Below are 57,671 nucleotides of genomic sequence, written 5' to 3' on the forward strand. Positions count from 1 at the left end.
ATATCTTCAGTTGGGTGGTGGCCGGTCGCTTCAGTTGTTTATACGACACCGGCGCCGGCCCGGGCCGTCGCCTCCCCTCCTCGGTTCTCGGTCCTCGGTCCTCGGTGCGCGGACCCGCGCCCGCCGGCCGGACCGCGAGCGCGCCGGTACCCGGTCAGGCGGGCCGGTGCAGGAGGTCCAGCAGGGGTGGGTCGAGCGGCCAGGGGAGGTCGCCGGCTGCGGCGGCCGCGGCGGCGAGGCGCAGGGCGCCCAGCAGGGGCGGGCCGTCGGGCTCACGGAGCCGGGCGGCGGGGAGGCCGACGGTCAGCGCGTCCAGCGTCGCCCGGCGCAGCGGCTCCAGGCGGAAGAGGCCACCGGTCAGCGCGAGTCGGGGGGCGGGGAGACCGGCGGCGCGGGCGGCGGCCGCCGCACTGGCGGCGATCTCCTCCCCCGCCCGCCGGACGAGCGCACCGGCGACCGGGCAGCCCTCCTCGGCCGTGGTCGCCACGTCGGGGGAGAACGCGGCGAGCAGCGCGGCACGGTCCGGGTGCGGCTGGAGCGCCGCCGGGAGGCCGGTCGCCGGGCCGTAGCGGCGTTCGGCCGCCGTCAGCAGCGCGGGCGATCCGCCGGTCCGTCCGTCGTACGCGCGCAGCGCCGCCTCCAGTCCGGCCCGGCCGAGCCAGCTGCCACTTCCGCAGTCGCCGAGCAGGTGGCCCCAGCCGTCGGTGCGCCGCCAGCCGGTCTCCGCGCGGTAGCCGATCGCGACCAGTCCGGTGCCGCCGGCCACGGTCACTCCGGCCCCCGTCCCCAACGCGCCGACGTGCGCGGCGATCGCGTCGCCGGCGAGTACGAGGCGTTCGGTCCCGGTGGCGCGGGCCAGCGGGCCGGGCAGGCGCTCCGCGAGGTCCCGTCCCAGCAGGGCCATCCCGGTGGCACCGACGGCGACCGCGCCGATCCGGGCGCCGGACGGCACCCCGGTCATCAGTTCGGTGAGCGCGGGCAGCAGCCGCCCGAGCAGTGCGTCCGCGTCCTGGCCGGCGGCCGAGGAGGAGACCCGGGCGGCCGCGGCCACCTCGACCGTCCGGGCCCGGGTGAGGTCGGTGGGCCACCCGCCGGGGGCGAGCGCGACCCGGATGCCGGACCCGCCGACGTCGACGCCCACCACCCGGGTGTCCTCGTCCGCGGGTTCCCGCCCTCGGACGGAGTCGAGGCGCCGGCCCGGGCCCGCGCCGGGCCGCTCGTGGTCAGCCACGGTGACGCCGGGAGGTGCGGCCACGGGTGACGGCCTGGTGGGTGCGGTCGAGGGCTTCGGCGGCCTGGGTGTCGAGGCGTTGCGCGAGGCGGACGTAGAGGCAGTCCACCACGGTGAGTTGGGCGGTGCGGCTGACCGTGGCGCCGGTGCGCAGTTCGCTCTCCCGGCCGGCGAAGGTGAGGACGCGGGCGACGGCGGCGGCGAGCGGTGAGCCGGGGTCGCTGGTGAGGGCGACGGTGGTGGCGCCGCGCCGGGCGGCCTCGGTGACCGGGTCGAGGACCTCGGGGGTGCGGCCCGAGTAGGAGATGCCCAGGGCGACGTCGGCGGTGGTCAGATGGGCGGCGCCCATCAGGGCGCGGTGGATGTCGGAGTGGGCCGCGCAGACGAGGCCGAGGTGCTGGAGCTTGTACTCCAGGTCGGCGGCGACCACGGCTCCGGCGCCTGCCGCGTACACCTCGATCCGGCGGGCCGCGGCCAGCGCGTCGACCACCGTGTCCAGGGCGTCGAGGTCGAGTTGGGCGGCGGTGTCCTCGGCGGCCCGGGCGGTGAGGTGGGCCACCTTGGTGACCACGGTGCGAGTGTCGTCCCCGGCCGCGATGTCCCCGTCGGCGCCGACCCGGACGGCGAACTCGTCGGCGGCCGCCACCTGGGCGGCGGCGAGCGCGAGGCGCAGATCGGGGTAGCCGCGCAGGCCGACGGTGCGACAGAACCTCGTCACCGAGGTGTCGGAAACGCCTGCCTCCGCCGCCAGTTGACTGATACTCAGGGCTGCGGCACCGGCCGGGTCGGCCAGCACGCGTTCGGCCACCGCGCGTTCCACCGGCGACAGGGAGGGCAGCCTGCCCCGCAGTCGCACCATCAGAGCCTGGGCCGACGTGCGGTCCACGACATCCCTCCCACATCCTGTTGCCCGCCGATGTTGCTCTTCCACATTCGAAGATTCCTGTGCGAGAATCCTCGACATCCCGACGGGTGTCAACCGCGGGTGTGTCCGAAGTGTGCCACCACGACCCCGGAGAGGAGAGCGCGCCGTGTCCCGTGCCGTCGTCCTCACCACCCGGGCCCACGTGGACTTCTGTCGCGTCACCGCCACCGCCTGTCCGGCCGTGGCGCCCCTTCGCTGACACCCTGCGCCACCCGGCCCACCACCGCCGCGCTCACGCACCCGGCCCACCGAGGATCATCCGTGCCTGCCCCGGCCGTCCCGACCGCACCCGCGCCCACACCGCCCGCACTGACGCCGCCCGCACCGCCCACGCCGCCGCTGCGTGCCGCGTACGTCTTCGACCGCACGCTCGCCGCCGCCGATCCGGACGGGCGTGCGCGCCTGCTCGACGGCCTGGCCATCACCGGGCTCACCACCCTCGTCACCAAGGCCTACGCCGTCACACCCGCCCTGGCCGCCGCCTGCCGCGCCGCCGGACTCCGGCTGCTCGGCAGCCTCGCCTGCCTGAGCGACCACGCCGAACCCGCGGAACGCCGCCGCCCCGACCTCCGGCCGGTGTCCGGCGACGGACGGCCGTGGCAGCGGTTGGAGTGGTACGACGGACTGGTCCCGACCGACCCGGTACACGGTGAGCGGCTCGCCGAGCGGTGCGCCGCCCTGGCGGGCCGCGGGCTCCTCGACGGACTGGTCCTGGACTTCCTGCGCTGGCCCCTGCACTGGGAGTTGGAGCTGCGGCCGGGCGCCCGGCCGCGGGACGCCTCCTACGACCCGACGACACTCGCCGACTTCACCCGCCGCACCGGGATCACCGTCCCGGCCGACCCGGTGGCGGCCCGCGCCGCACTGACCGGCCGCCACCGGGAGCACTGGCTCCGCTACCGGCGCGAGGTGATCACCGGCCTCGCCCGCGACCTGCTCACCGCCGCCCGCCGGGCCCGGCCCGGGCTCCTGACCGGCCTCTTCCTCGTCCCGGAGGAGGACGGCGCGCGCCGGGCGCGGCTGGTCGGCCAGTGCGCGGCGAAGCTGGCGCCGCTGGTCGACGCGCTGCTGCCGATGTCGTACCACGCGATCCTGCACCGCCCGCCGGCCTGGGTCGGCGCGGTCGCCGGGGCGGTCCGGGCGCAGGCCGCCGGCTCGCCGGGGACGGCCGTGGTGCCGGTGGTGCAGACCACCTCGTCGCCCGCGCTCGCCCGGGGCGCCGACTGGGGTCCGCCCGTCACCACCGCCGGGTTCCGGGCCGCCCTGGGTCACGCGCTCGACGCCTCCGGGGGCCGGGACCTCTGTCTCTTCCCCGGCGAGGGCCTGGACGGACCGAAGGCCCGCGCGCTCGCCGACGCCCTCGACTGAAGCGCGGCCGCCGCTCCCCTCCCCGCTCACCGTCCACCACTCCCCCTCCCCGCACACGCCGCTCGACCTCGGGGCCGGGTCCGTCGCCGAACCCTGCCCCGCCCTCACCCCCCGTCCCCGCACCACACCGGGAGCCCCCGTGCACCACCTGCCGCCCACCGAGGCGCGCAATCCCCGCAGCACCGGCATCGACCGGCTCGACGCGCTCGGCGTCCTGCGGCTGATCAACGCCGAGGACGCCACCGTGCCCGCCGCCGTGGCGGCCGCACTGCCGGTGCTGTCGCACGCGGTGGACGCCGCCGTCACCGCCCTGCGGACCGGCCGCACCGTGCACTACGTCGGCGCCGGCTCCTCCGGCCGCTACGCCACCCTCGACGCGGCCGAACTGCCCCCCACCTACGGGCTGGAACCCGGCCGGATCCGGGTCCACCTGGCCGGCGGGCCGGCCGCGCTCACCCGGGCGGCGGAGGACGCCGAGGACAGCGAGGACGCCGGCCGGGCCGCGCTCGCCGAAGCGGTGGCCGGCGACGTGGTGCTCGGCCTCGCCGCCAGCGGCCGGACCCCGTACGTGGCGGGCGCGCTGAGGGCGGCCCGCGCCGCCGGTGCGCTGACCGTCCTGGTGAGCGCCGACCCCGAGGCGCCGCTGGCGGACCTCGTCGACCTGCACGTCTGCGTCGAGTCGGGCCCCGAGGTGATCACCGGCTCGACCCGGATGAAGGCCGGCACCGCGCAGAAGCTGGTGCTGCACGGCTTCTCGACGGCCGTGATGGTCCGGCTCGGCCGCACCTGGTCCAACCTCATGACGGACGTCGCGGCCGGGAACCGCAAGCTCGCCGCTCGCAAACTCACCCTGCTCGCCCAGGCCTCCGGCGCCGGCCCGGAGGCCTGCCGGTCCGCGCTGACCGCCACCGACGGCGAGCTGAAGGCCGCCCTCGTGGTGCTGCTCGCCGACGCCGCCCCGGCCGCCGCGCGCGCCGCGCTGGCGACCGGGGGCGGGACGGTGCGGGGCGCGCTGGACGTGCTCCGCCCGGCGGCCGCCCGATGTCCCGGCGGCGTACCCGCCCGGGCCGCCGAACCGCTCGCCGCGAGCGCTCCTCCCGCCCCGGCCGCACCACATGCGCCACCCGCCACGCCGCCGGCCCCGCGGCAGTGACCGCGGGCGCCCGCGCGCGGCCCACCAGCCCACGCCACCGCACCGCCACACCGCCACACCGCCACACCGCCACACCGCACCGCACCGCAGCAGACCGCACTGACAGAGGAGTCCCACTCATGCACCGCCCCCGCCGCCTCGCCGTCGCACTCGCCGTCGGCGCACTGACCCTGACCGCCTGCGCCTCCACCGGGCGCACCACCGGGTCCTCCGCCGGTCCCGCACCCGCCCCGCAGGAGGCGCTGCCGACCGCCGTCCCGGCCGGCACCGAGATCCGGATCGGCGACCAGAACGCCCAGTTCGAGACGCTGCTCAAGGCCTCCGCCCAGGACCAGGGCACCGCGTACAAGCTCGGGTACAACGCCTTCCAGGGTGGCCCCGCGATCCTGGAGGCCTTCCGCGCCGGCTCGCTCGACGTCGGCATCGTCGCGGAGACGCCCGCCATCTTCGCCCAAGCCGCCCAACAGGACGTCAAGGTGGTCGGCGTCGCCCAGACCAGCCGCTCCGCCGTCCACCTGGTGACCTCGCCCGGCAACCCGGCGCGGACCGTCGCCGAGCTCAAGGGCAAGAAGATCGCCTACACCGAGGGCACCACCTTCCAGCCCGCCGTCCTCAACGCGCTCAAGCGCGCCGGGCTGAAGACCACCGACGTCACCCTGGTCAACCTCCAGGTCCTGGACATCCCCGCCGCGCTGCAGAGCGGTCAGATCGACGCCGCCGCCCTCACCGAGCCGCTCGCCTCCAAGTACCTGCTGCCCAACGCCGAGAAGGGCGCGCACGAGATCACCGACGACAAGGACCTCACCAGCGGCCTGCTGCTGCTCATCACCAGCGGCAAGACCCTCCGGGACCCGGCGCGGACCGCCGCGCTGGCCGATCTGACCGCCCGCTGGGTCAAGGCGCTGACCTGGCAGAACGCCAACGAGGCCGGGTGGGTGGAGCAGTACTACGTGAAGAAGCAGAACATCCCCGCCGCCACCGGGACGCAGATCTACCGCAACACCGGCACCGCGGTGTTTCCCCCCTACGACCAGGCCGTCGCCGACCACCAGGCCATCGCCGACCTCCTCGCGGACGCCAGGGCGCTCCCCGGGAAGCTCGACGTGTCGGGCGAGTTCGACCGCCGCTTCGAGGCCGTCCAACGCCAGGCCCTGGCCGGCTGAGCGGCACCCGGCGCTCCCCCGAGAGGACCACCGTGACCGTCACCACCCCGCTCGCGCCCACCCACCCCCACACCCCCGTCCCGACCGGCCCGACCGGCCCGACCCGGCGAGTGCGCCGACCCCGCGGGCCGGTGGGCCGGCCGCGCCGCCGGATCCCGTTCTCCCGCGCCCTCGGGCCGGTGCTGCTGCTCGTCCTCTGGTGGCTGGCCTCGGCCACCGGGCTGCTCGACCCGCAGACCCTCGCGCCGCCCACCGACATCGCCGCCACCTTCGGCGACCTGGTCCGGTCCGGCGAACTCCAGGAGCACCTGCTGATCTCCCTGCGGCGAGCCTCCCTCGGGCTCGGCTTCGGCGTGGCCGCCGGACTGCTGCTCGCGCTCGCCGCCGGGCTCAGCCGGGTCGGCGAAGCACTGATCGACGGCACGGTGCAGCTCGTCCGCTCGCTGCCGATCCTCGCCCTGGTGCCGCTGGCCATCATCTGGTTCGGCATCGGCGAGGAGGTCAAGGTGATCCTGGTGGCGCTCGGCACGCTCGTCCCGGTCTATCTGAACACCCACGCCGGGCTCACCGGCCTGGACCCCCGGTACGCGGAGCTGGCGCAGACCGTCGACCTGACGGCCGCCGGGTTCCTGCGGCGGGTCGCCCTGCCCGGGGCCGCGCCGGGATTCTTCACCGGGCTGCGGATGTCGGTGACCATCTCCTGGCTGGTGCTGGTGGTCAGCGAACAGATCAACGCCTCCAGCGGCATCGGCTACCTGATGACACAGGCCCGCACCTTCGGCCGCACCGACGTCATCGTCGTCGGCCTGGTCGTCTACGGCCTGCTCGGCCTGCTCTCGGACACCCTGGTCCGCCTGCTCGAAAGGAGGGCGCTGGCATGGCGCCGCACCCTGGCCTGACCGCCGGCCCCGTCCCCGGTTCGGAGCGCACCGACCCGCGCGCCGGCAGCGTCGACGGGACCGGGCCCGCCGTCCGGCTGCGCGGGCTCACCCGCGCGTTCGACGGCCGCACCGTCCTGGACGGCGTCGACCTCGACCTGGCGCCCGGCGAGTTCACCGCCCTGCTCGGCCACAGCGGCTCCGGGAAGTCCACCCTGCTGCGGGCCCTCGGCCGACTGGACGGCTACGGGTACGGGTACGACGGCCGTACCCGCATCGGCGCCGGCCGCGGCAACACGCCCGGAGCGACCGGCACCGGCACGGCGGACACCCCCGACCGCGTCTCGGTGGTCTTCCAGGACGCGCGGCTGCTGCCCTGGGCACGGGTCCTGGAGAACGTGGTGCTCGGTCTCCCCGGCCCCGACGCCGAGGAGACCGGACGGACCGTGCTCGCCGAGGTCGGTCTGACCGGCCGCGAACGGGACTGGCCGGCCGTCCTGTCCGGCGGCGAGGCGCAACGCGCGGCGCTCGCCCGGGCCCTCGTCCGGCAGCCCGAACTGCTGCTGTTGGACGAGCCGTTCGGCGCCCTCGACGCGCTCACCCGACTGCGGATGCACGCCCTGCTGCGCCGGCTCTGCGCCCGGTACCGGCCGTGCGTGCTGCTGGTGACCCACGACATCGACGAGGCGCTGGCGCTCGCCGACCGGGTGCTGGTGCTGACCGATGGCCGGATCTCGCACGACCTGCGGCCGTCCCCCGCCGGCTCGGTGGACGCTCCGTCGGGCACGTCACCGGACGGCTCGCCCGGCGGCGGCGCCGACGGTCGGCCGAGCTCCCGTGCGGAGCTGCGGGGCGAGCTGCTGGCCGCGCTCGGCGTGGAGGAGTGAAGGACGGGCGGGCGGGCTAGACCCGGTGGCCCGGTCCGCCCGCCCGTCGGCCACCTCCTCAGGACCCTCGGCATCGACCACATCCCACTGCCAGAGAGGAAGCCGAGGTCGGTCCGTTGAATGCCCGACTGCGAATTCGCGAGAAGATCCAGGAGGTTCGGGCCGGGTCTGCAGCATTCGCCCCGGCGCCGCTACCCACCGGCGCCGGGGCGAACGATCGAGCGGTGGTCGGCTCGGCAGGACTCGTCCGGGCGGTCGCGAACCACGGACCCGGCCCTCCCCCGAGTGGCCCGCGATCCCCGACAGGCTGTCAGGCTCCGGACAATGCAAGAACTGTCCGGAAGATGATCGTCAGCTCGTCAGACGAGCCTGTGACCTGTGCCGTCACAGAACCATCACACCAGTTCTGGTCGGAATTGGTCTCGACCATTGCAATGTCTTCACATTCGGAGGAGGCTCCTCGGCGAAGCGCAGGGGGCACAGACCCTGGCGCTCACCAATGGGAGGAAGACCACTCATGTCGCTTCGCAAGGCATTCTCCGCCGTGGCCGTGGCCGGGCTCGTGGCCGGCGGCGCCCTGATCGCCGCCCCGACCGCCCAGGCGTCCACCTACACCTACATCGGCATCTACCCGACCGCCGCCAGCTGCCACGCGGCCGGCCAGGCGTACGTGAACAGCCACCAGGCCATCGTCTACTTCTGCGACACCACCACCGAGACCGGCCCGGCGCGGCTCTCCGTCGTCCTCTACTGAGCCACCGGAACGCACTGGTGGTGGGCCGCACGACCGGCGGCCCACCATCGTTCGACGAGCTGGAAAAAGACGGTCGAGGAGTCGAGGGCCTCGATCTCCCGGCCGCGCGGCGGTAGCCGGTGATCCGGCTTCGCCGTTCCTTCTTCTGTCCACCGCCTGCGTGATGCCGAGGTCTCGGTCGGCCTGAGCGAGCGAAGCCGGACGCGGTGGAGGCGCGGTTCGGCTTCCGGTTCGTGGCCGACCACCGGGTCCCCCTGACTGCCGGGCTGCCCCTGGGTAGTGGCTGGCCGGCCCGCGTCTTCTCCGTGCGGCATCGTCACTCCCCCTGCTGACTCGCAGGCACAGCCCGCTGGCGCCCATCCGGGCGGACGGCGAGGATGGGTGGATGCGACGAGATCTCGTTGTGGTGGGTGCGCCGACCAGTGCGGGCAGCTACGCACCCGGCCAGGAGGCCGCACCAAGCGTGTTGCGCGAGCTGGGCCTGATCGACGGCCTGAGGGCGGCGGGCCGCCGGGTACGGGATGCGGGGGACGGGCCGCTGCAGGTGTGGGCTCCCGACCCGCAGCACCCGCGGGCCCAGAACCTCACGGCAGTGGTCAAAGCCGTCAGGGCGGTCGCCGACCACGTCGCCGGAGCGTTGGAGGAGGACGCGGACGTTCTGGTCATCGGCGGCAACTGCACCGTCGCACTGGGCGTGATGGCAGCTCTCACGGATCGCGACCCGGACGCCGGCCTGCTCTACATCGACCGGCACTTCGACCTCAACACACCCGCGAGCACCCGCGAGGGCGCCCTCGACTGGATGGGGCTCGCCCACGGACTGGACCTGCCCGGAGCCGCGGAGCCGCTGGCGGCCGCCTTCGCCCACCGCCCGCTGCTCACCCCGGACCGGCTCCACCTCCTCGGCATCGACCCCGAGGCCGCCACCTCCTGGGAACGCGAGCAGGCAAGAGGCTTGGACCTGCGATGGGGCTCGCACACCGACCTCGCCACCACGCCGGGACCCGAGGTGACACGGGCCCTCAGTACGCTCCCGTCCGGCCCCCTGGCCGTGCACCTCGATGTCGACGTCCTGGACTTCACCGACGCGCCGCTCGCGGAAAGCACGGACGGCCGCAACAGCGGCCCCACGCTCGACGCCCTGTCCGAGGCACTGGACACCGCCTGCCGGGACCCGCGCTTCCGAGCACTCTCGATCTGCGAGCTCAACCCTGCCCGCGCCGCCGGAAACCCCGCCGTTCTGCATCGGTTCATTGCAAGCCTTCAACACGCCCTGCGCGCAGCCCCGTGAACTGCGGCCGGGGACACCGGGGGCCTCCTCCGAACCCGCGCCGCCCCTCCGGAAATTGGCTGACCACCGACATCGGCGCACTCGACGTCCACGCCCGGGGCGAACCGCGGCCCATCAGTGGTGCCGGCGGGCGTTGAGCCGGGCAACCTGGCGCGTCAGACAGTCTCGCTCGGCGAGGTCGGGTTCCCTCGGGGCCGCCTCGGCGGTGACGTCGACGTCACCCGGGGCAGCGCCTCACCCCCCGACCCGAGCACCGGTTCGCTGCTGCCGGCGGCCCCCCGGAGCCCGCCGGCCTGTTGCCGGCCATCCAGGGCTGATCACGGCCCGGGAGCTGTCCGGCGAGCGCCCGCCGCCGATCGTCGCAGGATCCCCGGCAGAGGCCAGGTCCTGCAGTCGGGACAGTACAGGGCGAATCCCGGGGCGGTCGCCCCGCTCCTCAAGGTCGGTCACTGTCCGTGCTTGCCAGCGGGTCCATCTAGCCGAGGCTGCGGCGCACAGCGCCGCCGGTCGCCCCCGGCACACCGGCCGGGCATGCGGCCCGGCGGCCGGTCCGGTCCAGGCCGTAAGCCGGCTCGCCGGTAGGGCAAGGCCTCGCACGGGCGTCCTGCACCCGACCGGCCGTGCCGGTCCGCCTCCAGAAGACCCCGGCGCCGTAAGGTCCTCTCCGAGGAGACCAGGCTGACCGGTCGCGCGGACCGGGGCGCCGGAAGGCGTCGGGCCACGGGAAGAACGAGACGAAGGGCTGGCACGACACATGCAACAGCGCAGTCTGCGGGACCTCCAGGTGTCGGCCATCGGCCTCGGCTGCATGGGGATGTCCGCCTTCTACGGCACGGCCGACCAGGACGAGGGCGTCGCGACCATCCGGCGCGCCCTGGACCTCGGCATCACCTTCCTCGACACGGCGCAGGTCTACGGACCGCTCACCAACGAGTCCCTGGTCGGCGAGGCCGTCCGGGGACACCGTGACGAGTACGTGATCGCCACGAAGTTCAACTACCGCATGGACAGCGCCGTTCCGGGCGACATGTCGACCGTGGGCCGCCAGGACGGCTCGGCCGAGCACGTCCGCAGCTCCGTCCACGGCTCACTCGCGCGGCTCCGCACCGACCGCATCGATCTGTACTACCAGCACCGGGTCGACCCGACCGTGCCCATCGAGGAGACCGTCGGCGCGCTCGGCGAACTGGTCGCCGAGGGAAAGGTGCGGTACATCGGGCTGAGCGAGGCGAGCGGCGAGACCATCCGCCGCGCCCACGCCGTCCACCCGGTCACCGCCGTCCAGAGCGAGTACTCGCTCTGGACGCGGGACGTGGAGGCCGAGGTGCTCCCCACGTGCCGGGAGCTCGGAATCGGCTTCGTGCCGTACTCCCCACTCGGCCGCGGCTTCCTCGCGGGCCGCTTCAGCTCCCCGGACGAGCTCGACAAGGACGACTTCCGCCGCACCAATCCGCGCTTCGCCGAGGCCAATCTGGCGGCCAACCTCCGGCTCGCCGAGAAGGTGAAGGAGATCGCCACGGAGAAGCACGTCACCCCGGCCCAACTGGCAATCGCCTGGGTACTGGCCCGCGGTGAGGACCTCGTGCCGATCCCGGGCACCAAGCGCCGCACCTACCTGGAGCAGAACGCGGACGCGGTCGACGTCGAGTTGACCGATGAGGACCTGGCCCGCATCGAGGCCGAGTTGCCCGAGGTGGAGGGCGAACGCTATGACGAGGACGGAATGCGCGCGGTGAACCGCTGAACGACTGCCGCTGACCGGATGGGTGGCAGCCACGGCAGCAGGCGGGCCTGTACCGGATCGTGCTGAACAAGGACAGCGCCTGCCGCGCGACGTCCCGGTCGGCGGACGGTGTGGAGTGGCCGGGACACCGGTCCGGTGGCCCCGCCGTACACGTCGCGAGGCGTTGGCGCTCTGCGCGTAGCCGCCTCGCTCGCCTTGCGGCCGTCGTCCCGTTCGTGGGACGGTGCTGCGTCCAGCCTCTCGTGAGTCCGGCCTGCCGGGACTCTTCGTTCTCCGCTCGCTCGGCCCCCCAACTGGCAGTGCGGAAGCGGTCGTCAGCCTATGGAGGCCCGCGTAAAGCGCCCGCCCGATGCGCCGGTGAACACGACCCCGTTGTGGGCGAACCGCCACCCCTTGTCACAGAAGCGGTTGCGGAGTTCCTTCATCCCGAGCCGGTGTTTCCCTGTGTACTTGGCGCGGATCCACCGCATCAGCCGGCCCCAGGTGTGGGAGTCGACTGCGGTGAGGATCGCCTTTGACACCCCGTGTCGGAAGAAGTTCGCCCATCCCGCCAGGCTCCGGTTGACGCTGCGAAGCCGCTCGTCCAGCTCCATGTGGCGGGTCGATCTGTACGTCTGCTCCCGTACCTCGTCCTTGATCGACGCGATGGCCTTGTGGGACGGTTTGGTGTAGACGTAGTGCTTCGTGGTCCCTCGCTTCCGCCGGCTGCGGATGTTGTGCCCGAGGAAGTCAAAGCCCTCGTCGATGTGGACTACCCGGGTCTTCTCCGGTGCCGGCCGCAGCCCCAGCGGGGCGAGTACGGCCGCCACCTCCTCACGCAGGCTCTCGGCATGGTGGCGGTTTCCCGAGACCACCAGGACGAAATCATCCGCATAGCGGATGATGCGCCAGTTACCGAGGCCGTCCTTCTTGCACTTGGATCGCCGATACGGTGTCCCCATGTCGCGATGCCATTGCTGGTCGAAATGGTCGTCCGGCGCGGACAGCGCGATGTTGGCGAGCAGCGGCGATAGGATCCCTCCCGGTGGAGTCCCCGTCAGTGACTCTTCCCGATTTCCGAGTTCGGTAAGGATCCCGGATTTCAGGAACGCTTTCACCAGCCCGCAGATACGCTTGTCCTTGATCCTTACCCGGAAGCGATCCATCAATGCCGTGTGATTGATCTCGTCAAAACAGGCTTTGATGTCGCACTCCAGCACCCAGTGGTGCCTCGCCCTGCCGCTCCTTCCGGTGCTTCGCTTCTTCGGACTCGTTCTGCTCGTGGCGGCCATCGTGGCTCTTGTCTGGCCGAACGAGCAGGAGAGCCGGGCCTGGTTCGAGGCAGAGCGCACCACGCCGCGAGAAGTCCTGGTCTTCACCCAGGCCGCTTACCTCTCCTGGCTGGAGTCTGCTCCTGGTGCTCCTGGAACGACGACACCGAGGTCACAGCGGCCCTGGCCTGGTCCCTGCCGACGCTGCGCCGCTGACGCCGGGCGTTCGTGGTAGAGGACTCGCCTCCCGAACGACGTGCCCATCGCCGAGGGCGGAACTGCCTGCGGCGCGAACGACGCCGTGGGCAACCGCTTCGAGTGCTGGACGTCGGTCGACGACTTCGTCGGCTACCTCGACATCCCCGATGGCAAGGGCGGCCACCCCATGGACTGCTGGTCCGACGCGACCGGCAACAGCCAGGTCTGGCACTTCCGGCCGGCCAGCTACCGGGGCTGACCGGACCGGTCGGCAGCCAACACTGCGGCAGCACCGTGCCCTGAGTACCTCGCAGCACCCGGGAGGACATCCTCTCCACCTGCCCGAAGATCCGCTTCTCGGAGGTGTCCACTGTTCGGGGTGAAGCCCGGAGTGGGCCGTGGGCCCTACTCGCTGACAGTTGTGGAGAAGCGGACGGTGCGGGGGTCCCGCTCGTCGCCGCGGCGTTCGAGGAGCACGCTGTAGAGCTCCGGCCGTCGGCCGCGGAGCCAGCGCTGTCCTGTGGACATCGGCAGCAAGCCGAGGTCGAGGTCGGCCGTGACCATGGCGTCAACCGCCGCCCACGTTTCGCTCAGCACGCGGCCGTACGGGTCGATGATCATCGCGTTGCCGGTCCGGACCTCATTGTCGTCGCGCCCCACACCGTTGCTGAACACCACGAACACTCCGTTGTCGTGGGCCCGGGCCGGCAACCACCGCATGAGCCACCCGCGACCATGAGGTCCCCGGAACGCGGCCTCGATCGACTCCGGGTCCTGGTGCCGGTTCTCCCACAGCTCCATCGGGATCGGCTTCATGCCGTGCGGGCTGCGGGAGTCGGTCCCGCCGGTCTGGTGCGGCGCGACGAGTACCTGCGCGCCCAGCAGGGCAGTGGCCCGTACGTTTTCGACGAGATTGTTGTCCCAGCAGATCAGCACACCGACCCGCACGCCCCACGGAGTGTCGAAGACCGTGTAGCGGTCCCCGCTGGCGATTGCCTCGTGCTCGAACGCGTGCAGCTTCCGATGGACATGAACCGCCCCGTCAGGAAGGCAGATCGCATACGAGTTGAACAGCTGCCCGTCCTCGGCACGCTCCAGGAACCCGATGCCGATTCCCAGCCCCAGATCGCACGCGAGCCGGGCGACCGCGCTCACCGACGGACCGTCCGACGCCTCGGCCACCTCTTCCAGGTAGGCCACCGGGCTCTTGGTCAGGTGCCAGTAGCCGAGCAGGCACATTTCTGGCAGCGCAACCAGCTGCACCTCGTCAGCAGCAGCGGCTCTCGCGTAGTGCTCCACCCGCGCGAGGTTGAAGGCCTTGTCGCCCGGCCGGGACTCGAACTGCACGGCCGCGGTGCGCACAACGGTGGATTGCGACATCGAAACTCCCTCAAAGGTCGATTGCTTCCAGTACACCGGCCCCCATTCCATTCGTCCAATGAATCCTTGGAGCCGTGCCATACACTGAAGGAATGGAAGTGCGCTTGCTACGTGCCTTCGTCACCCTTGCCGGCCATCGGACCTTCGGTGCCACCGCCGAGGTGTTGTCGATCACTCAACCCGCCCTGACCAAGCAGATCCAGGCCCTGGAGGCGCAGGCCGGTGGCCTGCTCTTCAAGCGCGGCAGGCACGGCGCCGAACCGACCGAGCTGGGCCGGGCTCTCCTCCCCGACGCCCAGGAGATCGTCGACCGCGCCGACGCCCTGGTGCTGCGGGCCCATCGGATCGCCGATGGCGAGACCGGCCACCTGTCGATCGGCTTCGGAATGTCCAGCATCGATCTCGCGCCACGTGACGTGGCCGAGTTCCGCCGCCGCCACCCCGGGATCGGCGTCACGCTGGACGACATGTCGTCCAGCGTGCAGGTGGAGCGGGTACGCCGAGGCGAACTGGACGCGGGATACATCCGGCTGCCGGCCGGGGACGGCCTGGAAGTGCTCGAACTCAGTAGCGACTCCCTGGCCTTGGCATCCCCGCCCGACAGGGCTCGACGACCGCTGACCGATCCTGCGGACGTCGGCGCGGCAATGGAGGAGTACGGGCTGGTTCAGTTGGCGCGAGCGAGAGGACCGGGCCTCGCCGGACAGGTGGACACCTACCTGGCCGCGTGCGAGCTTCATCCGGAGGTGATCCAGCACGCCAATGACCTGCAGACCGTGCTTGCCCTGGTGGCAGCCGGGGTGGGTGCTGCGTTGGTACCCGAAAGGGTCCGCAGCATCGCACCGGCCCAAGTCTCGATCACCCCGATCGACCACCCGGCCGCGCGCTGGCAGGTCGGAGTGGTGTGGGATCCCGACCGTCCGCCGCGGGCGCTCACCAAATTCCTCGAGGTGGTGCGGGCGCTTTCACGCCCGTAGCAGCACGGCGCCGCGCCGGCTGCCTTCGTCGAGCGCGAGGGGCATGCTCGTCTGTCTCGCCCACGCAGGGAGCGCGGGGGGGCATGCCCATCGGGCGCCGGCGCTTCACCGGCCGATGAGGCCTGGTCACACCGGGATCGGTGCTCGGCTCGTCCCGCCCTGCCCGTCGGAGGGGGTGGCGGCCGGTCGCTGTACGGCGGGCTCGGTGGCCCCGGCGGCCTCGGCCGGTTCGATGGCTGGGAGGGGGCCCGGCCCGGCGTCGGTGCGGGGTTCGTCCTCGTGCAGGGCACCGGCCTCGGCCTTGAGGATGCGCATGGAGCGGCCGAGCCACGGGCGAGGTCGGGGAGCTTCTTGGAGCCGAACAGCAGGGCGACCACTGCGACGACGAGAAGGAGGTGCCACGGTTCGAGGGCATTGCGGAGCATGGTCAGCCACCGGATCCTTCCGGGTGGTGGGTGTGGGAGACGGATCAGCGTCACCCTCCGGACGCTGACCGGGGCCGGGCACCGACGGGACCCGCCCAGTCCGTCGGCACCCGGAATCTTCAGAAGGCGCGCAGGCCTCGGCCGGAGCGGCCGGCCTTGAGCGCCGGCGGGAGGAAGCGGACTCGCCCACCGGCGCTGCGGCCGTAGGAGCGCCCCTGACCACGGAGAGCATGCCCTGGTGACGCGGCACGACTCCGGACGCGGCGCCGACACCGAGCCGCAGCCGACCGGGCCCCGAACGGGCCCCGAACGCACCGGGGCCTGCCCCGGCCGCAGCCCACCACACAAAAAGACTTACCCATCACACCGCCATACCCCGGCTCCGCCCTCCCGACCCGACCACCGCGAAGCCCCCAAGCCCCACGGCCCGGACACCGCGCAGCCGCCGGCAGGCGCGAATCACCGCTGACGCCCCGAAGCACCAAAACGCCGCGCCCCGGGGTCTCGCACCCGCCGTTCGCACCGGCAATCCCCCGTCCCCCGCGCGACCGACTCCAGGACCTCACCCGAGCCACCTGGCAACCGCACACCGCCGCGGCCGGGCCCGCACCGTCGTGCCGGCCGACACCCGCCCGCTCCCCCACAACACCCCCGAAACCGGCCCCGCCCCAGGCCGAGCCGTCCCCCATGAAGGAAGACCATGACCAGACCCGAGCCGCACGGCATCAGCCGCCGCTCCGTCCTGCGCGGTGCCGCCATCGCCGGCGCCGCCGCCTCCCTGCCCCAGATCCTCATCCCCACCCGCGCGCACGCCGTCGACGACGACACCAGTGGCAGCTACGTCATCGCCTTCAACGACAACGGGGCGAAGCGGCAGATGATCCTCGGCCTCGGCTTCGAGATCCAGTCCGACTCCATCGGCTCCAACGACGGCCCCACCGACGACACCCTGGTCAGCGGCGTCCCCCTCGACCTGACCGCCACCGCGTACACCCGCTTCATCAACGACATGCTCAAGGCCGACCGCAGCTTCCGCTACTGCCGACTCGCGATGGGCCTCTACCACCGGGGCATCGGCTCCCGTCGACGCCATCCTCGGCCCTGCCACTGCGGAAGGCTCCGCGATGGCGGTGCGTCCTCACGCCTGGGGCGGCGCCTGACTTCCTTGGCGCTGCCGCTGCCGGTAGTTGCGCATGGACACCTGGGAGCCGCAGCCGGGACTGCAGTACAGCCCTCCCCCATTGCGGGTGCGGTCGAAGAAGCCGAAATGGCATGGGGGGTTCCGGCACGCCTTGATGCGCCCCCAGTCGCTGCTCTGGGCAAAGGTCGTCACCGCAGCCAGTACGGTTCCGAACACACGCTCCACCCCCGCCTGCGGCGACACCAGCTCGACACCACCGGCCGTAACCATCGTCGCCAGCGGGTAGAGCGAACCCGCGCGCCGCAGGTGCCGCTCGGCACGCTGCAGCGGCTCACCCAGGCTCTCCTCGTCGCCGGAGTGCGCGAGCAGCACGGCCACCAGGGCATCGCGCAGCTCGCGCGCGGCCGCGGCATCAGCATCGGTCGCCACGGTTTCACCGCCGAACTCGTCGTACTCCGCCAGCCACGCCGCGAACGAGTCCCCATCCCCGAACAACTCGCGCCGACCGGACCCGTCCGCGCGCGTGTTCACGAACGCGAGCACGGTCTCCACCGCCGGCGTGACGGTGCGCGGGCTGAGTTTGGGAGATCCGGCTGTCGCACTGCTCATGCCCTCACCCTACATCAGCAGGAAGAGGCACTAACCCGTCTAACGGGCAACCCAGAGCGCCATCCCACTTGACTCGTTGCGATCTAATTAATTACGGTCGCAACATGAATGGAACATCCAACCAGCAGACCCACCCCCGCACATGGCTGATCACCGGCGCGACGTCCGGCATCGGCCGCGAACTGACACTCCAGGCGCTCGAGAGCGGCGACGCCGTCTCGGCCCTCGCCCGCGACACCGCTTCCCTGGACGAACTGACCGAAGTGCACGGCGAGCGCCTGCTCCTCACCCAGGCGGACGTGCGTGACGAGCAGGCCGTCCGGGAAGCGGTGGAGCGCACACTCACACGGTTCGGCCGTATCGACGTTGTGGCCAACAACGCCGGCTACGGACTGTTCGGAGCCATCGAGGAGGCCTCCGACGCGCAGGTCCGCGCCGTGTTCGACACCAACGTCTTCGGAGTGCTCAACGTGCTCCGCGCGACGTTGCCGGTGCTCCGCGCCCAGCGATCCGGGCACATCCTCCAGGGCTCGTCCGTCTACGGGCAGTCCGCCCATCCCGGCGTGGGACTGCTGGCCGCGACCAAGCACGCGGTCGAGGGGCTGTCGGACGCTCTGGTTGCCGAGGTCGCACCGCTCGGCATCAAGGTCACGATCATCCAGCCCGGGCTGACCGCGACCCCCTTCCTGGCCAACCTCGACGTCGCGGCCGGCCTGGCCGACTACGACCAGACCGTCCGCGAGGTTCAGAAAGGCATCGGAGAGTTGCCGGCATCCGCGTTCTCCTCCGCGGCGCGGATCGCCGCAGGCATCCGCGCCGCGGTCGACAGCCACAATCCTCCGCTGCGCCTGGCCCTCGGCACCTCCGGCGCCACGGGCATGCGCGCCGCACTGGAGGCACGCATCGCAGACCTGGACGACTGGAAGCACGTGACCGACGCCGTCGACAGGTAATCGCAAGTCCCGCCGGGGGCCACGGCGCTGACAGCCGAGGTGCCCTCGGCGGCGTAATCCACACATGCCCGGCAAGCCGGGAAGGGATCTCGCTTCGGGCGGGAACCGACTCCTCGGAAGTTCTGCGTCACGCAGGCCAACGGATTGCGTCGGTTCACCCCACCCCAGGAGCACCGACCTGGGACGGAGCGTCAGGGCTCTGGGGTCGCCCGTCAGCCGGCTGAACTTCGGGGCGGAGCGGGCTGTCCAGGGTGGGCGGAGCGTACCGCGTGGTGACGCCGGAGCCGGCGGCCGCGGCCAACCCCAGGCTCGGGAGGCCGACGGCGGCGGTCCAGGCGTAGCAGTCTGCGGTGGCCGGGCCGGCGGCGAGGGCCAGGAGCAGGCTCATGTCGGCGGCCTCGGTGACCGTGCCCTTGGCCAGGCCGCCGTGCGGCAGCAACGCGCGCAGCGGCTCCAGGACCGGCAGGACAGTGGCCTGGACCTGGCGGGCACGGGTCTGCGGGGACGTCGCGTCCAGCAGGTCGGCGAGCCGGCCCCGGCGCTCGGCAGCGAGACCGGGCACTTCTCCACCGACCGGGCGCGCAGCACCGACCAGCAGATGCTCGACCTCCTCGCCCCCTTCGCCGGCCAGCGCCACAGGTGAACCAGCGGGGGCACCGCTACCCGCGCCGGCCATGGAGCACAGAGCACACCAGCCCTTCCAGGCCAGCTCATTCGTATACGGGAACTCCTCGGACGGACTTTGTCCTTGTCCATCGGCGAGGAGCGGATCCCAGGTCAGCCATCACAACGGGCAGCAGCGGGCCGGCCCACCGCACCGGCACCCGCAGATCAAGACCCCGGCCCAGACCCGCCACCGGAACGACGAACACTGCTCACACCCGTGCTCGATGAGCGGTGCCGGACGCGATCGCGCCGCCTCACGAGCAGTCCCAGTGGTGGTCCACCGGGCGGTCCGGGCACGACCTGCACTCGAAGATGTAGACGCCGCCCGCGTCCCCGAACATCACCTGGGCGGGACTGTGCGCTCCACGCCCCCCGGTGGCGTCACGTCGCTCCTCGCCGGTCTCGCTGTCGCGGTCCTCCAGCGGGAGCCAGGTGCGGTACGACAGGCCGTCGTACTCCCAACTGCTCACCGTCAGGAGGTGGTCCATCGTCCGCCCGCAGGTCGGGCAGTCCGGCCAGCAGGGTTCCTGGGTCCAGCTCGGGTATCCGCCGAGCTTGATCCCCGGGGCCTCGGCCAGGTGGTAGCTGTACCACAGGCCGGTACGGGCCTTCAGCTCCTCCAGCCGGACACGCAGCGCCGGACTCACCTCATCCGGCATGTCCCAGCTCGGGTAGTCGAGCACCGGCTCGGGGTGCAGGACGCACGGGGCCGGGATGCTGTCCTTGGGCGCCGTGCTGACGGTCGACGGCGCGGTGTCGAGGACCGCGCCCACCGAGTCGGAGCTCCGCCAGACCACCCGGGGCGTCGGCTCCGGGCAGAGGTGGACGATGAACGGGCACCAGAGTACCTGGAGCAGGTCGGTCCCGGCGGGGAAGTCGAGCTGGGGCACGTCCCGTCGGTGGACCTGGACGACGGACACCATCGGCACCGGCCCCTCCGTCGCTGGCTGGCCCCACTCCCCCGGGTGGCTGCTGCTCGGGCAGAGCGGCCACGGCTCGTCGGCAGGCCACAGCAGCGGCCCACCGACCGAGCTCTCGGCCGAGGACGGGTTACCGGCACGCGGGTGGAGGCGAATTGCGTCGCGCCGCAGTGGCACAAGCTCGGGGAAGAGCTGCTCCACATCCACGGGCCGATGCGGGGTCGTGCGGGTCATCGTCGTCTCCAGCGTGCGGTGCGTCGTGGCAGTCGGGCCGGACGGGATTGCCGGGCCGACACGGGTGCAGGTGGTTCAGGGGAGGTAGGTACAGCTCGAAGCGCTCGCGCGGTCAGGGGATGAAGTGAGCTCCGAGCAGACCTCGGCCGGCGCCCGCTGCGGCACGCCAGACCGGGGGCACGCTGTCGAGAAGGGCGTCGATGTCGTCCTGGTCGCCTTCGGGGTGGAGGGCGGCGGCGAGACGCAGCTCGGCCCGGCGTCGTGTTTGAGTGGTCCAGGTGAAGGCTCGTTCGACGGCGGGGAGGGTCTGGAGGGACCTGTTCGGGGGTGAGGATGAGGTCTCCGAACCAGCCGGGCAGTTCGGCGTTGCACTGAGGTCCGAGGGCGAGGGCCATGGCGGTTGCCGGGTGGGCCTCGCGGGTGGCAACCGCGAGGTGGGGCAGGGCCTTGTCGTAGCCGCGTTCCCATGCCTCGTAGACGAGGCAGATCCTCTCGTGCAGTGCGGACGGGGCGGCCGCGGCGAGGAACTGATACATGATCGCTTCGGTGCTGCCGGCCTGGTGCCACCGCTGAAGAAGGTCCCTGGATTCGGGGAGTGCGGCTTCGGCCTCGATGGCCGGTGCCAGGTCTGTCCTGTATCGCGTGATGGTGTCGGCGTGCATGGGTATCAGGCACCACATCCCCAAGAAGCTCACGGCGGCTCCCCCTCTCCTCATGGTGGTGTGATGTTTGCATGCCGGCCTGACATCGGGTTGCCCGCCCTTCTCCGCGACCGCCTCATTGACGACCCAGCCCGCCACCGGCTACCGTCCGCCGCTTCGCCCGCGCCGACAGCATCGACGAATTGCTGGTCAAGGCGGCCAACCTGCAGTCTGGCTGCGTAGGTGAGAACGAAGAGCGCTTGTTGGTCAGAGCTGGTGGCATCAGGTGGCTGATGGAGCCCCAGATGTTGATGAGAAGTAGCGGCGGCTCCGGCGCCTGGGGATGGTGGTGACGTCGACCTGGGGGCGTCCGTATCCTTCGCCAGGTGAGTCTGATCGAGATGGTTCCAGGGCAGGTCGAGCTCGTCGTTCAGGGGTCAGGGGCGTCGGCGGCCTCTGTCCGGATGTTCGATTGGTCGCGGGCAGAGTACGAGGTCGCCTTCGCGGTGGAGGCCATCGATGACGGTGTGCGTGCACGGCTTGAGACCGTGACGGTGACCGTCTGGGACAACATGAGCGAGTTCTTCGACGGCCTCGCGCGCGACTTCCGTGGCTGGGAGGGCGAGCGGGTCTGGGTCAACAATCACCTGGTCGTGACAGCTACGTTCGGCTCGGGTGGTCATGTGCATCTGGGTTGGACCCTGCGGTCCGGATTCTTCCCCGGCGACTGGAGCTGCACCGTGACGACCGTGATAGAGGCCGGCGAAGGGATGACGGCCGTAGCCGCAGACCTACGGGAATTCCTGCGCGAAGAGTAGGCCTTCGACAGCCGGCCCGTCCCGAGCACTGTCTCAGCCGACGGCCTGCTGTTCGACGCGGGTGATGGCGAGGCGGTAGGAGTCAGTGCCGGTCTCGATGATGTTGCCGCTGAAGGTGCGGCGCTCGAACGGCTCGTCAGGCAGCGGCGCCAGCAGTGGTTGCTCGGCGGCGAACTACTCGCCGATCGTGCGAGGCCGGGAGCGGATGCGGCGGGCGTCGTCCTGCTCGTCCCACAGCTCGATCATCGGGTTCAGCTCCGCCAGCGTGGGGACGGGAACGAGGCACTTGCGGCGGAACCAGCCGAGTTGTCCCTCGACCGCACCCCTCTCGTGGACGCCGCCGATACCAGGCTGGCAGTAGAGAGCTTCCAAGCCAGCACGTTCTCGTACGCGTCCATCCCCAGCGCCTCGGCGGCCACCTCGGCATCGGAGGCCATGCCCTTGCCCGGGTCGTCCGGCTGGGCCTCCTGCCAGAGGATGATATCCGGCGCCGGGGTGAGGGACTTGATGAAGGCGATGGCTTCGTCACGGCGCCAGCCGTGCTGGACGTTGCAGCCCAGGATCCGGACCGTCTCCGGGATCGTGCTGGTCACGCTGGTGCTGGTGTCGGACACCGCTGCTCCTTCGAGTGGTGGATATGGTGCACGTCGTCCCGGGATGGGCCGCGCAGACTTGACGATTCGCCGCAGTGCGGCCGAGGCCGGGCGGCGCGCGGGGGCCGCCGGCTGCGGGGCGCTTCTCCTCACGCGGTGTCATGAGCGGCTGGTGGGTGCGGCCGTGGCCGCGGTGAGGAAGAAGGTGACCGCGTAGGTGAACCGGCCGCTGCGGACGGCCTCGTCGAACTGGCCGGTGAACTGCTCGGCTTCGGTGCGGGTGAGGTGTCCGTGTTCGGCTGCCGTGCGGGCCCAGGTCCGCAGCCCCAGGCAGTTGTCGGCCTCGCGCGGATCGCGCACGACGAGCGTTCTGGCCTCGGTGCTGACGTCGAGCAGGCCACGGCGGGCGAGGAGGCCGGCGTGCCGGTGGGCGAGGGTGCCGTGGCGGAGCTGGACGTCGGCCCGGAACCGCAGGACCCGGCGGGCCAGTTCCTGGTCGGCGATGTCGAGGACCTGGGTGTCGTAGTCGGGGTCGGCGAGAGCGATGCGCCCGCCGGGGCGGATCACTCTCAGCATCTCCGTGAGGACCTGCTCCGGGTCGGCGACGTGCTGCAGGACACGGTCGGCCCAGGCCCCGTCGAAGGAGGCGTCCCGGAAGGGCAGGTGGTGGGCGTCGGCGACCGCGACGTGTGCCAGCCCGCGGGCGTGTGCATGGCGGGCCATTGTGGTCGAGCGGTCGATGGCCGCGACGGTGCTGCCGTATTCGCGGGCCATGCCCTGGACACTGTCGCCCGTCCCTGCCCCGATGTCGAGGAACCGGTCACCGGGCCGGGCGTGGAGAAGCTCGCGCAGGCGGGCCTTGTAGGCCGCGTAGAACGGGTGGTCGTCCAGCGTGTCGAGGACCTGGACGAACGCGGCGGGTCGGGGCTGCTGGTCGACGGCCGTGAAGCCGTGGGCGGCGGGCGGGCGCATCCTGATGCTGCTCCTGCTGGGGGTGAGGTCGGGAGGTGGGCGTGGCGCGGGTGACGGTCAGTGGGGCTGCTCTCCCGGGCTGGCCGGCGCCGGCCGCAGGTCGATGCGCGTGAAGTACTCGCGGCCGGTGATCCGCTCCCGAACGTCTGTGGGGAGGCGGGCGAGCAGGCCGGGCAGCGGCCGTTCCCGGTCGACCTGGCTCCGGTGGGCGCAGATGGCCGCCCACTTCGTGTCCAGCCACGGGCGTACGTCCGCGACCAGGTCGACGCTCTCGTCGGGGACGCTGAGCACCGACTTGTCGACCCGGGTGAGGAGCGGGCCGAGGTCGGCGAGGGCCGAGTGCGGGTGGGTCGCCAGGTGGAGCGCCGAAGGCCGCCAGGGGGCTCCGGCGTCCGGGTAGAGGTGCTCTAGCCCGGCGGCGGTCGCGGCGAGCACGACGGCCCGGTGGGTGAGGCGGTGGTCCGGGTGGCCGGTGAGGCCCCCGTACGCGTCGTGGGTGAGCACGATGCCGGGCCGGAACTCGCGGATCTGCCGTACGACGTCCTCCACCAGGCGCTCCAGCGGCACGTCGCACAGCCGCGGGCCGGTGGAGGACTCCGGGACGCGGTGGTCGGCGTACCCCAGCATCCTCGGCTCTCCTGCTCCGAGGATCCGGACGGCGTCGGCCAGCTCGGCCGCGCGGTGGGTGCCGGGGGCCCAGGTAGCGGTGACCACCGCCGTGGGCGCTCCCGAGTGGGCGTGCTGGGCAAGGACTCCGCCGGCGACGAGCGACTCGTCGTCCGGGTGCCCGAACACGGCTAGCAGGCTGGGAAGTTGCGGCACAGGTACCTCCTGGAGCAGCGGTGGTGTCGACCGCCGGTGGCGGGCCGGGCGCTGGTGCGGGGCGGGGCGGGGTTACAGGACGGGCGGGCGTCCGGCGGCGGTCAGGCGCCACGCGGTGCGCCAGCTGATTGGCCGCCGGTCCTGGTCGTGTCGGCCGGCCCATCCCTCGCGAAAGCCCCGCCAGGACTCGCGGGCGCCGCCGCCGCGGATGGCCCGCACCGCGGTGGCGGCGGTCCACACCGCCAGGTACACAGGGATCAGCGGGGCGGGCAGGTTGCGGTAGGCCACCCACACGCGGTTGCGGGCGGCCAGGCGGTGGAAGAGGGCGTGCCGGGACGGACTGCTGAGCGGGTGGTGCATCCGGAGCCCGGCCGCGTACCAGCCGGTGAAGCCCCGGGCCCAGATCCGGTACGAGATGTCGAACCCCTCGTGGTACAGGAACAGGCCCGCGCACCACCCGCCGACCTGGTCGAAGACGGTGCGGCGGACGAGGACGACGCCCTCGGTCATGGACGTGACCGTGCCGGGACGGCCCGGGTCGCCGGCCCGCAGTCGGGGCACCCAGCGTCGCGGGGTGGTGGTGTCGTCCGGGCCCGTCAGGCGCGGCTGCACATAGCCGGCTTCGGGGTGCTGCCCGGCCTCGGCGACGAGCCGGGCGAGGACGTTGGGCCCAGGGAAGGAGGCGTCGTTGTCCAGGAAGAACAGGTAATCGGGGGGCAGGTCGAGCTCGGCGAGGGCGCGGGCTCCCTCGTTGCGGCCGCCGGGGATGCCGAGGTTCTCGGGCAGGACGACGGTCAGGGCGCCCGCCGGGACGACGTCCGGTGTGCAGCCGTTGCCGACGACGCAGATCCGCATCTCGACTCCGCGTTGGGCCAGGAGCGTGGCCTGCGAGGCGCGCTCCTCCTCGGGGCGGTCGTTCATGGTCAGCAGGACGACACCGACGACCGGACGCTGGACCCGGTCCTGCCCTTGTGCCGGGTCGGTAGTCGCGAGGGGCGCCGCCGGGCGCCGGGTGCCGGTCATCCCGCGCTCCTCGTGACAAGCTCGCCGGCCGCCGCGACGACGGGTTCGTCAGGCCCGGCCCATTGGAAGACCAACCGGCTGAGCACCTTGTCGACGACGTGGCCGGCCGGAAGATCGCTGTCCGGGGTCGCGGCGGGGTGGACGGTCATCCGGGGGTAGCCGTGGCCGCGCGCGTGCTCGTCCCACCGACGCACCGCTGCGGCGAGCCGGTCGGCGAGGGCCGGGCCGCTCTCGCCGAAGGCATGGGCGACGAACTCGGCCCGCCGCTCGGCCGGTGTCTCGCCGTCTTTCACCCAGACGTAGGTGAGGTAGGCAAGGCTGCCGTCACCGAGCAGGGCGGCCGCGTTCTCGCTTCGGGCGAAGGCCGTGATCCCGGTGTCCGTGTCCCGGTCGCCGGCGAGGCGGCAGAAGCCCGGCACCGTGCTGGCCAGGTAGAGCTGCAGCGTCTCGAAGGACTCCCCGCCCGCGATGGTCACGCCGGTGAGCGCCTCGTGCCGCGGGCCGCGCAGCGCCTCCTCCAGCCCCGTGGTGTCGCCGGCCGGGCCGTCCTCGAAGCGCAGCCGCAGCTCACCGCCGGCCAGGCGAACGGCCGGGGTGGTGCGGCCGTTCTGCCCGAGGTCGCGGACGAACCCGCAGTACGTCCACCCCGTCGCGTGCAGCACGTCACCGCGCCGCTGGAGGGCGATCGCCCGGGTGTAGCCGTGGATCTCCAGCGGCACCACGAGGGTGGCTCCCTCTCGGAGTTGCTGCCGCCAGGCAGGAGCGATCTCCCAGACGTTGTGGGTGATCACGCAACCGTCGAACCCGCCGCGGGGCACGTGCCGCGCGGGAGCGCCGAGCGCTCCGTCGCCCCGCAGGGCCAGGACCCGGCCGCTGCCGGCCTCCGCGGTGAACCGCCGGGTGCGGCGCACGACGTACTCGTCGATGTCCACGGTGACCACCCGGCCGCCCTCGCCGACGACGTGCGCGAGCAGCTCCGCGTTGTAGCCGCCGGAGCCGACTTCGAGCACGGTCGCGCCGGGCTCCAGCCGGAGCTTGGCGGCCATGCCGGCCTGCAGCCACGGCGCCGACACCGAGCTGGTCGCCCGCCCAGTCTCGTCCCGCCGGGTGACGACGGCCAGGTCGTCGTCGTAGGCGCTCGCCAGGTCCTGCTCCGGCGTGAAACGGTGCCGGGGCACCGTGCGCAGCGCGTCGAGGATGTCGGCCGGCAGGGAGGGGTTGGCGGCGGCGACGCGGTCGGTCATCTCGGTGCGGCGGCGGGCGGCTTCCGGGCTCTCGCCGGGCGCGGCCGGGTGGGCGGTGTCGTGCGGGTAGAAGGTGACCGGCGGCAGGCCGGGCACCGAGCCCGGCCAGGTGGCCTCCAGGACCTGTGCGCCGGGTGCGAACACCGGGCCCAGGCACGCCAGCGAGGTCGTGTCGAACCACTCCCACCGCGTGAACTTGTGCGGCTCCAGCATGGCGGGAGTTCCGGTGAACGCGGTGACCCGGGTGACGGCGGTCAGCCTTGGCACTCCCTGGGCGGCGTCGGTGAGGATGGCCAGCACGGTGGCGTCCTCTGCCAGCAGGCCGGTCTCCTCGGCGAGTTCGCGCACCGCGGTGGCCTCCAGCGGCTCCGGGCCCTCGATCTTGCCGCCGGGCAGCTCCCACATGCCCCGGGCGGACCAGCCGAGCAGCACCTGGCCGCGGTCGTTGGTGACGACGGCCAGGGAGCCGGCGACCGCGACGTTGCCGGTCGCCGGCACCGTGCGCTCCGTCGCGACGGTGTCCGCGCACGGGCCGCGCAGCACCAGCACGGCCAGGTCGCCGGCGTCGATCCGCTTCACGTCCGTCCAGCCGGACGTGAGGGCGGCGATCTCGTCCTCGTCGAGGGCGATGCGGCGCTTGTCGGCGGGCGTGGAGGCGGCGAGCGGCGTGGTGATCACCACGGTGCCGCCGGGGCTGAGCCGCCGCCCGAGCGCGTGCAGCAGGTTGGTCCTGCTCGCGACGAACGCCACCGAGAGGCGGAAAGTGATCAGATCGTAGGAGTCATCGCCGAGCGGGGCGGGGTCGTCGTGCTCGATGTCCAGGCGCAGCCACCGCACCCCGGCGGCGTCCGGGTGGGCCGTGCGGGCGCGCTCCAGCGCGGCCTCGGCGAGGTCGACCGCGTCGACCTGGAAGCCGGCGGCGGCCAGGTGCGCGGCCAACTCGCCGGTGCCGCAGCCGATGTCGAGAGCCCGGCCGCCGTCGGGGGCGGGTGCGTGCTCGGCGAGCAGCGCCCGCTCGTCCTCCCCGAGCGGACTGAACTCGGTGCCGTCGCTGTACAGCTGCTCCCAGGGGTCGGCCGGGACGGTTCGCACAGTGCTGCTCCTCACGGTTGGTGTCCTCACGCTCGGTGGGTGGTGCGCAGGCGGGCCAGGGTGCGGCGGCCGCGCTCCACCAGTTCGGGATCGTGGTTGGCGGCCCCGTACTGGATCCCGGAGACGGCGTCCAGGACGGCGTGGACGGCCAGGTGCTGCTCCTCGGCCTGCGAGAGGTGCCTGCCGTAGCCGGCCATCACTGCCTCGTGGAGGTCCGGGCGGCTGGTCCAGGCGTCGGACATGCGCACGAAGTCCCGTACGGCCGGGCCCCGTTCGGCTCGCTCGAAGTCGATCACGTACAGGGTGCCGGTGTCCGCGTCCCATCGCAGGTTGCGGAGCTGGAAGTCGCCGTGGGTGGGCACCAGGTCGAGCGCAGGGAGCTGTTCGGCGCTCTTGGCGATGGCGCGGATGTAGTCCTCGTCGCCGGGCGCCAGCAGGTCGCGGGCGCCGGCCAGGTGCCGCTCCAGCTTCACCGGCGCTGCCGGCGCCCCGCCGCCCGGCCGTACTGGGGCGCTGTGGTGGATGGCGGCCGCGAGCTGTCCGATGCGGTGGAAGATGTGCCGCTGCTCCTCGGGCGGGTGGACGGCGCCGTGGAGGGAGCGGCCGGGCACCGCGGTGAGGATGACGGCCCGAAGGTCCGGGTCGGTGGCCACCAGGCGGGGCGCGGCAGCGCCCAGGGCCGGTACCCAGGTCCGGTAGGCCTCGACTTCGCGGTCGTGGAAGCGGCCGTTCTGGTGGATCTTGACGAACCAGTCGCCGCCGCCGGTGCCGCCGGCCCGCCAGACGCGGCTGCCTTCCCGCGGCCAGGAGGTGTCCGTCCAGGCTCCGATGCGCCCGATCGCCTGCTCGGTGAACTCGCGCACACGCCGCTCGGGTGCGGCGTCCGCCGCGCCTGCGGAGAGCACCGGGTGGAGGCGGTCCGCCTCGGGGTCGTAGGCGATCGGGTCGCCGGGCTGCTGGAAGTGGACGGCGAATTGCCGGCCAGCCAGGTAGGCGTCGAGTCCGGCCCGGCAGTAGGCCACCATCGGGGACGGCAGGGAGCTGAGCGGATACCAGCCCATCGCGTCGCACACGGCCGGCTCCATGATGCGGGGATCGCCGCTCCAGCGCCGGACCTCGAACAGGACCCCGACGCGCGCTCCGCCGCCGGGGCTTCGGTGGTGCACGGTGACGGCGTGCCGGACGTCGGCCGGGTCGATGTCGACGCCGGTCTCCTCCTTCGCTTCGCGGATCAGCGCCTGGACGGCGTCCTCGTGCGGTCCGTCGAGGTGCCCGCTCGGGAGGTGCCACAGGCCCGCGGCGTAGACCCGACCGGCGCGGCGGGAGAGCAGCACCCCGGCACCGGCGGCGCCGTCCCGGCGCAGGATGAGGTGGACGTCGACAGGCTCCTGGTGGCGCGGCGGTGCGACCGCGCCCTGGTCCGCGGGCACCGGGGCGGCGCTCTCCTCGACGGGGGAACCGGTGTGCTGCTCCGGTCCTGGCGCGAGGTGGGCCCGCAGCTGCCCGGCGATCCGTGCGGTCTCCTCGGCCGGCACCGCGAGCAGCCCGGCGCTCTCCCACAGCAGGGCAGCCGTCTGCTGCTGCTCGTACGGCACGCCGGGCGGCAGCGCGGCGACGTGGATGTGGACGTGGGCGTTGCCGCTGTTCGAGCCGAGGCTCTGCACGTAGATCCGCTCGGTCGGCACGACCTGCCGCAGTGCCGCTCCGGCGCGGTGGACGACCTGCCAGAGCTCGGCGGACTCCTCGCCGGTGAAGTCGCCGATCACGTCCTCGCGGTGCCGGACCGGGGCGATGAGCAGTTTGCCGAGCAGGGTCGGGTACCGGTCGAGGAAAGCCACGTGGCGCTCGTCGCGGTAGACGATCTCGTGCTGGAACTCCGGGTCGCCGGCCAGCATCCGGCAGATGAAGCACGGCCCGGTCCGGGACCGCTGTGCGTACGCCTGCTCGTCGAACTCGACCCGCCTCACCGTGCCGCCCCCCGCTCCAGATCGGTGGTGATGGACTTCTCCAGCTGCCGCATGGTCGTGGTGAAGGCCGCTTCGAGGTCGACGTCGTAGAGCGCGGCGATCACGACGACGGACCACAGGCAGTCCGCCAGCTCGTGCCCGAGGTCGCGGCCGCCCGGGGGCGCGGGCCGGACACCGTCGGCGGCCTGGGTGAGTTTGGCGAGGTCCCCGACGTCGCCGACGAAGCCGAGGACGAAGTCGTGCCGGGCCCAGGTGCGGCCGTGCTTGGCCAGGTTGAGGTCGTCGTAGAGGCCGTGGACGCGCACGGCCCGCCTGGTGATCTCGCTGAGGTCCACGCTCAGCCTCCGATCAGCTGGAGGTAGTGGCTGACGTACGACGGGACGGGGCCGGCCAGCTTGTCGATCTCGCCGATCGGGACGAACCGGTTGGCCTGGCCCTCGCCGAGGACGAGGGCGCTGTCGTCGCCCTCGCAGGTGCCGTGCAGGACCACGGTGTGGTGGGACACGTCCTCGTGCCGGGGCCCGGGGACGACCCGCAGGTCGCGCACGGTGACTCCGGTCTCCTCGGTCACCTCACGCGCCGCGGTCTCGAACGCCGTCTCGATGCCCTCGCGCCAGCCACCGACCGGAGTCCAGTGCCCGGGCCAGGCGATGCTGTCGATGTCGTCACGAAGGTTCATCAACAGCCGGCCGTCCGGGGTGGTGACGAAGACGACGATGCCCTCGAAGTCGCGGTCCGCTCCGTGGCGGTCGAGCTGACGGGCCGTGGTGCGCTCCTGGTAGACGGTGATGCCGGAGCGCCGGGCGCGGTCGACGACCATCAGCCGCTTGAAGTCGCGGTCGCACATCACCTCCTTCCAGCCGCGCACCGGGGCGCTGCGCCACTCGGTGTGCTCGGCGGACAGCCGGAGCCGGGTCATCTGCTCGGGGGTCAGGGTGCCGCCCCAGAAGTAGTGGCCGGTCTTGGCGACGGGCCAGTGCGCGGTGGGCTCCACATGGGCGAGGGCGAGCAGGCGCGGGTGGTCCACGAGGTCCGGGTTCTCCACCCGCAGGTCCAGGCCCAGCTCCTCGTGGAACTCGCGCAGCGCGGCGTCGAGCGGGGACTGCCCGGGGTCCACGTCGCCGCCCGGGAACTGCCAGGTGTCGGGGTGGAGCGCCGAGCGCAGGCACAGCGGGTTCCCGTCGGGGTCGAGGACGTAGAACGAGGCGTACATGGTGGACACCGCGATGTCCTGCACGTACTGGCCGACCGGCCGCCAGCCGGGGGTCGCCCGGTGTTGCCGGAAGTAGCCCAGCACCTCGCGGAAGCCGTCGCTGGTGTCGGGGAGGTCGTCGAGGTCGAACCAGCCGGACTTGTCGTGCTCGGAGAGGGCGACCGGTGTGCCGGTGGGCACGGTCGTGGCGAAGACGAACTGGCGGACGCGCCGGCCACGGGTGTTGGTGAAGTCGAGGGGGCGGGCGTAGGCGATGGTCTCGGGGCGGATGCCGGTCTCTTCCAGCAGCTCGCGGAGCGCTCCGGTGTGCGGGTTCTCGCCGGCTTCCAGGCCGCCGCCGGGGTAGTCCCAGATCCCGGGCAGGACGTCGTCGGGGTTTCGGCGCATCAGCAGGGTGCGGCCGTCCTCGTCGAAGGTGACGACGCCGGCGGCGAACTTCTCGACGCCTTCTTCGTGGGCCTGGCGGAGCAGAGTGTCAAAGTCGATCAAGGTGCGTGTCCTCTCGGGTAAGTGGTGTTCCGGCCCGCGCGGGGCCCGGCGGAGTCCGAACCCCGGTCAGCAGGCCGCGTGGATGAGGACCTTGTCGTCGGAGGGCTTCGCCCTCGGCCACTGGTGCCCGAGCGGGTCGCCGGCCTCGGCCTTCTCGACCAGTTCGAGGAAGGCGGCCGGGCCCTCGGCGCGGCACGGGGCATCGACGTCGGGCACGGCATGAGGCCGTACTCGTCCCCCTCTGCGGAGGTCCCGTCGGTGGCGATCACGAGCGTCTTCAGGTCGACCAGCCGCCAGGTCTCGACGATGGCCTCGTGGCCGGCCCGCGGGTCGGCCCCGGCGATCCAGTAGCCGCCCGGCCGGTCGACCTCGTCGCGGAGGTCTCGCATGATCGCCCGCATCAGCGCCTTGTGGCGCTCGTCGCCGATCTTGCCCTCGCCGGAGCCGAGCCGACCCCACTGCTCGACACGATCGGGCCAGTCCTTGACGAGGCCGCCCAGGCGGTTGTCCGCAAGGACGCGCGCGATGCCGTCGGTGCCGATGGCGATCACGGGGGAATCGCCGATGACGGCCGCCTCGGCCAGGTCACCGTTGAAGCGGCGGACCGCCACCGTCGCCTGCGGGGATCGGCCCGGGACGGTCTCGGTGCCGAGCCCGAGCTCCACCGCGGTCCGGGCGATGGCGGCTGCCGGCGCCGTCCGCAGATCGGTCGTCAGGTCGGCGGCCAGGTCCGCGATCGCGTCGGCGAGCACATCCGCGTACGTGCCGCCGAGCGCATCGGCGCCCAAGGCGACGGTCGTGACCCCGTCGAGCACGATGATCAGGCCCTTGCGGCGCAGGACCCGGAAGCGGTCCTCCGTCGCGACGAGCGGGTTGCCGGCCCGGGCCGCTGTCCTGATCTCCGGTGCACTGCTGAGCATGGCGCTCCTCCAGGAAGAGTTGTCGCTGTGAAGGGCGGGTGAGCGGTCAGGGGCGGCGGGCGAGCCTGACGGTGAACACGGAGTCCTCGATCAGGGCGCCGTCACCGGCCGTCCCGGATCAGGTCGGCCCACATCGGGGCGGCCGGGATGCCGGCGAGGTAGGCAGGCAGGGACTGGTAGCCGGAGTAGGGCTCGAGCTGGGCCGCGCGGCGCACGAGCAGCAGCTCACCGCGGCGGTTGACGACCAGCACCGAGGCGGCGGGCGCTGGATTCCGGCGGCCGCGGCGTCGACGATCAGGTCGAACGGCGGGTGCTGATCGGCCCTGGTCACGGGGCGCTCCAAGTCATCGGGGCCGGGCCCGCCACGTCGGCGTAGCTGAGGGAGCGGTAGAGGTGCTCGGCCTCCGGGGAGGCTGTGAGGTTGATCTGGCTGCAGCCGCTGGCGGCGAGCCAGTCGTGCACGGCTACGACGACGAGCCGGGCGTGGCCCTGGCGGCGGTGGTCGGGGTCGGTGGCGACGGAGGCGATGTGCCCGACGTGCGGGCCTTGACCAGGCCGGGGCATGCGGTCGGTGTACTGGCCGACGGCGCAGGACACCAGCCGTCCCGCGCCGTTGTCGATGACGAACGCGGCGAATCGCTGGTCGTCCGCGAGGCGGTCGGCGAACCACCGCTCGCACTCAAGGCGCCAGGGCTCCGGCGGAACGACGCCGGCGGAGTGGAGCATCACCAGGCGCAGCCGGGTGAGCTCGGCGGCGTCCGAGGGCAGGGCTTGGCGCGGGCTGCGCGGGGTGTGCTTCACGGGGCGGATCCTCTCCTGGGGCGGCGTGGGCCTGGCGGGGCCTCGGTCAGCAGCCCAGCTCGGTGTACGGCTGGCCGGTAGGGGTGTCGGCGCCGTCAGGCGGTGTGCCCCGGTTCAGCGCCGGTGCGGTAGGCGGCGGCCTGGGTCTCGAACATGGCCGCGTAGATGCCGCCGAGGGCCATGAGTTCGTGGTGGGTGCCGGACTCCGCGATGCGGCCCTCGTCGAAGACGAGGACGAGGTCGCAGGCGACGGCGGGGCCCAGGCGGTGGGAGACAAGGACGGTGATGGTGTCCGGGCCGGCGTAGTCGTCCAGGACGGCCTGGAAGAGCTGGTGCTCGGCGAGGGGGTCCATGCTGGCGGTCGGCTCGTCCATGATCAGCACGGGGGCGTTCTGGTAGAGGCCGCGGGCGCACGCGATCTTGCTCCAGTTGCCGTCGGACAGCTCCGCGCCGCCCTCGAACTGCGGGCTCAGGATGGTCATCCAGCCGTGGTCGAGTCCTTCGATCACCTGGTCGGCGCCGGAGGCGCGCACCGCGCGCAGCGCGCGTTCGGGCTCGGCAGAGCTGATGGTGCCCGCCCCGATGGTGACGTTGGCCAGGGCGGTGAGCGGCCAGTGCCCGGGGTCCTGGAGCACGAGGGCGACCCGGCCCTGGATGCTCTCGCTGTCGTAGTCGCCCGCGCTCACTCCGTCCCAGTGCACGCTGCCGGAGGAGGGCTCGTACAACCCGGCCAGGATCCGGGACATCGTCGACTTCCCCGACCCGTTGCGGCCCACGAAGGCGACCTTCTGTCCAGCTCGCAGGGTGAAGCTCACGCCGCGCAGGGCCTGCTTGCCCTGCGGGTAGGAGAACGCGACGTCGGTGACGGTGATCTCCTTGACCGCGGCCGGCGCCGGGCACCCGGTGGTACGCGGCAGCCGACGCCGGCATGCCTCCTGGAAGTCCGCCAGATCCCGCACCCACAGGCTGTTCTCGAACACCTGGTGGGCGGCGATGACGACCCGCATCAGCGCGCTCTGGCTGGCCTGGATGGCGAAGTAGGCGCCGCCGCCGGCCGCGAGCGGCAGCCAACCGGCGCCCAGCATCCACGCCAGCACCGCGTAGGTGGCGAACAGGCCGACCCCGCCGAGCGCCCGCCCGACCAGCGCGGTGCGGGCCTGCTCGGCGCCCAGGGCGACCTCTTCCTCACTGATCCGGGTCGCGAGCGCCTCGTGCTCGGCCAGCAGCGCGCCCTGGGCGGTGGAGGTCCGCAGCTCGGCCGCGGTGTCGCGTTCGTACAGCACCCACGAGAAGTGCAGGATGCGGCGGCGCAGGCTGCTCTGCCGGACCGCCGAGAGGTAGCCCTTGCGCACCGAGGTGACCGACGCGGCCCCCTTGGGCAGCACCGCGGCGAGCAGCAGGACGAGCAGGAGCGGGTGCAGGACCCCCAGCACACCGGCGGCGCCGGCCAGGGCGAGCAGTGCCGAGACGAGCTCGATCGTCTTGCCGACCGACTCCTTGGCGAAGTACAGGCCCCGGTCGTAGGCGCGCCGCACGTCGTCGGCCCACCCAGGGTCGTCCACCACGTCCAGGCCCACGTGGCTGGTCAGGGCCAGCAGTCGCGCCTCGAGTTCCTGGCGTACCCGGGGCCCGAGGCGGGCCTGCCAGTGCGCGATGCCGGTGTCCATCAGCCCGCGTGCCAGCAGCAGGACGGCCACCACCGCCAGGGCCGGCAGCGCTGCGCGGATCCGCGTCCCGCTCGCCCCGTCGGCGAAGACCCGTTGCAAGACGTTGACGGACGCGAGGAGGCCGGCCGAGGCGAGCGCGGCGGAGACCAGTTGGAGCGCGGCGACGAGCACCGCCGCGCGCGGGTCGGCCCGCCAGGCCGTGACCCACACCTGCCGCACGATCGCCGGCAGGGAACGAAGAATGGTCAGCACTCCCGTGCGGGACGCCTGCCCTTCGAAGGTCTCCCAGTACCCCTGGCTGACGTGCCCCGTGAGGTCCCCGCTCTCAGGCGCGGACGCGGCGGAGGCCGGCGGCGCGGGCAGCGCGGTGCGCGGGGCGGGGACGGTGGTGCGGTCGGTCATCTGCACTCCGATGCGTCGTAGAGGAGCTGGCCGGTCATGATCCACGAGGGCTCAGGGCATCGGCAGTTCCCAGCTCAGCCCCGGCCCGCCGACCGCCCGTTGGACGCCGTCGGCGAACTCCAGCCGGTACTCGGCCGGGTTGCCGGCTGCCGCCCAGCGCGCGTGGATCTCCTCGGCCTCCAGCCACAGGTTCCGCGGCCCCCACTCGGTGGCGCGCGAGCCGTCCCTCGTGACGGCCGCCCGTGACCCGTCCGCGGCAACCAGCACCACCTTGTCGTCGAAGCCGGGAGCGTCCCAGTGCCGCCGCACCCCGGGCAGGGCGTGCGCGAGCGCGACCCAGAATCCACGCTCGGCCGCCGTGGGCGGCACCAGCACGGCGGAACGGCTTCGGCCGCTCCCGGCTGGTACGGCCGGCACCGGGATCCACCCGCGGGCCCGGTCCGGTACATGTCCCCACAGCTCTGAGGCGAGCCGCCCGGACAACGTTCCCGCCTCGTCGCGGTGGACGAGGGCGGTGGCGTGCCAGCCGGGCGCACCGGTGGTGATGGTGGTGCGCAGCCGGCCGCCCGGGGCGAGGTGGTGCAGCCAGGCGGCGGGGACGCGCCGGACGGCGAACGAGGCGGTGATCGCGTCCCATGGGCCTTCGGGCAGTCCGCGCAGCCCGTCACGGACCACGAGCCGCACCCCGGCGCTGATCGCGGCCAGGCGCGGTGCGGCGTCGCGGGCCAGCTCCCGGTCGATCTCCACCCCGGTCGCCTGCCGTCCCGTCAGCTCGGCGGCGACCGCACTCAGGTAGCCGGTGCAAGCGCCGATCTCCAGAAGCCGGTCGCCCGGCCCGAGACGGACGTCCTGGAGGGTGACGGCCAGCAGCCCGGCGCCCGAACTCTGCCCGGTCGGGATACCGGTGCAGTCGCTTCCGACCACGTACAGGCCCAGCGGGCGGCAGTCGAGCTGCACCACGACCTGGTCCATCCCGTAGCAGACAGCAAGGTGCCGCTCGGGGTCGTCCTGGAGGTCGACGAGTCGCCAGCGCCGGACGGGACGCTCACTGCCGAGCGGCGCGAACAGGCGTGGCATCAGCAGGTGCCGCGGCACGCCGGCCATCGCCGCGACGATCACGGGATCGTGGACGCCGGGCTCCAGGGCGAGCGCGTCGGCGAAGGCGGATCGGGCAGCGGAGAGCGAACCGAGGGCGAGTGGGGCGGTGCTCTTCTCGGTCACCGGCCGTACGCCTCCGACGTCTGGCTGTGCTGTGCCGGCAGGGGTCCCGTGGTTGCCCGGTGTGCGAGGTGGGCGCTGAGCTGCTCCGGGTCGTCCTCGACGTCGGCGGGGGCGTCGTCCAGCCAGGCCATGAGCTGTAGTGCGAGGAGTCGGCTGTCCTCGGAGACGGTCGGGTCGGTGGTGAGGCGGCTGTGGGTGAACCAGGTGAGCTGGTGGTCGGCCCGCTGCTCAGCGGCCGCGGACGCGGTGTCCACGAGGGCCAGGTAGATGTGGTCGACGTGGGTGTGCGGGGCGCTGGTGTGGCCGTCGGGGCTCGCACCTCCCTCGCAGATCCACCACGGAGCGGGAACGGCACGGTGGGGGAAGCCGGCCGGGGCGGGCGCCGTGGGCCCGGGGATCAGGCGGGCCCTGTGGCCGGTCTCCTCCAGGACTTCGCGGACAGCGGCGTCGTGGACTCCCTCCCCGACCTCGCCGTGACCGCCGGCCGGCATGTGGCCGCCCAGCCGGTCGTGCCAGATCAGACCCACGCTCCATTGGCCCGCGTCGCGGCGCAGCAGGAAGGTACTCGCGGTCACCTCCCGCACTGAGCGCGCCGGCGTCGCCATCTGCTGGTCGGTCACTGCCTCACCTCGTTCTCTCGGACGTTGAGCGCCTGGTGGGGCGCTTCGGTTGCTCGTCGACGCGGGGGCCACAATCCGCGGGCCGCCGGTCCCGCTGCGCGGGCCCCCGCTGCCGGGAGCCTTCGCGGTCAGCCGGTCGTCACCGCGGCCAGGAGCTTGCGTGTGAACCGGTGCGTGTTCGGGTCGAGTTGATGGATGGGCTCTTCGAGGACCTGCCGCCAGGGCAGCCACTCGACAGCGGTGTACTCGTCGGGGTCGAACCAGCCGACCTCCTGTCGGCGAGCGCGCAGTACGAACCAGCACGACACGTCGGTGTGGCTGCGCGGACCCACTGTCGGCGTGCGGGTGACGAAGAACGGGCTCTGGCCGAGGAAGGGGACAGCCGGGAGCCGCAGTTCTTCCGCCGCCTCACGTTCGACCGTCTGCCAGAGCGCTTCTCCAGGCTCAGCGTGGCCGCCGGCCGGAAGACGCAGGCCGCTCTTGATGTGGTGGCCCAGCAGGAGCTCTTCACGGTCAGGGTCGGCGACGACGAAGTAGGCGACCAGGTGCGGGTCGGGCGCATCGAACGCGGTCCGGTCCAGCGGTGCCCCGCTGGAGATCCACGCTGTGGTTTCCTTCAGGTGCTGGGTCTCCATCGAGTCCCAGGGGCTGATGGCGGCGAGGTCCTGGAGCAGCCGCCGGCGGCGGTCGTGGTCGGGTTGAGCGGGGATCACTGCGGGCTGCTCCTCGGGATCGGCCGGTCGAACGGGCGACGGTGTGGTGCTGCGATCGGTGCGCACGGGGCCTGCGTGCGGCAGAGCCGTCCTGCTCAGGCCGGGCGGTTGGCGATGCGGAGCAGCGCCGGGGGGTGGCGGCGGCCGTTGACCTGGAGTGCGAGGTGGTAGCTGCCCGGTGCGAGGGCGGCGGTGCCGGTGGACTTCAGGAGGTGGGTCTTGGCCAGGTGCAGTGGTGCGCCTGCCTTGACGGTGGCCCGGGTGAGGTGGGCGACCTTCTCCCGGGCCGCGGTGCCGGGGTCACTGCGGGTCAGGACGTACATGACGTGCACCGGAGTTTCGGTAGGGGCGGTGAGGTCGGCTTCGAAGGCGAGGCCGTCACCGAGCTGGTGGTCGGTGCGGGTCAGGCGGATCGGGCTGACGCTGACGTCGGCTTGGGGGTCGTAGCCGAGGAGGGTGTAGGCAGGTGCCCAGCCGGCCTTGAGCCGGGACTTGAGTGCCTCTCGGGTGATGAAGGCGAGTTCGGCGGCCGTGGCGCGCCCTTCGGTGCGCCAGCGGGTCAAGGTGGCGAGGACGAGGTCTGGCCGGGTGCGGGCGATGTCGCGCAGGTGGTTGGCGACGGAGGTGGTTACGAAGCGGCTGCTGTCGGCGTAGAGGACGTCGAGCAGTGGGAGGGCGGTGTCGACGGGCAGGTCGGTGCCAGCGGACCAGGGCAGGTGCGGGCGGGTGGCCTCGCTGGCCAGGCGCCGCACCCGGTGGTCGGCGGCGGTGGCCCACGTGGCGGCCGCCGCCAGCGTCTGCACGGGGTAGGTGTTGAGGAAGGTGCGGACGGCGTCCTCGGCGGAGAAGTACGGGGTGAGGGTGGCGAGCGCGGCAAGGGCCTGGTCGAGCTGGTCCGGGTGGAGGTGGTGGGCGGCGACGTAGGCGGAGTGCGGGGCGTAGATGTAGAGGCCGAAGTCTGTGTCCGCGCCGGCGGCCTCCGAGGTGGGCGGCAGGGAGCGCAGCAGGGTGGCGAGAGCGTCCGGGCCGGTCACGGGGAGGTGCTGGTGCAGGGCATCGGCGGTGCGGGCGATGCGGCCCTTGAGTTCCAGCTGGGGCAGGTCGGCGGTCACCTGGGCGGTGAAGGAGGCGTCGTCGAAGCCGGGGCAGGCGGCCTTCATCTCGCGCCCGATCCGGGCGATCCGCTCCGGGCTCAATGCCCGTTCTTTCAGGGGCACTTGGGAACTCACTCGACCACCCTAGTGCCGGGTCGATCCGCTGGTGGGCGGCTTGGCGGGGATTCCCCCGTCAGAGGGACAGGGGCGGCGTGTCGGCCGGCGGACGGTGGCGCGCAGCAGCAGCCGCGAGTGGCGGGTGCTGTCACAGGGGGAGGCGGTGCGCAGGACGGCCAGGTAGTCCGTCAGAAACACCGCGCGGCCGGCGGTCGCGGCCTCGAGCTCCCGGGCGATGTACCGGCCGAGGACGTCGCGGAACGGCTCGCCCGCGGCGGCGCCGATCCGGGCGGCCATGCGCGGGTGCAGGTCGCCGATCGGCTCGGTACGCAGGTCGCCCCCGAACTGCTCGCGAACATGGTCGGCGATCGAGAGCCGCTCGGGGGCGTAGGCGGGCAGGTGCGGCCCGACCAGGCGCCAGGCGAGGCCGATGAGGTCCTCGAAGCCGAGATGGGCGGCGTACAGGTCGAGCATCGTGAACTCGGCGGCGTGGAGGGCATCCGGGGGCTCGGGCCGGAAGCACGGGCCGATCTCGTACACCTGCGGGAGGTCGGTGTTCACGTTGACGCGCAGCGCCGGGCCGATCATCGCGCGCGGGTACCGGCCGTCGTGGAGGCCGGCGGACGCGCGGCGGCCGGGTCCGAGGTCGGCGCGGCGGGCGACGGGGGTGACCACCTCGGTGAAGCCCTCGTCATGCAGCAGGGCCCGCAGGCTGCGCAGCACGTGGGCCTCGGTGCGGATGGGATCGGACAGCGCGGACATGCGCGCTTCCCCCCATCTCAGCAATAGGGCACGGGAGTTGTCGAACCCGGGCGCCGTTTCGGTGGAGCGCCCTTCTCGGAGAGCCTCAAGGTAGCCGCACGCCGTCGAAGCGCAGAAGACCGCGCGCACCGCCGAGGGGCCCGGTGCTCGACCGGCGCGTCCGGTCCCGTCCGGCAGGCGCTGGGGCCGGAGCTGATCGGCGAGCTGGAGAACCTGTGCGGTGCTCCGAGCGTCGGGGTGCGGGACGTCGCGGTGGATGTCGGCGCGATCGCCGTGGCGGCACTCGTCGGCTCCCTGGTGGGGCACGTCGTCGGGCCGCTGCTCGCGGTGCTGTACATCGGGGTGCGTCAGCGGCACATCTCGAACCTGGCGCACGAGTGCTTCCACGCGAAGCCGCTGGTCACCGCGCGCGGCAACCGCCTGGTGGGGTACCTGCTGACCGGGCTGCTCGGCGAGGGGCTTGGGCCCTACCGGGCCACCCACGGAGTGCACCACGCGCAGCTGGGCACCGGAGCCGATCCGATGTTCCAGTCCTACCGGGCCGGGCGCCTTCACACCGTCCATGCTCCGATGAACAAGACTGCCTTTGTGCTGCGGGTGATCGTCAAGGCCGCGCGGTGGCGGCTGCCGACGTCGGCGCTGCGCACGCTGGTGACCCGCGGTCCGCGGGAGAGCCGGTGGGCGCCGGCCGCCCGCGCGGTGCTGTGGGCCGCCTTCGCGGGTCCCGCCGGTAGCGCTCCTCACCCCTACGCCTAGCCGCACCTTCGCCACCAGGTGGAACAGTCCCTCGACAACCTGGGTGTGGAGCAGGTGCCGGTCTTCGTTCTCCCCAGCCTGGACTTCGGGTGCGAGGACCACTACCTCGAATCAACGGCCGAGACCTTGGAAGCGTTCAGGCACCTGGGGCAGCTCCGACGTCCGCAGGGCCCACCCGTCGTCCTGGGGCCGGACCGGAGGCGCCGCTGCCGCGCCGCCCACAGGTCCGGGCGGCGCGGCAGCGGGCACTTCACGACGGGTCAGGCCGAGAAGGAGCCGATCAGGTCGGCGACGACGTGGGTGCTGCCCCACTGGTTGGCGAAGGACACGCGCCCGTCCACCACGGGCACCATCACCAGCGTGGAGACCACCTCTCCCGGCCGGTAGTTGATGTTCGAGGCGTCCGGGCGGCCCGTCCCGTGCGGGTAGACCGTCAGGAAGCTCGTGTCGGTCGGCCACACGACGGTGACGTTCAGCAGTACCGAGGTCACCCCGGTCAGCGGCACGCCCTCGACCCCGGCCACCTTCAGGCTGACCACGTCGCCGTCCCCGCCCAGAATGCCGGCGCGGGCGCCGGTGCCGTCACGGGTGTCCAGCAGCCGCACGAGAGTGGACGGCGAGAAGGTCGCGCCCGTGTCGCCGTAGTACCCGACGATGTCGACCCCCAGGTCCACCTCGCCCCACGGGTTGTACAGGTCGACCTTGCCGTCCGCTCCGACCGGGACGGTCACCAGGTTGGAGACGTTCTGCCCGGTGGTGAAGTTGACGTTCGACGCGTCGGGCACCGCCTGGCCGTGCGGGTACGCCGTGACGTACCCGGTCCGGGTGGGGTTGACGGCGGTCACGCTCATCACGACCGCCGTCACGCCGCCGGCCGGGACGCCGGCGACCCCGGTCACCTTCAGCGGCACCACGCCGCCCCAGCCGACCCGACCGGCGGGCGCGCCGACACCCGAGACGGTGTTCAGGATCCGCGTCGGGTTGACCGGGCTGAGCAGCGAGCCCGCGCCCCCGTCGGTGTAGTACCCGGCGACGTCCACCCCGAGGTCGACCGCGCCCCAGGCGTTGCGCAGATCGACCTTGCCGTTGGAGAGCGGCACCGTCACCAGGTTGGTGACGTTCTGGCCGGCCGCGAAGCTGACGGTCGGCAGGTCCGGCACCGCCTGGCCGCTCGGGTACACCGAGACGGCGCTGTTGCGGGTGGGGTTGACGGCCGTCACGTTCATCACGACGGCCGTCGCACCGTTGGCGGGGACACCGCCCGCACCGGCGACCTGCAGGGACACCACGCCGCCCTGATCGACCCGGCCGGCGGGCGCGCCGACGCCGAGTACGGTGTTGAGGATCCGTGACGGCGGCACCGGGACGAACCTGCCCTTGGTCGGGGCCGGAGCGGGAGTCACCGTGAAGGCTTTGGCCAGGGTGGGCCCGCCGCTCCCGGCGCCGTCCAGCACCACGTCGTACGTCCCCGGCTGGAGCGCTACGGTGGAGACCAGGGCGTGCAGTTCCGTCCCGCCCGGGTTCACCGAGAGCGGCTTCATGGGGTACTGGGAGCCGCCCCCGCCACCGGTCAGCCGGAGCTTGGTGCCGAGAGTGAGGCCGTACCCGCGCACGGTGACCTGTACCTGCGTCCCGGCGGTGCCGGTGGCGGGGCTGATCGAGTTCAGCACGAAGATGTTCGGCTGACCACCGCAGGTGTAGGAGACGCGGTCGCACGTCCCCTGGAGGCTGTACTCGACGGGCGTCGCGGCCTTGCCGGGGCTGACCACGAGGAGGGCCTGTCCGGCGGCGGCGCTCAGGTTGGCCCGGCACTGGCCGGCGAACTCGCCGTAGTTGATGTCGCACCGGTAGCTGGGGTTGGACTCCTCCCATGCCTGTGGCCCCAGCAGGTCCAGGAGCGGCTGTTCCATCGACGGTGCGGAGGACGTTCCGGCGACGTTGAAGGCCTGCGACGGCTGCATGTCGACCACCGCGCAGTACGCCGGCGAGGACTCCGTGAGCAGCCCGCCGCGCAGTGAGAAGCCCGCCACCGAGACCGGGTGGGCGGTGCACTCCGGTGCCCACCCGGCCGCTGTGCCGACCTTCCAGGTGTCCACGTCGGTGTGGATCGGGGCGCCCTTGTAGCCGGCCGCGAGCACGACCAGCGTGTACGAGGTCGAGCCGGTGACCTTGCAGTAGTAGCCGAACTGCACGCAGACGGTCCGGCCGCTGGCGTCGGCCACCTGGAGCTGCACGGTGGCGTCGTACCGGCCGGCGGTCGACCGGGCGCTCAGCCAGAGCTTGTCGGTGGCGGCGGCGTCGAGCCGGATGCAGCGGGCGTCCAGCGTCGCGTTCAGGTCCAGTGGGAGTGACCGGCCGCCGACCGTGGTGGCGTTCGGGGTGAGGCAGTTCGCGGTCGGTGAGATGTCCCGCCGGGCCACCTTGTAGGTCTCACCGCGGGCACCGGCCAGCAGCATCGTGTAGGGCGCCCCGGCGTTGAAGGCGCAGCTGAAGGCCGCGCCCTCGCAGACCACGTTGCCCTGCGGGTCGACCACCTTCAGCGAGGCTCCGCCCGTGTTGGTGGTGTTCGTGTAGTCGATGCTCTCGGCGGTGCTGTGCTGGTCGACGGGCAGAGCGAGGCAGGCCTGCGGCAGGGCCTGGGTGGTCGTGACCTCCGTGCCCCAGCTGCCGTCGAAGGCGCTGCGCGGCCAGGTCGTGCAGCCGGCCGTCTCGCCGGTGCGGTGTACCAGCAGCTGGAAGGCCTGGTCGGGCGCGCCGTTCGGCAGGACGCGGAACGGCGCCGTCCCGGTCAGCTTGCAGACCGTGGAGCCGTACCCGAAGAGGTTCTCGCACTGCTTGGAGCCGACCGCGTCGAGCACCGTGAAGTTGGCCCCGGTCACGTCACCGGGGGGGCGGTTGAGCAGGTAGAGGCCGGTGCCGGTGGCGGTGGGCAGGATGAGACAGGGGGCCTGACCCGATGTGCCGAAGGTGCCGGCGACGGGACCGGACACCATTCCCGTGTCGCCGGTCGCGGTGCAGCCCCGGGTCTCCTTGTCCGAGCGGAGGACCATGCCGAAGGCCTGGCCGGTGGCGGTGCCCGGGTCGACCACCCAGGTGTAGTCGCCGGGGGACAGCTCGCAGTTCGCCCCGGGCGTGCAGCTGACGTTCAGTCGGCTCCGGTCGGGCGCGAACAGCTCACCGGTGAGGCGGCGGCCGTCGGTGGTGAAGGCCGCGAAGGAGTACGGTGCCTGCTCGGTGATGCGCAGCGTGCGGCAGCGCGCGACCGGGCTCGGGTCCGGGGAGGTGCCGAAGACCTGCGGCTCCACGACCGCGCAGCCCTTCGTGCTGGCGAGCCGCGTCATGGTGAGGTCGTACGTCTGCGCGGAGCCGTAGCCGTCCTGCGCCATGATCCGGAAGGGGGCCTGACCGGCCATCGTGCAGTCCAGCCGGGAGGAGTCCCAGCCGCTGGTACCGGAGCAGACCTGCCGGCCCGCGGCGTCGTAGACGGACCGGGTCACCTGGTAGTTCGTGACGTGGGTGCGCAGCTGGTCCCCGGCCGCGAGATCGGCGGCGAGGAGGCAGTCGCCGGCGGAACCGGTCGGCAGCGAGCCGTGGAAGACGGTCGGTGCGGCGAGTGAGAGGTCGTCGGCGCTCACCGTCCGGCAGGCACCGGGCGACAGGAGCGTCCGGTACGAGACCGAGAGGCCGACCGGGAAGGGGTACTCCTCGCTGACCCGGAGTGTGTAGGCCCCCGCCTGCGTCGTGGCGCAGCGCAGCATCGCTCCGTACAGGGAGTCGCTCAGCCTGTCGCAGGCCACCTCGGCGCCGTCCGGCCCGAGCAGGGTCCTGCTCAGCGAGCCCGAGGTCGCGAGGACCCGGACGAACAGCAGGTCGGGGGCCTGGGGCGGCGTGAACGAGAACGACACCGGCGTCGTGGGTTCGAGAGTGCAGGCCGCGACCGCGCCGGCGGTGAGGGTCGTCGGGCATTGGCCGCTCGGGTCGGCCTGTTTCAGCTCCCGGGCGGCGGCCTGGGCCTCGCCCTGCGGGTCCACCGTCGGCCGGGCTGTCGGGCCCTCGGTGGGTGCCGCGTTCGGAGTGCTCGGGCTGGGCGCGGTCGGGTCCGGAGCGGTCGGGCTACTGCCGGCGCTCGCTTGTGGCGCCGCCGTGGCTGTCGGCGGCGCCGCGGCGGCGGCGGGACTGCTCTGGCCCACCAGTGCGACCAGAACGGCGAACAACAGGGCGGCCGGTGCGGTAGGGCCCGCGCTTCTCCGTCCCCGTCGCGTGCGGCTGCCCGATGGCAGCAGTTTCATGGTTCCCCCCTCGTCTGAGGCCCCCGATTCCTGTGATGATCACTGGAGTTCGTGGGCAGGCGGATTCTAGCCAGCGGTGCGGCAGTTCGACCACGCGCGGGTGCACGGAGGCAACGGCGAACGGACCTTTCCGGTGGCACCCTGTCCGTTGTCTGCCGCGTTGCTCGCCTCACCTGCCCGCGGGCTGGGGGCAGACGGCAGGGCGGCGGTGCGGAGCGCTCCCCGCGCCCTGAACCGGCGCGATCCCCACGCTCCGCACCGCCGCCCCGGAAGCGCCGACCGACGCCCCGAGAGAACGCTGCGTTCCGTCGCGGCCGCACTCCTTGCCCGGCGGGTCCACGGACCAGTGGCGGGCCGGGCGTGCGTGAGCCGAGTGGAGCGACTGCGAGTGTGAGCGACTCGGGCGTACACCGTCCGGAACGGGTCCCCGGCGGTAGGGTGGTGTCCCTGCATCCGGCCTCGCTCCCCGGGGACGTCGACGGCCGCTGGGTCACCCGCGGGACACCGCGGACGGGCGGTTTGCCGGTGCTGCTTGCAGAGGGGAAAGAGCCCCTGCTGCCTGACCGCCAGGACGAGACTTGTCTTGTCCATCGGCGGCGGCGCCTTCCGTCGGCGGCGGTCCCGCCCGTACTCGGCGAGGGCCGGGTCGTCCGGGGACGCTCCGCCCTTGACCGGGTAATGACGGACGATGCCGGTCCAGGCGCACTTGGGTAGGAAGGCGCCGCTGTCGCGGTCGCCGAAGACCCACCGGTCTCGCCGGGACGGGTGAAACTGGCCGAAGTACCGGTCCACAATCCAGTGCCCCGACTTCTTCCGGTGACGACGCCTGACCCACCTGAAGGTCAGCCGCCACATGTAGTGATCCAGCGACGTGAACGTCGTCGTGGACGCCACCGCCCGGCAGTAGGCCGCCCGACCGCGAACGATCGGGATCAGCCTGTGCAGAACGGCCTCAGCATTCGACCCGTGCAGGGCCTTCACCTCGGTCCGCAAGCGCGCCCGGAGCCTCTTGCAGACCCCCGTGCTCGGCTTGATGATCAGCTTTCCGCCCGTGCGGCGAACGGTGTACCCGAGAATGTCGAACCCCTCTTCGAGATGGACGGCCCTGGTCTTCTCCTCGTTGAAGCGAAGACCCCTCGGCTCCAGCCATTCCGCCGGCCGGGCTCGGACCTGGTGCATTTCGTCGTCGTCGTGACAGCGCACGATGAAGTCGTCGGCATACCTCACCAGCACCGGGGTGCCCGGTGCCGCGCCGGGCTCACGCCCGGCGCGAGCCACCCTGTACTGGCACCCGGCGGCCCGTTCCAGTCCGTGCAGAGCAACGTTCATCAGCACGGGGCTGATCACACCTCCTTGAGGAGTTCCCTCCTCGGTCGGTGCGAACCGGCCGCGGTCGATCACGCCCGCCTTCAGCCATCCTCGGATCAGGCCCCTGGCGGGGAACTGCCCGATGGAGGACATCAGGTGGTCGTGGTCGATGCGGTCGAACGCCGCCGCCAGGTCCGTGTCCAGGACCCACAGACGCTTCGGGGCCTTGCCCTTCACCGTCCAGAAGATCGCCGCGATCGCGTCCTGACAGCTGCGGCCGGGGCGGTGGTGGCCTGCCGGCGGCGGTAGGCGGTGCTGCGGCAATGGGATGTTGCAGTACTGCGGCTGGCGGCCGCGCCTACCGGTCGAGGAACGACCGGGCGTCGCCGGACTGCTCGCCGCCGTCTGTGCTGGCGGGCGCCGCCCGCATCGAGGACGTGGCCTTTCCAGCCCCGCCGCGGGCCGGGAAGGCGGGTGGGCCGCCCCGGTGCGGGGCGGCCCACCACTCATTCAGGGTGTTGGTGTGGCGGGGTTCGTTCAGTACTGCACGGAGATGCTGGCTCCGGTGAAGGCCTGCTGGGCGTGGAGGCCGAAGTAGACGTATCCGGCGGGCGGATTGTCGATGGTCAGGGTCTCGGTGTTGCCGGCCTGGGCGGACTTGCTGGTGTAGGCGTCGGGGGCGGTCCAGGTGCGGGAGTTGTAGTACAGGTCGGCGTTGCCGGTGCCGCCGGTGGTGGTGATCTTCAGCTGCTTGGTGCCGGCGGGGACGTTCAGGTAGTGGTGGGAGATGTTGCCGGTGGTGGCGCTCAGGCCGGCGCGGCGGCAGTTCTGGCCGAGCACGCGAACGTCGCTCCCGGCGCACAGGGGCAGCAGGCCGACGTCGACCTGCCGGCTGGTGGTGGCGGTGGCGCCCTTGTCGTCGGTGACGGTCAGGGTGGCGGTGTAGGAGCCGGCCGTGCTGTAGGCCTTGACCGGGGCGGTCTCGGTGGACGTGGTGCCGTCACCGAAGTTCCAACTGCGGCTCGCCACGGTGCCGTCGTCGTCGGTGGAGCGGTCGGCGAAGGTGGCGGTGAGACCGCTGACGGTCGTGTCGAAGGCGGCCACCGGGGCCTGGTTGCCGGGCAGCGAAGGCGTGGTGGCGCAGGCGCCGGCCCCGCAGGCGGCCAGCCAGGTCCTGAAGTCGGCGTCGTAGCGGGTGCCGATGGTGGTCTTGAGCAGGGTGCGGGCACCGGCCCAGTCGCCCGCGCGGTACTTGGCGAGCACGGCGTCCACGTCGGGGCGGTGCTTCTCCGTCATGTAGCGCACGGCCAGGTAGCCCCAGCGGTAGGTGCGCTCGGAGTTGGTGTTCTGGTAGGTGGTGTCGAAGAGCGTGGAGAGCGCGTAGGTGCGCAGCTTGGCCGCGTCGATCGCGGCGGTGTAGGGCTGGTCGAGGTAGGAGTAGGAGACGTACTCGGCGAAGCCTTCGACCCACCAGATGGTGGGGGTGGAGACGCCGGCGTAGAAGTCGCCGTGCATGTTGAAGCGGCCGTCGAGGTAGTGGGTGTACTCGTGGTTGAGGTTCCACACCTGGAAGTCGGGCTTGACGGAGGGGTTCTCGTAGGCGAGGAAGCGGGGCTGGTTGCCGGTGGTGGCGGGGTTGCCCTCCAGGTACATGCCGCCGTTGTTGGTGTCGATGCCGTAGATCGTGGCGGCGAACACCTGGTAGTCGAAGCGGGTGTCGAAGACCACGACCTCGATGCTGGTGTTGAGGTCGCCCGCGACCGGGCCCTTGTCTCGGGCCACGGCGTGGAAGTACGCGTCCTGGGCCAGCAGGCTCGCGCAGGCGGCGGCCAGGTTGTCGGGGGTCACCTGCTGGGCGAGGATGCGGATACTCGGGCTGCAGGTGTGGGTGGTGGTCAGGATGCCGGCGCGCAGGCGGGCGGCGCCGTCCGCGGTGCCGTACAGCGCGGCGTCGGCCGCGTCGTAGGCGCCGACCATCTCCGCGACGGCCGCCCACAGGTGGGCGGTGCGGCCGCTGGGGGCGCTCTGCGCGGTGAGGCCGCTCAGCAGCGGCTGCAGCTTGGGCTGCAGGGGTGCGTGCTGGAGGAACCGGCCGAGCTCGCGGGCGCCGTTGTAGACGAGGTAGCCGTAGTCGGTGCCGAGCAGTGCGGTGTTACTGGAGACGAAGCCGTTCAGCGCGTCGAGCACACTGGGGTCGGCCTGGACGGCGGCGGCGAAGTCTGCGGCCTCGTGGCCGCGCCACAGGGTGGTGAAGATGCCGTTGATCGCGCTGGGCATTCCGCTGACGGTGTTGTAGGTCGCGGCGTTGTAGTCGGTGAGGAGGCGCTTGATCACCGGGAGGTAGCGGGTGTTCTCCTGGGCGCTGTCGATCAGGGTGATCGACTGGCCGAGGATGGCCGCGTTGGTGGTGGTGACGTCGCGCGAGCGCGCACTGGCGAAGTAGCCGTCCAGGGCGCCGCGGATCGCGGTCCGCAGGCCGGTGCCGTAGGTGCCGACGTCGGTGGGGTGGTACCACTGGACGTAGTAGCCGGCGCGCAGGTACATGACCAGCTGGTAGGTGGACGTGGAGTTGTCGCCCGGATAGGAGGCGACGTTGTCGCGCAGCGCGTTGGCGACCGTCACCATCTGCGACTCGCGGAAGGCGTACGAGGCGTTGGTGCCGGTGATGTCGAACAGGGCGTTGATGCAGACGCTGTCGACGGCCTTGATCTGCTGCACCAGTGCGCTGCCGGTGCGGCTGGTGAAGGCGCCGACGGAGCAGTCCGCGGCGGCCGCCTGGGCGGACGCGCCGAACGACTTGGCGGACACCGGGGTGCCCGGCGCCGGGTCGGCCGCAGGGGTGAACGGGGCGCGCTCGCTCGCGGGCACCGTCGCCCCGGTGCCGCGCTCGGCCTCGCGGGCGTCGGGGTCGGCCTCGGGCGCGGGTTGTGGGGCGAGGGAGGCGGCAGCCGTCGCCGGCGGCGCCGGGGCGGGAGCGGCCTGACTGCTCGGGGCGGACAGGCCGAGCGCCAGACAGGACGCCAGCGCCAGGGGCAGCAGCCGCGCGTAGCGCGACAGCCCAGATATTCGGACGGAACTCATGTGGGGGTCTCCGGGCCTACGACGACCGTGTGGGGTGCGGTCGGGTGGAGGAGGACCACTCGGCGGGCACGCCTGATCTCGGCACGCCATCGAGCAGCGGGGATGGCATACCATTGCACACATCACACAGCACCGGGAAGATCTTTCACGTGACCGATTGTCAGAGGCTCTCGCCCCAGCGCCCCTTACATCCCCTCCTCAGCAGCCCTGGGAGGGCGACCGGCTGACGGAGCCTCCACACTCGGACACTCCTGCGTCCGGGGCGCCGAGGACCGGCACCACCCCTCGCCCCGGACGGACCGGTTCGCCCGCCCTCGCCCTGCCCAGGGGCCCGGCCGGCGGTGCGGACACCTGGCTCCGCGTCAGCGCCCGCCCACCGGAACTCCCCCAGCAGGATCCGCCGGCCCTACCCGGCGCGGCCACGGAGAAGACGCGGGCCCGGGCGTCCAACCGGGCGGAGCAGCCCAGGGGCCGGGCAAACCCACCGGGCCCGGGAGCCCAACTCACCGCCGTAGGTCAGGGCCGGTGGCGGGGAACGGCGGCGGGCCCGCTGGGACGGTACTGGGACAGGGGGTCTCTCGGGCCTGTCCCAGCTGCCTGACGGCTCACCACTGTTCCAGGAACGCGCGCGGCTCCTCGCGCTGGCGGGCTTCGTCGGCGAGGACTTCGGCCAGGAGCGTGCGGTCGACGTACGGCTCGACCGCGGCCGTCAGCGGGTCGCGCAGCTCGTCCCGCTCCGGGGCCTCGATCTCCCACCGCACCGGGCGGTCCGGGTCGAAGCCGTACCTCGCCGCGAACCAGGCCCGCAGGGGTCGCCCTTCCTGCCCTCGGCCGCCGACAGCGGCAGGCGGTGAACGAGGTGTCGGCCGAGGCGTCGGAGGCGGGCCGGCGGTCGGCCCGGTGGGTGCGCGAGCTCGCGGCCCGGCAGCCGGACGGCGGGCACCGCACCGTGCCGGAGCGGGCCGCCGACGCGATCGGGGCGGCGGCCGGGCCTCGGTCGAACTGCTCCGGGTCAACAGCTGCCAGGGGGCGGCGCGCGGCTCAGACCTGGCCGTCGGTGTCCGGGCCGACGAGAGCGCCCCGGCCCGAGTCGGCGGCGACCGCCCGACGCGGGAACGGCGACGCCGCCGGCCGCCCCCGGGGACGGACAACTGCGGACAGCGTCGGACAGCCGGGCGCGCAACGCTCCCACCTGCGCCGTCGGCGGTCCGAAAGGTTCCCGGTCCGAGTCGGACCACTCGCACGAGTGAACTCCTGGGGCGGGGAATGCGCCTGTGGCTCCCGGGTGTTGGCGGTGTCAAGGATCATACGAAACGGGGAGGACGGCATGGCCGGAGCAGTGATCGTCGGAGCGGGGCCGGGGATCGGACAGGCGGTGGCGCTGCGGTTCGCGCGGGAGGGCCTGCCGATCGGCCTGGTCGCGCGGAGCGGGGCGATGGCCGAGGCGGTGGCCGGGGCCGTGCGGCGGATCGGCGGCAAGGTCGCGGTGCGCACCGCCGACAGCACGGACGAGCAGGCGCTGCGGGCCGCGCTCGACGGGCTGGCGGAGGAGCTGGGGCAGCCGGACGTACTGGTCTACAACGCGGCACTGATCCGGCCGGACGCCGTCGGTGAGTCGTCCGCCCGCGAGCAGTTGGACGCCTGGGCGGTCAACGTGGTGGGCGCGCTGACCGCCGCCGCGCACGTCGCACCGGGGATGGCGGAGCGCGGGCGGGGCACCGTCCTGGTGACCGGCGGCATGCCCGAGCCGAAGCCGGAGTACGTCAGCCTGTCCCTGGGCAAGGCGGGCGTGCGCACCCTCGTCACGCTGCTGGACCAGACCTACGGCGCGGCGGGTGTGCACGCGGCCAGTGTGACCGTGGCCGGCGCGGTCGCCCCCGGCACCGCCTTCGACCCGGACGACATCGCGGAGCACTACTGGCGGCTGCACACCCAGCCGCGCGCAGACTGGGAGCAGGAGGTGGTCCACGGGGGCTGACCTCGGGTCACGAGGCCTCCTGCCGCAGGGCGTCGCCCAGGCACAGCAGTTCGCGATGGCGGGCTCGCACGGGCAGCGGGAACCCGGCGATAGCGGCGACAGCAGCGGGGACTCGCCCCGGCCAGAGGCCGGCCAACACCCGCCGGCCCCGGAGGACAGCGGCCCGAACCACGGCAGGACCGGCAGGACGGGCCGGGGTCCGGGACGGGAACCGCCCGGACCCCCGCCGGTCCCTCGCACCGGCCGGACCGACGGAACCCGCGGTACCCGGCGGCCGGTCACGACGGCATTCCCCGAGCATCCGAACCGGCACAATCCCACGGCGATTCCCGGCGAACTGGTCGGCGAAATTCCAGCACGACCAGGAACGCACTCCGACCGTCCGTCAATTCAGCCAGGGCCCGCGACCGTCCCCAGCCGCCAGGAGCCGCGCCCGGGGCCCTGCGACGGTCTCCACCGACCGCGACACGAACACCCACAGTCACCAGAACCGGAACACCGAAGCGCCCCGGAACCGGTATCCGATCCCGCCCAGGCGGGCCAAATTGGTCCAACAAGAGACGCATCAAGCGCTCGAGCCGTGGTCAGGTCACGATCCCGAGGGCTTGCAGATCGGGCGGCCGACGCAGAACACCCGAGCCGGAACAACGGCCCTGCCACGGCCCCGAACCCGGGAGCAGTCGGGCGGCCGAAAGCAGCCGCAGCGAGGTTCCGTCATCAGCGTTCGGTGACGAAATCACCCGGCGAAGCCCCAGCGGGCACGGGCAGGCAGGCCCGAACGGGCGGCCCGGGCAGCCCGACGGGGAACAGCGGGACGAGCGCCCTGGCCGGCCTGGGCGGCGGGAGCCGGCCGGGCCGGACCATGGTGGTTCCGTCACCGGAGGCTGGTGACGGAACCACCCGGCGAAGCGTCTCGTAGGCTGACCGGGCGCTGCCCGCCCCCACACCATTGCCCGGGGGCGGGCAGCACTTCGGGGCGCGGCCCCAGCCGGTTCCGTCACCGGGGATGGTGACTGATCATCACGGACAGGCGACCGCCGCGGGGAGCCACCCGGGAGTTTCGGCGGACCCCTTCGCCCGCAGGCACCGTGCGCGCGCTTTGAAGGAACCTCGCCGTGCCGTGGGCGGCCTGACGGACGCTATCCGCCCCGGATTTGGTACGCCTTCGACGGCCGGCCTGGCGGCGCGGTCTCTCGCGGCCTGCAAGGGCTTGCTTCGGCGCCCGCAGGAGCCCTGTGGCGAGGGTGGTCCTGCTGCCCGGGGCATGGCCCCGGGCAGCAAGCCCTGGGGCCGCTGCGAGGGGTGACCGTCAGCCGGAGATCGTGCCCCGGTAGTGGACGGGTCCCTCGCCCGGGAACTGGGCGGTGCCCTGGAAGCGGTCGCCGTTGTCGAAGAAGGTGACGCTGCCGGAGCCCGAGTCGGGACCGTTCCAGGTGACGGTGGTGCCCGTCGCCGGTGCCTCGTCGGCGCCGACCGTGTCAGCGCGGTGGGCGATGTGGAGGGTGAGCGGCTGGTCGTCCTGCCAGCCGCCGGAGCCGGTGGAGACCTCGGTGTCGTACGTGGGCATGCGGTGTCCCTTCGCGGAGTGCCGGGCCGGCCGGCATGCCGGCCCCGATTCGGTAACTACACGAACCTCACTCACGCGGCGTCACGCCCCGGCACGGGACCGGCCCAGACCACCCCAACGGACCCCTCGCCGCACCTCGCCCGCCAGCAGCGGACGGCGCCGGCCCCGAGCCGGGGCTCAGCCGCACCAACCACAGGTGGCACGCGAACACGAACAGGGGCGGCACCGACCGAGGCGGGCAAGGAAGTGCCCAGGACGCCTCCAGGCCGAGGGCCTGGCTGAGTTCGTCACCTGCCGCTGGCCGGCCGCGCGAAGGCCTGGCACCTCACCGCGGCCGGCCCCGCCGTGACGGCCACCTTCCCCGAGGCCCTGTGCCCGACCGCCCCGGTGCCCGGCTCGGAGAAGCCGGCGGCGAGGCACGGGCGCGAGCACCTACTCGACGTCGGCCGGATCCACGCCGGCCAGACAGGGCGGGGCGGGCAGCCGGACAAGGACCGCGCGAGCAGCAAGCCGGGAGACGGACGGACCGGGGACAACCCCGAAACGGGAACGGACCCACCACACCCCCAACCACCCACAGCGGGGCGGCTTGTAGTGACCTCCAGGTCCCGTCACCGTGAAATGGTGACGGAACTCCACGGACAGACGACCGCTCTGTGCGCCGGCCCCTGCGCCGACGGTGAACCCGACCGGTAGCAGGCTCGCCACAACCTGCGATCCCACCGCAAGCACCAGGGTCAGGCCCGCACCGAAGGGGTCTGATCGGCGCTCATCACCAGCTCTTCCTCTCGGACCAACCTCGGCCGGCTCTCAGCGCCGCGGGCCCCAGCCGCGCCTGTCGCCCATCCCTACAACAGGCCCGGCCCGGCCCTGGGCCGACCGGCAGCGCACACGCCCACAACGGCCTCACCCACCCGGCCCACCGCCTGCGCCTCGCGGGCGCAGGCCCGTGGGCGAGACCCGTCCCGGATGCGTCGGCGGCGTTTCCCGGCCCGGAACCTGCGGCTGCGTAGGGTGAGGTGGCCGGGTGAACGGGGCCCGGTCCCGGGCAGGGCAAGGGCGGTGCGGTGGGCGAGGCCGGGCACGCGGACGTCCCGGACGGCGCAGGGCCGGATGGGGTGACGGCTGCGGGCGGGCCGTCGGGTGCCCGCCGGTGGCTGCACATTCTCGGTGCGGTCGTGGTGGCGGTCGTGCTGCCCGTCGCGGTCGCCGGGACGGTCGCCGGGACGGTCGCCGGGCAGCCGGGCGCCCAGGCCGTGTTCCTCGGGCTGCTGCTCGGCGTCACCGGCGCGAAGACCGGCGGCACCCGCCGCATGGTGTACCTCGTCCCCGTGGCGGGGGCCGCGGCCGGCCTGGGCGCTTTCACGGCCTACGGCTGGTGGTGGCCGGTACTCCTCGCGGTGACCGGCGCCCTCGCCGGGGCCGGGATCGGCTTCGGCCGCCTCCCGCCGCTGACGATGACCGCCCTGGCCGCCACGTTCACCGTCCCGGCGCCCTCCGGCACCGACGCGCTGATCTCCGGCACCATGACCGCCCTCGGCATCGGCTACGGCATCGCGATCGCCCACCGCTTCGGCGCCGCCCCCGTCGTCGAGGGCGACACCCGCCCCCGCCGGTCGCGGCCCTCGTCGCGGCCACCCTCGCCGCAGCCCTCGGCGCCGCGGCCGCACTCGGCGTCGCGCTCGGCTGGGCCGAGCCCTACTGGGTACCGGAGTCGATCATCATCTCCGTGCTCTACATCGCCGCAGGCAAGGCCGAGCGGATCCGAGGCAAGGCCATCGGCACCGCGCTCGGCGCCGCCGCCGCCCTGCCCGTGGCCATCCTCACCCCCTCCGCCCCGCTCACCTCGGCCCTCGCCGCCCCCGGCCAGGTCGCCGCGGAAGCCGAGCACCGCGGCGTCGAGATCCTCGCCGGCATCGCCATCCTCGCCATCGGCCTCGCCGTCGTCCACTACGTCGGCAACCACCTCCGTCAGCGAAGCCCACAACCCGAACTCGCCCCCGCCGGCCACACCCCCGACACCTCCGCACAGACGACAGAGGGCTCGACGTAGCAGGGGTGGCAGGTGTCGCCCTCGCATTGGCTCCAGTAGGTGCCGCCCTCGATCCAGACCTCCTTGTGCTCCGGTACTGCGCCGCGGTCGGTGAAGGCCAGCGTCTGCAGGAAGGCGCGGTGCCGGCGGGCCTTCTCGGCCCGGTGCTCGTCCTGCCGCTTGTCGTACGCGGCACGGTCCTGGGGGTTGTCGAGCGCGTCGGTGAGGGAGTGCAGGCCGTCACGGCGATCAGGACGGGGACCGCGTCGGCGTAGTCCCGCCACCGGTCCGAGTACTCGGTGCGACACTGACCGCGCCAGAAGTCGATCGACCGGGCCGGCCGTACGACAGCAGCGCCGGCCATCTTCCGCAGGAGCTGCTCCATCTCGACGACACGGTGCACTTTCCGGTCGGATCCTCGACCCGACGGTGGGAACCCGGCCGGGTGTCGTCCGTGTGCTCATGGCGGCAGCTGCCGCACCGGCCGCCGCGGACCCCGCCGCGGTGACCGCGTCGAGCCCGCCGTTGTTCCGGCGCAGAGAGCCCAGATGATGAAGATGTCGATGGCGATCAGCACGATGGCCCAGAACGGGTAGTAGGGCAGCCACAGGAAGTTGGCGATCATGCCGAGCCCGACGACGACGACACCGACGGCACGTGCCCAGACAGCGCCCGTGAAGAGGGCCACGCCGACCAGAACGACGAGTATGCCCAGGATGAGGTGGATCCAGCCCCAGCCGGTGGTGTTCATCTTGAAGGTGTAGTTGTGGGTGACGACGATCAGGTCGTCCTTGGCGATGGCGGCGATCCCCTCGAATATCGCCATGGCGCCACCGAAGATCATCAGTACCGCGGCCAAGACGGTCCAGCCGGTCACCAGCGGCCGCCGGGACACCTCGACTTCGGGCGGCGCTTTGTCGGCGTTGCTGCTGGCCATGTGTGGGCTCCTCGGGGTGGGTAGCCTGGTCGCCGACTCGGGCGACCTGGCGGGAGACCCCCTGTTGCCAGGCTCCCACTTCGAAGGCTCGTCGGCACTTGCTGGTCGACGGATCCACGCCCGGCCCTGTGCGGCCGCAGGAGACCACGGGTGTCCGGCGACCGTCCGGCTCGTGGGGGCATGAGGCGTGTCCCCCACTCCCCGGTCGCTGCGCCGACGGCGGCGGCCCAGCGTGGAAGTGTCCCGCTGTTCGCACCCCAGCCTCCGACCGGCCCCCGGCGCCCGGGCCCACGGTGAGATCCCGCAATCACGTGCCGGCCACAGGGCCCGGTGGGAGCGGAGGTCCCGGACGGCCTGGTGGTCGGCGTCGGTGAGGGTGCGGGCCTACCCGGACGAGGGCGGTACAGACGTGGTCGCCGGCGAGGCGGCGGTGCGCGATGTCGGCGCTGTCCGTCCGGGCAGCGCTCCCTCCCGCAGGGACGGGGCGCCGTCCGCCGCCGCTCCGATCCGGCGCCGCCCCCGGGACGATGCCCGCCCGCCGCCGCCACCAGGACGCTGACGGCCCCGGTCGCCGGGCCCGGTCGCCGGGCCCGGGAGCACTTCGAGGAGAACAGCCCTCTCGCGCCGGTGATCCGGCAGATCGACCGGTCGGTGGAGTTCCTGGACCTGGTGACCGCCTGCCACGCGTTCGTCGCTGCGGCCGGGCGGGTGGTCCCCGGACTGCGGGACCGCCAGCTCGGCGGCGACGAGCAGGCCGTGATCCGGGAGAACTGCGCGCGGGTGAGTACCACCCTCGACTGGATCGAGACCGCGGTCGAACCGGCAAGGTCGACATGGACGGCGAACTGGCCCGTCTGCTCCAGGGCGAGTAGGCGATGCCCCGCGCCTCCGAGCGCAGGTCGGCAGCCGCCTCGCACCGTACCTTGGGTCTCCGGGCCAGCCGGGGGACGATCCTGCGCCAGGTCCGACGGTTGCCCGACCCACCCGCCTTATCCGTGCGGGCGCTCGGCGTCGACGAGTTCGCGTTCCGAAAGGGCCACACCTACGGCACGGTGCTCATCGACGTCGACGCGTACACGCCCTTCCGGGCAGCCGCTTCCTCTCCGACTTCCTCCCACAACCGCCAGGGCGGTCCGGTGGATTGCGGGTCGATGGCGTACGTCGCCGACGCCATCAGCGGAGGATGAAGTTACTCCCACGCCCCGTGGTGGGTGTGGACGGGTAGTGCGACCCGGGACACCGGTGCCGTCAGCTCGGTGCAGCACCCGGCACACGCGAACACGTCCAACCAAGCTCCCCCTCGCCGGGTGGGTTCTCCTCTGAGAGGACGTTAAGTCCGTTTCTGGTAGCGGCCGCGTCCGGGTTGGTCGAGGAGTCCCTGACGAACGAGTCGTCCCAGGCGGGAGCGGGTGACGTTGATCGAGGGCTCGTCGGTGGGCAGTCCAAGGAGTTCGTGGAGGTCGCGAACCTGGAAGACCCGCTCGGGGTGCTCGTTGAAGGCGGTCACGATGCGCTGGTAGACGGTGGCGGGCTCCTCGGAGGCCTGTGCGTGGTCGGGCAGGGCGAGGCTGTCGATGACCTTGCGGGTGGTGACGATCTCGGCGAGGCGGGCCTCGACTTCGGCCAGGGCACGGGTGAGTTGCTCGATCTGTTCTCGCAGGCCGTCGGCGCGTGCGGTGGTCTCGTCGTGTTCGGCTTGCAACAGCCGCAGGAGTTCGGTGACGTTCACGCGGCCAGCCCCACCTCGTCGCGCCAGGCGGGGCTGGGGGTGGTGAGGCGGCGGAGCATGCCGGCAGTGGAGGCCCAGTAGACGCGGGAGGCGGCGTTGTCCAGCCGGTGGTCGTAGTCACGGGCGAGGCGCCGGTGGAGCATGAGGGTGCCGTTGACCTGCTCGACCACCCACCGCTTCGGTTGCGGAACGAAGCCCTTGCTCTGGGTGTCGGGGTTGCGACGGACCACCTCGACGGTGATGTCCTTCACCGCCCCGTGGATGATTACGGCGTCCTTGAAGCCCTGGTCGACCAGGACCTTTTCCAGGCGCATCCCGCATCGTTCGGCTGCCTGGTCCAGCAGGGCGATGCCGGCCTCGTTGTCGTGCGCGCTCGCGGCGAGGATCACCACACCGATGATCAGGCCCAGCACGTCGACGGCGAGTCCCCGCTTCCTGCCGGGCGTCTTCTTGTTCGCGTCCAGTCCCGTGGTCTCCTTCGGCACCCCGGCCGCCACGCGCACGGACTGGGTATCGATGATCACCAGGGACGGGTCCTCTAATCGTCTGGCCCGCTCCCGCACCTGGCAGCGCAGGATCTCCTGGATCCGCTGGTCAAGGCCGTCCTGGCGCCACAGGCTGAAGTAGTAGAACACCGCCGACCAGGCCGGAAAGTC

Annotated in this window: 50 protein-coding genes and 3 pseudogenes (1 of these 53 only partly in view); 17 read left to right on the forward strand and 36 right to left on the reverse strand. The window is 72.7% G+C overall.

Going from position 1 to position 57,671, the window contains the following annotated elements:
• Positions 1-154: 154 nt before the first annotated feature.
• Entirely contained in the window at positions 155-1,255 is a 1,101-nt protein-coding gene (locus tag ACFVYI_RS27855) for an N-acetylglucosamine kinase (protein WP_387890485.1), read from the reverse strand.
• Positions 1,224-2,117, reverse strand: a complete 894-nt coding sequence (locus ACFVYI_RS27860; protein WP_387890487.1) for a MurR/RpiR family transcriptional regulator — start codon at positions 2,115-2,117, stop codon at positions 1,224-1,226. The genes ACFVYI_RS27855 and ACFVYI_RS27860 overlap by 32 nt, the downstream gene beginning before the upstream one ends.
• Before the next feature lie 300 nt (positions 2,118-2,417).
• On the opposite strand from ACFVYI_RS27860, the gene ACFVYI_RS27865 reads away from it, so the two are divergent.
• The 8 genes from ACFVYI_RS27865 to ACFVYI_RS27900 all read left to right on the forward strand — a co-directional run bounded on the left by ACFVYI_RS27865 (position 2,418) and on the right by ACFVYI_RS27900 (position 11,394).
• Positions 2,418-3,524 (forward strand): hypothetical protein, encoded by a 1,107-nt coding sequence (locus tag ACFVYI_RS27865; RefSeq protein WP_387890490.1) that lies wholly within the window; start codon positions 2,418-2,420, stop codon positions 3,522-3,524.
• Between the two features lie 139 nt (positions 3,525-3,663).
• Positions 3,664-4,677, forward strand: coding sequence for an N-acetylmuramic acid 6-phosphate etherase (locus tag ACFVYI_RS27870; RefSeq protein WP_387890493.1), 1,014 nt, complete (start codon positions 3,664-3,666; stop codon positions 4,675-4,677).
• A 119-nt stretch (positions 4,678-4,796) separates the two neighbouring features.
• Entirely contained in the window at positions 4,797-5,840 is a 1,044-nt protein-coding gene (locus ACFVYI_RS27875; RefSeq protein ID WP_387890496.1) for an ABC transporter substrate-binding protein, read from the forward strand.
• Between the two features lie 32 nt (positions 5,841-5,872).
• Positions 5,873-6,739: an ABC transporter permease gene (locus tag ACFVYI_RS27880; protein ID WP_387890499.1), complete on the forward strand. Its 867-nt coding sequence runs from the start codon at positions 5,873-5,875 to the stop codon at positions 6,737-6,739.
• The gene (locus ACFVYI_RS27885) at positions 6,718-7,605 is read left to right on the forward strand and encodes an ABC transporter ATP-binding protein (RefSeq protein WP_387890501.1); all 888 of its coding nucleotides are present in this window, start codon (positions 6,718-6,720) and stop codon (positions 7,603-7,605) included. The genes ACFVYI_RS27880 and ACFVYI_RS27885 overlap by 22 nt, the downstream gene beginning before the upstream one ends.
• A 517-nt stretch (positions 7,606-8,122) precedes the next feature.
• A complete protein-coding gene (locus tag ACFVYI_RS27890) occupies positions 8,123-8,359 on the forward strand; it encodes a hypothetical protein (RefSeq protein WP_387890504.1) in 237 nt (78 codons plus the stop codon).
• Positions 8,360-8,744: 385 nt separating this feature from the next.
• Positions 8,745-9,650 carry an arginase family protein gene (locus tag ACFVYI_RS27895; RefSeq protein WP_387890507.1) on the forward strand — a complete coding sequence of 302 codons (906 nt, stop codon included), beginning with the start codon at positions 8,745-8,747 and terminating at the stop codon, positions 9,648-9,650.
• A gap of 754 nt (positions 9,651-10,404) precedes the next feature.
• The gene (locus ACFVYI_RS27900) at positions 10,405-11,394 is read left to right on the forward strand and encodes an aldo/keto reductase (protein ID WP_387890510.1); all 990 of its coding nucleotides are present in this window, start codon (positions 10,405-10,407) and stop codon (positions 11,392-11,394) included.
• A gap of 314 nt (positions 11,395-11,708) precedes the next feature.
• Here the strand turns inward: ACFVYI_RS27900 and ACFVYI_RS27905 are convergent, their stop codons facing one another.
• Positions 11,709-12,665, reverse strand: a complete 957-nt coding sequence (locus ACFVYI_RS27905; protein WP_387890512.1) for a reverse transcriptase domain-containing protein — start codon at positions 12,663-12,665, stop codon at positions 11,709-11,711.
• Positions 12,666-12,900: 235 nt separating this feature from the next.
• Between ACFVYI_RS27905 and ACFVYI_RS27910 the strand changes: the two genes are divergently transcribed.
• Complete coding sequence (locus tag ACFVYI_RS27910) at positions 12,901-13,101, forward strand: hypothetical protein (RefSeq protein WP_387890514.1); 201 nt, start codon at positions 12,901-12,903, stop codon at positions 13,099-13,101.
• A 146-nt stretch (positions 13,102-13,247) separates the two neighbouring features.
• Here ACFVYI_RS27910 and ACFVYI_RS27915 read toward each other — a convergent pair whose 3' ends face one another.
• A complete protein-coding gene (locus ACFVYI_RS27915) occupies positions 13,248-14,222 on the reverse strand; it encodes a nitrilase family protein (RefSeq protein WP_387890517.1) in 975 nt (324 codons plus the stop codon).
• A 92-nt stretch (positions 14,223-14,314) separates the two neighbouring features.
• Between ACFVYI_RS27915 and ACFVYI_RS27920 the strand changes: the two genes are divergently transcribed.
• Positions 14,315-15,199, forward strand: coding sequence for a LysR family transcriptional regulator (locus tag ACFVYI_RS27920; RefSeq protein ID WP_387890519.1), 885 nt, complete (start codon positions 14,315-14,317; stop codon positions 15,197-15,199).
• Positions 15,200-15,325: 126 nt separating this feature from the next.
• On the opposite strand, the gene ACFVYI_RS27925 is transcribed toward ACFVYI_RS27920, so the two are convergent.
• The 4 genes and pseudogenes from ACFVYI_RS27925 to ACFVYI_RS27940 all read right to left on the reverse strand — a co-directional run bounded on the left by ACFVYI_RS27925 (position 15,326) and on the right by ACFVYI_RS27940 (position 17,374).
• Positions 15,326-15,514: a hypothetical protein gene (locus tag ACFVYI_RS27925; RefSeq protein ID WP_387890522.1), complete on the reverse strand. Its 189-nt coding sequence runs from the start codon at positions 15,512-15,514 to the stop codon at positions 15,326-15,328.
• 47 nt (positions 15,515-15,561) lie between these two features.
• Positions 15,562-15,624, reverse strand: a pseudogene (locus ACFVYI_RS27930) (twin-arginine translocase TatA/TatE family subunit); the annotation flags it as partial.
• A gap of 837 nt (positions 15,625-16,461) precedes the next feature.
• Positions 16,462-16,626 carry a hypothetical protein gene (locus tag ACFVYI_RS27935; protein ID WP_387890523.1) on the reverse strand — a complete coding sequence of 55 codons (165 nt, stop codon included), beginning with the start codon at positions 16,624-16,626 and terminating at the stop codon, positions 16,462-16,464.
• Between the two features lie 136 nt (positions 16,627-16,762).
• Positions 16,763-17,374 carry a CGNR zinc finger domain-containing protein gene (locus ACFVYI_RS27940; RefSeq protein WP_387890525.1) on the reverse strand — a complete coding sequence of 204 codons (612 nt, stop codon included), beginning with the start codon at positions 17,372-17,374 and terminating at the stop codon, positions 16,763-16,765.
• A gap of 104 nt (positions 17,375-17,478) precedes the next feature.
• On the opposite strand from ACFVYI_RS27940, the gene ACFVYI_RS27945 reads away from it, so the two are divergent.
• The gene (locus tag ACFVYI_RS27945) at positions 17,479-18,327 is read left to right on the forward strand and encodes an SDR family NAD(P)-dependent oxidoreductase (protein ID WP_387890528.1); all 849 of its coding nucleotides are present in this window, start codon (positions 17,479-17,481) and stop codon (positions 18,325-18,327) included.
• Positions 18,328-18,481: 154 nt separating this feature from the next.
• Here the strand turns inward: ACFVYI_RS27945 and ACFVYI_RS27950 are convergent, their stop codons facing one another.
• Positions 18,482-18,889 carry a hypothetical protein gene (locus ACFVYI_RS27950; RefSeq protein ID WP_387890530.1) on the reverse strand — a complete coding sequence of 136 codons (408 nt, stop codon included), beginning with the start codon at positions 18,887-18,889 and terminating at the stop codon, positions 18,482-18,484.
• Between the two features lie 358 nt (positions 18,890-19,247).
• Positions 19,248-19,922, reverse strand: a complete 675-nt coding sequence (locus tag ACFVYI_RS27955; RefSeq protein WP_387890532.1) for a DUF1963 domain-containing protein — start codon at positions 19,920-19,922, stop codon at positions 19,248-19,250.
• Between the two features lie 1,252 nt (positions 19,923-21,174).
• On the opposite strand from ACFVYI_RS27955, the gene ACFVYI_RS27960 reads away from it, so the two are divergent.
• On the forward strand, positions 21,175-21,606 hold the full coding sequence (locus ACFVYI_RS27960) for a DUF6228 family protein (protein ID WP_387890534.1): 432 nt from the start codon (positions 21,175-21,177) through the stop codon (positions 21,604-21,606).
• Between the two features lie 33 nt (positions 21,607-21,639).
• Here the strand turns inward: ACFVYI_RS27960 and ACFVYI_RS27965 are convergent.
• The 18 genes and pseudogenes from ACFVYI_RS27965 to ACFVYI_RS28050 all read right to left on the reverse strand — a co-directional run.
• Positions 21,640-21,732, reverse strand: a pseudogene (locus tag ACFVYI_RS27965) (AAA family ATPase); the annotation flags it as partial.
• Positions 21,733-21,857: 125 nt separating this feature from the next.
• A complete protein-coding gene (locus ACFVYI_RS27970; RefSeq protein ID WP_387890537.1) occupies positions 21,858-22,220 on the reverse strand; it encodes a hypothetical protein in 363 nt (120 codons plus the stop codon).
• 138 nt (positions 22,221-22,358) lie between these two features.
• On the reverse strand, positions 22,359-23,171 hold the full coding sequence (locus ACFVYI_RS27975) for a methyltransferase domain-containing protein (protein WP_387890539.1): 813 nt from the start codon (positions 23,169-23,171) through the stop codon (positions 22,359-22,361).
• A 57-nt stretch (positions 23,172-23,228) separates the two neighbouring features.
• Positions 23,229-23,993: a PIG-L deacetylase family protein gene (locus tag ACFVYI_RS27980; protein ID WP_387890541.1), complete on the reverse strand. Its 765-nt coding sequence runs from the start codon at positions 23,991-23,993 to the stop codon at positions 23,229-23,231.
• A gap of 72 nt (positions 23,994-24,065) precedes the next feature.
• Positions 24,066-25,016, reverse strand: a complete 951-nt coding sequence (locus ACFVYI_RS27985; RefSeq protein ID WP_387890544.1) for a glycosyltransferase family 2 protein — start codon at positions 25,014-25,016, stop codon at positions 24,066-24,068.
• Entirely contained in the window at positions 25,013-27,352 is a 2,340-nt protein-coding gene (gene fxlM / locus ACFVYI_RS27990) for a methyltransferase, FxLD system (protein WP_387890546.1), read from the reverse strand. The genes ACFVYI_RS27985 and fxlM overlap by 4 nt, the downstream gene beginning before the upstream one ends.
• Positions 27,353-27,378: 26 nt before the next feature.
• Positions 27,379-29,319, reverse strand: coding sequence for a phosphotransferase (locus tag ACFVYI_RS27995; protein WP_387890548.1), 1,941 nt, complete (start codon positions 29,317-29,319; stop codon positions 27,379-27,381).
• On the reverse strand, positions 29,316-29,654 hold the full coding sequence (locus ACFVYI_RS28000; RefSeq protein WP_387890551.1) for a nucleotide pyrophosphohydrolase: 339 nt from the start codon (positions 29,652-29,654) through the stop codon (positions 29,316-29,318). Before ACFVYI_RS28000 ends, ACFVYI_RS27995 begins: the two co-directional genes overlap by 4 nt.
• Positions 29,655-29,656: 2 nt before the next feature.
• Positions 29,657-31,021: an NUDIX domain-containing protein gene (locus tag ACFVYI_RS28005; protein WP_387890554.1), complete on the reverse strand. Its 1,365-nt coding sequence runs from the start codon at positions 31,019-31,021 to the stop codon at positions 29,657-29,659.
• Positions 31,018-31,941, reverse strand: a complete 924-nt coding sequence (locus ACFVYI_RS28010; protein ID WP_387890555.1) for a hypothetical protein — start codon at positions 31,939-31,941, stop codon at positions 31,018-31,020. The genes ACFVYI_RS28005 and ACFVYI_RS28010 overlap by 4 nt, the downstream gene beginning before the upstream one ends.
• Before the next feature lie 101 nt (positions 31,942-32,042).
• Positions 32,043-32,192 carry a hypothetical protein gene (locus ACFVYI_RS28015; RefSeq protein ID WP_387890557.1) on the reverse strand — a complete coding sequence of 50 codons (150 nt, stop codon included), beginning with the start codon at positions 32,190-32,192 and terminating at the stop codon, positions 32,043-32,045.
• Between the two features lie 76 nt (positions 32,193-32,268).
• A complete protein-coding gene (locus ACFVYI_RS28020) occupies positions 32,269-32,742 on the reverse strand; it encodes a GNAT family N-acetyltransferase (protein ID WP_387890559.1) in 474 nt (157 codons plus the stop codon).
• 95 nt (positions 32,743-32,837) lie between these two features.
• Complete coding sequence (locus ACFVYI_RS28025) at positions 32,838-34,811, reverse strand: ATP-binding cassette domain-containing protein (protein WP_387890562.1); 1,974 nt, start codon at positions 34,809-34,811, stop codon at positions 32,838-32,840.
• A gap of 51 nt (positions 34,812-34,862) precedes the next feature.
• The gene (locus tag ACFVYI_RS28030; RefSeq protein ID WP_387890564.1) at positions 34,863-36,032 is read right to left on the reverse strand and encodes a hypothetical protein; all 1,170 of its coding nucleotides are present in this window, start codon (positions 36,030-36,032) and stop codon (positions 34,863-34,865) included.
• Positions 36,029-36,652: an NUDIX domain-containing protein gene (locus tag ACFVYI_RS28035; RefSeq protein WP_387890566.1), complete on the reverse strand. Its 624-nt coding sequence runs from the start codon at positions 36,650-36,652 to the stop codon at positions 36,029-36,031. Before ACFVYI_RS28035 ends, ACFVYI_RS28030 begins: the two co-directional genes overlap by 4 nt.
• A 128-nt stretch (positions 36,653-36,780) precedes the next feature.
• A complete protein-coding gene (locus tag ACFVYI_RS28040; RefSeq protein WP_387890569.1) occupies positions 36,781-37,365 on the reverse strand; it encodes an NUDIX domain-containing protein in 585 nt (194 codons plus the stop codon).
• Between the two features lie 95 nt (positions 37,366-37,460).
• Positions 37,461-38,582, reverse strand: a complete 1,122-nt coding sequence (locus ACFVYI_RS28045; protein WP_387890572.1) for a hypothetical protein — start codon at positions 38,580-38,582, stop codon at positions 37,461-37,463.
• Between the two features lie 21 nt (positions 38,583-38,603).
• Positions 38,604-39,695: an amino acid--tRNA ligase-related protein gene (locus ACFVYI_RS28050; protein ID WP_387890573.1), complete on the reverse strand. Its 1,092-nt coding sequence runs from the start codon at positions 39,693-39,695 to the stop codon at positions 38,604-38,606.
• On the opposite strand from ACFVYI_RS28050, the gene ACFVYI_RS28055 reads away from it, so the two are divergent.
• Complete coding sequence (locus ACFVYI_RS28055) at positions 39,576-40,094, forward strand: fatty acid desaturase (RefSeq protein ID WP_387890575.1); 519 nt, start codon at positions 39,576-39,578, stop codon at positions 40,092-40,094. The genes ACFVYI_RS28050 and ACFVYI_RS28055 overlap by 120 nt on opposite strands.
• A 260-nt stretch (positions 40,095-40,354) precedes the next feature.
• Here ACFVYI_RS28055 and ACFVYI_RS28060 read toward each other — a convergent pair whose 3' ends face one another.
• The 4 genes from ACFVYI_RS28060 to ACFVYI_RS28075 all read right to left on the reverse strand — a co-directional run bounded on the left by ACFVYI_RS28060 (position 40,355) and on the right by ACFVYI_RS28075 (position 49,533).
• The gene (locus ACFVYI_RS28060; RefSeq protein WP_387890578.1) at positions 40,355-44,284 is read right to left on the reverse strand and encodes a hypothetical protein; all 3,930 of its coding nucleotides are present in this window, start codon (positions 44,282-44,284) and stop codon (positions 40,355-40,357) included.
• A gap of 165 nt (positions 44,285-44,449) precedes the next feature.
• Complete coding sequence (locus tag ACFVYI_RS28065) at positions 44,450-46,201, reverse strand: reverse transcriptase domain-containing protein (protein WP_387890579.1); 1,752 nt, start codon at positions 46,199-46,201, stop codon at positions 44,450-44,452.
• Positions 46,202-46,228: 27 nt separating this feature from the next.
• Complete coding sequence (locus tag ACFVYI_RS28070; RefSeq protein WP_387890582.1) at positions 46,229-48,772, reverse strand: collagenase; 2,544 nt, start codon at positions 48,770-48,772, stop codon at positions 46,229-46,231.
• Positions 48,773-49,377: 605 nt separating this feature from the next.
• Positions 49,378-49,533: a hypothetical protein gene (locus ACFVYI_RS28075; protein ID WP_387890585.1), complete on the reverse strand. Its 156-nt coding sequence runs from the start codon at positions 49,531-49,533 to the stop codon at positions 49,378-49,380.
• Between the two features lie 566 nt (positions 49,534-50,099).
• Here ACFVYI_RS28075 and ACFVYI_RS28080 point away from each other — a divergent pair.
• Positions 50,100-50,750, forward strand: coding sequence for an SDR family NAD(P)-dependent oxidoreductase (locus tag ACFVYI_RS28080; protein WP_387890587.1), 651 nt, complete (start codon positions 50,100-50,102; stop codon positions 50,748-50,750).
• A gap of 1,309 nt (positions 50,751-52,059) precedes the next feature.
• Here the strand turns inward: ACFVYI_RS28080 and ACFVYI_RS28085 are convergent.
• Positions 52,060-52,317 carry a hypothetical protein gene (locus ACFVYI_RS28085; RefSeq protein ID WP_387890589.1) on the reverse strand — a complete coding sequence of 86 codons (258 nt, stop codon included), beginning with the start codon at positions 52,315-52,317 and terminating at the stop codon, positions 52,060-52,062.
• Positions 52,318-54,046: 1,729 nt separating this feature from the next.
• Between ACFVYI_RS28085 and ACFVYI_RS28090 the strand changes: the two genes are divergently transcribed.
• A complete protein-coding gene (locus tag ACFVYI_RS28090; protein WP_387890591.1) occupies positions 54,047-54,370 on the forward strand; it encodes a hypothetical protein in 324 nt (107 codons plus the stop codon).
• A gap of 439 nt (positions 54,371-54,809) precedes the next feature.
• Here the strand turns inward: ACFVYI_RS28090 and ACFVYI_RS28095 are convergent, their stop codons facing one another.
• Positions 54,810-55,286 carry a hypothetical protein gene (locus ACFVYI_RS28095; RefSeq protein WP_387890593.1) on the reverse strand — a complete coding sequence of 159 codons (477 nt, stop codon included), beginning with the start codon at positions 55,284-55,286 and terminating at the stop codon, positions 54,810-54,812.
• Between the two features lie 582 nt (positions 55,287-55,868).
• Between ACFVYI_RS28095 and ACFVYI_RS28100 the strand changes: the two are divergent.
• Both ACFVYI_RS28100 and ACFVYI_RS28105 read left to right on the forward strand, forming a co-directional pair.
• Positions 55,869-56,158: pseudogene (locus tag ACFVYI_RS28100) on the forward strand (DUF6192 family protein); the annotation flags it as partial.
• Positions 56,159-56,257: 99 nt separating this feature from the next.
• Positions 56,258-56,473: a hypothetical protein gene (locus ACFVYI_RS28105; RefSeq protein WP_387890595.1), complete on the forward strand. Its 216-nt coding sequence runs from the start codon at positions 56,258-56,260 to the stop codon at positions 56,471-56,473.
• Between the two features lie 143 nt (positions 56,474-56,616).
• On the opposite strand, the gene ACFVYI_RS28110 is transcribed toward ACFVYI_RS28105, so the two are convergent.
• Together ACFVYI_RS28110 and ACFVYI_RS28115 are read right to left on the reverse strand one after the other, a co-directional pair.
• The gene (locus ACFVYI_RS28110; RefSeq protein WP_387890598.1) at positions 56,617-57,015 is read right to left on the reverse strand and encodes a hypothetical protein; all 399 of its coding nucleotides are present in this window, start codon (positions 57,013-57,015) and stop codon (positions 56,617-56,619) included.
• A protein-coding gene (locus ACFVYI_RS28115) for an IS5 family transposase (protein ID WP_355671091.1) crosses the window boundary here: on the reverse strand, positions 57,012-57,671 show its 3' portion. The gene runs 195 nt beyond the window's last position; only the last 660 of its 855 coding nucleotides appear in the window; its start codon lies beyond the right edge, outside the window; its stop codon occupies positions 57,012-57,014. Before ACFVYI_RS28115 ends, ACFVYI_RS28110 begins: the two co-directional genes overlap by 4 nt.

The organism is Kitasatospora sp. NPDC058218, from assembly GCF_042882445.1.
Lineage (GTDB): Bacteria > Actinomycetota > Actinomycetes > Streptomycetales > Streptomycetaceae > Kitasatospora.

Coding starts and splice junctions, on each gene's coding strand:
- ACFVYI_RS27875 (WP_387890496.1), top strand. CDS start 4,797: ATGCACCGCCCCCGCCGCCTCGCCGTCGCACTCGCCGTCGGCGCACTG.
- ACFVYI_RS27885 (WP_387890501.1), top strand. CDS start 6,718: ATGGCGCCGCACCCTGGCCTGACCGCCGGCCCCGTCCCCGGTTCGGAG.
- ACFVYI_RS27890 (WP_387890504.1), top strand. CDS start 8,123: ATGTCGCTTCGCAAGGCATTCTCCGCCGTGGCCGTGGCCGGGCTCGTG.
- ACFVYI_RS27895 (WP_387890507.1), top strand. CDS start 8,745: ATGCGACGAGATCTCGTTGTGGTGGGTGCGCCGACCAGTGCGGGCAGC.
- ACFVYI_RS27900 (WP_387890510.1), top strand. CDS start 10,405: ATGCAACAGCGCAGTCTGCGGGACCTCCAGGTGTCGGCCATCGGCCTC.
- ACFVYI_RS27905 (WP_387890512.1), bottom strand. CDS start 12,665: ATGGCCGCCACGAGCAGAACGAGTCCGAAGAAGCGAAGCACCGGAAGG.
- ACFVYI_RS27915 (WP_387890517.1), bottom strand. CDS start 14,222: ATGTCGCAATCCACCGTTGTGCGCACCGCGGCCGTGCAGTTCGAGTCC.
- ACFVYI_RS27920 (WP_387890519.1), top strand. CDS start 14,315: ATGGAAGTGCGCTTGCTACGTGCCTTCGTCACCCTTGCCGGCCATCGG.
- ACFVYI_RS27925 (WP_387890522.1), bottom strand. CDS start 15,514: ATGCGCATCCTCAAGGCCGAGGCCGGTGCCCTGCACGAGGACGAACCC.
- ACFVYI_RS27935 (WP_387890523.1), bottom strand. CDS start 16,626: ATGAAGCGGGTGTACGCGGTGGCGGTCAGGTCGAGGGGGACGCCGCTG.
- ACFVYI_RS27940 (WP_387890525.1), bottom strand. CDS start 17,374: ATGAGCAGTGCGACAGCCGGATCTCCCAAACTCAGCCCGCGCACCGTC.
- ACFVYI_RS27945 (WP_387890528.1), top strand. CDS start 17,479: ATGAATGGAACATCCAACCAGCAGACCCACCCCCGCACATGGCTGATC.
- ACFVYI_RS27975 (WP_387890539.1), bottom strand. CDS start 23,171: ATGCGCCCGCCCGCCGCCCACGGCTTCACGGCCGTCGACCAGCAGCCC.
- ACFVYI_RS27985 (WP_387890544.1), bottom strand. CDS start 25,016: ATGACCGGCACCCGGCGCCCGGCGGCGCCCCTCGCGACTACCGACCCG.
- ACFVYI_RS28010 (WP_387890555.1), bottom strand. CDS start 31,941: ATGCTCAGCAGTGCACCGGAGATCAGGACAGCGGCCCGGGCCGGCAAC.
- ACFVYI_RS28025 (WP_387890562.1), bottom strand. CDS start 34,811: ATGACCGACCGCACCACCGTCCCCGCCCCGCGCACCGCGCTGCCCGCG.
- ACFVYI_RS28065 (WP_387890579.1), bottom strand. CDS start 46,201: ATGAGTGGTGGGCCGCCCCGCACCGGGGCGGCCCACCCGCCTTCCCGG.
- ACFVYI_RS28070 (WP_387890582.1), bottom strand. CDS start 48,772: ATGAGTTCCGTCCGAATATCTGGGCTGTCGCGCTACGCGCGGCTGCTG.
- ACFVYI_RS28080 (WP_387890587.1), top strand. CDS start 50,100: ATGGCCGGAGCAGTGATCGTCGGAGCGGGGCCGGGGATCGGACAGGCG.
- ACFVYI_RS28085 (WP_387890589.1), bottom strand. CDS start 52,317: ATGCCCACGTACGACACCGAGGTCTCCACCGGCTCCGGCGGCTGGCAG.
- ACFVYI_RS28095 (WP_387890593.1), bottom strand. CDS start 55,286: ATGGCCAGCAGCAACGCCGACAAAGCGCCGCCCGAAGTCGAGGTGTCC.